Consider the following 57671-nt stretch of genomic DNA (forward strand, 5'->3'; position numbering starts at 1 on the left):
GGAACGGACGCTTCCTTTGTACTCACCCTCTCGGGCTTTCCTCCGGGCGCTTCCCTTCGGTCTTGCGTTTCCGACTCTATCAGATCTTTTCTCGATCCGATTTCCTCGGTGCTTTCCAGGTTTCCGCTCTCGCGTTTCCCTTTCCGGCGGATCCGACTCTATCAGATCCTTTCGGGCCTGATTCCCAGTCAGCGGGGTTTGTCCTCGCGGCCGTTGGGCCGTTCCGACGTCTCAAACCTTAGCGGATCCTCCCGGCAGTTCCTAATCGGGCTGCCGTGTCCGAATCGAATTGAATTCGGGCACGCCGAATTCAACCCGGCTGGGTGATCGTGCTGATGGTTTGGGCTGCCGCTGCTGCGGCGGGAGGTGCTGTCGCAGAACCGTTACGGCCCCGTGGCAACCCGAAGAACTCTACGGATCGGGCAGGGGGCTGTCAAGCACCCTCTGTCAAGATCTTTTCTGCCGGGCGTCAGTCCAGGTCGGAGAGGCGCCCGCCGGCGTCCGGCTGGGCGTGCTCCACCCTGCGGAGCAGCCGGGTGAGGGCTTCCCCAAGCACCGTGCGCTCCTCCGCGGAGAGGTCCTGGAGGAGGTCCTCCTCGAAGACGGAGGCGAGGCGCATGGCCTCCAGCCACTTCTCGCGGCCCTCAGGAGTCAGCTCCACGATCACCCGAACGCGGTTGGACTCGTCCCGCTCACGGGTGACGAGGCCCTCCGCCACCATCCGGTCGATGCGGTGGGTCATCGCGGCCGGCGTGAGGCCGAGGCGCTTGGCCAGGTCGCTGGGGCCCATGTGGTAGGGGGCGCCGGAGAGGACGAGAGCCTTGAGGACCTCCCACTCGGCGTTGCTGATGCCGAGGGCGGAGGTCTGGCGGCCGTAGGCGACGTTCATGCGGCGGTTCAGGCGGGACAGCGCCGAGACGATCTTCTCGACCTGGGGGTCGAGGTCCTGGAACTCGCGCTGATAGGCGGCGATCTGCTCTTCGAGGGTCGGCTCGCCGCCGATGCCGATGGTGCCGGAGGTGTCGCCCATGGGGGCAAGTATCGCATGGGGCCGCTTGGCGTTGAAGTCCTTGGATGTGTACTCTTTAGGTTCGAACTTTACCTTCGAAGTCTTCGGTACTAAGTACTGAGATACACCAACTACCTGAGAGAGGTGAACGTGACCAGGGCGATGGGCGCAGCGATGCGCCGGATCCACGTGGGCAACGCACTCAGCGCGTTCGGGCTCGGCTTCACCGTCCCCTACCTGTACGTCTATGTGGCGCAGGTGCGGGGTCTTGGAGCCATGACGGCGGGGCTGGTCCTCGCCGTCTTCGCCGTGGCCGCGCTCATCGTGCTGCCGTTCGCCGGCCGGGCGATCGTGCGGCGCGGCCCGCTGCCGGTCCTGCTCGCCGCCCTGGTCATGGCCGCACTGGGCGCCCTGAGCCTGGGGCTCGCGGGCAATGCGCCTGCCGTGCTCCTCTCCGCGGCGGCGCTCGGGGCCGGGCAGGCCGTGATGCAGCCGGCGCTGGCGACGATGATCGTGGACTGCTCGTCGGCGGAGACTCGGTCGCGGGCGTTCGCGACGCAGTTCTTCCTGCAGAACCTCGGGCTCGGGGTCGGCGGGCTCATCGGCGGTCATCTGGTCGACACCACGCACGTCTCCTCCTTCACGCTCCTGTTCGCGATCGAGGCGGCGATGTTCCTGCTCCTCGTCGTGATCATGTCGACGGTGCGGATGCCGCACTCGCCGCGGATCGAGGACGCGCCCGCGCGGTCGGCGAAGGGCAGCTGGAAGCAGCTGCTCGGCAACCGGGCCATGGTGCAGCTGTCCGTGCTGGGCTTCGTGCTGTTCTTCGCCTGCTACGGACAGTTCGAGTCCGGGCTGGCCGCGTTCGGTGTCGAAGCCGCGGGGATCTCCACCTCCGCGCTCGGTACGGCGCTGGCCGCGAACACCCTGATGATCGTGGTCGCGCAGTTCGCCGTGCTGAAGTTCGTCGAGCGCCGTCGCCGCTCCCGGGTGATCGCCGCCGTGGGCCTGATCTGGGCCGTGGCGTGGGTCGTGGCAGGGTACGCGGGTCTCGGGCACGGCAGTCAGGAGATGGCCACGGCCGCGTTCGTGTCGACGTACGCGCTGTTCGGGCTGGGTGAGGCGATGCTGTCGCCGACCGTCGCCCCGCTGGTGGCCGATCTGGCGCCGGAGGGGATGGCGGGGCAGTACAACTCCGCCTTCGCCCTGGTGAAGCAGCTCGCGCTGGCCGTCGGGCCCGCGGTGGGCGGGCCGATGGCGGCCTCGCTGCACACGCCGTACATCGTGACGTTCCTGCTGTTTTCGCTGGGCATCACGGCCCTCGCGCTCCGGCTGGGGCGGCAGCTCACCGCCGCGCAGGACCGGCCCTGGCAGGCGAGGAGCCGGGTCGTGGCGCGGGGCGCGGCGCCCGCGGAGCCGGTGGTCGCCGAGGCATGAGCACGGCGAAGGCGGCCGTCACCTTCGGGTGGCGGCCGCCTTCTGCTTCACCGGATCGCGCCTTGTCGGTGCCGGATCGCGCTGAGCCTCTAGCGGATCGCGGTCGCCAGGATCGCGGTGAAGGGGAGGGTCGGCCTGCCGTCGGGGCCCGTGCGGTCGGCGAGGCGGGCGGCGACCGAGTGGCCCGCGGCGACGAGCGTCTCCTCGCCGTGGGCGTCGGCGAGCCGCTGGCCCCAGGGCAGGACGGAGAGATGGCCCGGGGCGAAGTCCGCGAGCGGGGGCAGGGCGATGCCGAAGGTGATCTCGCGCGTCGTGACGTCGTGGCAGCCCGCCTTGCCGAGGGCGTCGGTCAGCCGGTCGGCCGTACAGGCGAAGGCGGTGCCCAAGGCGGCCGCGGCTTCGTCGCCGCCGTACTCCTTGATGGCTTCGTACTGGGCGGTGAGGTACGGCGAGAGGCTCATGTCGGCCCAGACGGTGGCCGCGAAGCGGCCGGAGGGGCGCATGACACGGGCCGTCTCCGTGAGGGCCTCGGTGAGGTCGGGGAAGAACTGGGCGCCCTGTTGGCAGACGACCGCGTCGAAGGTTGCGTCGGGGTACGGGAGCCGGTCGGCGGAGGCCTCGGTGAACTCGATGTCGGGGTACAGGCGTGGATGGTGGGCGACGGCCACCTTGAGCATGCCCGTGTTGACGTCGACGCCACGGACGCGGCCGGCGGGGCCGACCTGGGCCGCGGCCGCGCGGGCGGCGAAGCCGGTGCCGCAGGCGAGGTCGAGGACGACATCGCCTGGGCACAGGTCCACGGCGTCGAGCAACGCCGTCGTGAAGGGCGCCATCAGCGGCGCCACATACTCCTCATAGCGCTCGGGAGCGCTTCCCTTGAGCTGAAATCCCGGTTCGTCTGCCATGGGGAGCTAGTAGCACCGCGGAGCGGGTTCGCCTAGATGGCGCGCGGCAGCACGAACTCGCACCACACCGCCTTCCCACCACCCGGGGTCCGCCGGGATCCCCAGTTCGAGGCGATCGTCGCCACGATGGCGATGCCCCGGCCCGACTCGTCCCCCGGTTCCGCGCGGCGGCGGCGCGGGAGGTGGTCGTCGCCGTCGGTGACCTCGACGATGAGGCGGCGGTCGGTGCGGCGGAGTCTCAGGCGCATGGGCGGGGTGCCGTGCTGCAGGGAGTTGGCGACCAGTTCGCTGGCGGCGAGGACGCCCAGGTCGTGCAGGTCGGCGGGGAAACGCCAGCTGGTCAGCACGCCGGAGGCGAACGCACGCGCGCGTGGGGCCGCTTCCACTCCGCCGAGGAGTTCCAGGGCCGCGTTGCGGAAGAGGTCGCCGTCGGGGCCCGTGCGGGCCGGGTGCTGGAGGACCAGAACCGCCACGTCGTCGTCGTGGTCGGCGGTGACGCCCGCCGTGCGGACCAGGCGGTCGCAGACCACCTGGGGTGTTCCCGTCGCCCCCGCCAGTGCCCGCTCCAGTGACGCGATGCCCTCGTCCAGGTCCTCGTCCCGGCGCTCGACCAGGCCGTCCGTGTAGAGGACCGCGGTCGAGCCGGGGCCCAGCGGGATCGAGCCCGACGCGTGCATCCAGCCGCCCGTGCCGAGCGGGGGACCGGTCGGCTCGTCGGCGCGCAGCACCGTGCCGCTCTCATCGCGGACCAGGATGGGCAGGTGCCCGGCGGAGGCGTACACCAGCCGCCCCTCGTTCGGGTCGTGGATGGCGTACACGCAGGTGGCGATCTGGTTGGCGTCGATCTCCGTGGCGAGGCCGTCCAGGAGCTGGAGGACTTCGTGCGGGGGCAGGTCCAGGCGGGCGTACGCGCGGACCGCCGTGCGGAGCTGGCCCATCACCGCGGCCGCCCGTACCCCCCTGCCCATCACGTCGCCGATCACCAGGGCCGTGCGGCCGCCGCCCAGGGTGATCACGTCGTACCAGTCGCCGCCGACCGCGGACTCGGTGCCGCCGGGCTGGTAGGTCGCCGCGATCCTCAGGTCGTCCGGCTCCTCCAGCTCCTGGGGGAGCAGGCTCCGCTGCAGGGTCACCGCGGTCTCGCGCTGGCGGCGTTCGCTGGCGCGGAGGCGTTCGGCGGCCTCGGCGTGGTCGGTGACATCGGTGGCGAAGACCAGCACCGCGCCGTCGCCGCCGTCCCGGACCCCGTTCTCGGCCGCCGGGGTGCAGGTGAAGGTGTAGGAGCGGCCGTCGGGGGCCCTGCGGGACTTGAGGGTGCGGGGCTTGCCGCTGCGCAGGACCTGGTCGAGGAGGGGCAGCAGGCCCAGTTCGGCGAGCTCCGGGAGGGCCTCGCGGGCGGGTTCGCCGAGCGGTCGCTGGCCGAACGCCGCGGCGTAGGCGTCGTTGACGTAGGCGATGCGGTGGTCGGGGCCGTGGACCAGGGCGACGAGGGCCGGGACGCGGTCGAGGACCTCGCGCGCGGGGAGCTCGTCGACGGCGGGCACGGACGGTGCGTCGTCGGTCAGTTGTTCGGCGCGGGCCGCGGGCACGGAGCCTTCCCCCCGCCGGTCCGGAGTGACCGCGTGCTCGGTCCGCGCTGCGGCGCGGCGCTGCGTTCCGGGGAGCCGGGCGCTCCAGCGCGTGAAGTTCACGAATCCTTGCCTCGTGTCGTCGTGGTCGGCCGGCACCGGATCCGGCCGAGGGTCCGGGGGTTGTCCCGGGAATTGCGGTGCTCGGGAAAAGCCTCATGGGTGCTGAGGGCGGGCGGATGCCCGTCCAAGGTCGTGGGGCAGTCTGGCAGGCTGGCCGACCGCGGCGACATCCGTCAGACGCCGGAGCGGCTCGGGGAGTTCCTCGGTCCGGTCAGGACGACCCCTTCGGGTCGTCCGAGGGGTCGTGATGAGGCTTTCCACCGGCCGCGAGTTCGAACTCCGCGCGGGGATGTTCGAGCGAGCCCAGGGAGACGATCTCCCGCTTGAAGAGTCCGGAGAGGGTCCATTCGGCGAGTACGCGGGCCTTGCGGTTGAAGGTGGGCACCCTGCTGAGGTGGTAGACGCGGTGCATGAACCAGGCAGGGTAGCCCTTCAGCTTGCGGCCGTAGACCTGTGCTACGCCCTTGTGCAGTCCGAGTGAGGCGACGGCACCGGCGTAGGAGTGCGCATAGGTGTCGAGGGGCTCGCCGCGCAGGACGTGCGCGATGTTGTCGCCGAGGACCCTGGCCTGGCGTACCGCGTGCTGGGCGTTGGGCGCGGTCTCCCTGCCCGGCTCCTGAGCCGTGACGTCGGGGACGGCTGCGGCGTCGCCCGCGCTCCACGCGTGTTCCACGCCGTCGACGGTCAGCTGGGTGGTGCACTTGAGGCGGCCGCGGCCGTCGAGCGGAAGGTCGGTGGCGGCCAGGACCGGGTGCGGTTTGACGCCGGCGGTCCACACGACCGTACGGGTCGGGAAGCGCTGGCCGTCACTCAGTACGGCGATTCGGTCGACGCAGGATTCGAGGCGGGTCTCCAGGAGGACCTGGATGTTGCGGCGGCGCAGTTCGGTCAGGGTGTAGCGGCCCATCTCCGCGCCGACCTCCGGGAGGATCCGGTCGGCGGCCTCGACGAGGATCCACTTCATGTCCTCGGGCCGGACGTTGTGGTAGTAGCGCGTGGCATAGCGGGCCATGTCCTCGAGTTCGGCCAGTGCCTCGACTCCGGCGTAGCCGCCGCCCACGAAGACGAAGGTGAGGGCCGCGTCGCGGATCGCGGGGTCGCGGGTGGAGGAGGCGATGTCCATCTGCTCAAGGACGTGGTTGCGCAGCCCGATGGCCTCCTCGACGGTCTTGAAACCGACGGCGTGCTCGGCGAGGCCGGGGATGGGGAGCGTGCGCGCGATCGAGCCGGGGGCGAGGACGAGTTCGTCGTAGGCGAGGTGCTCGGCGCCCCTGCCCTCCTCCTCGGTGGCAAGCGTGGTGAGGGTGGCCGTCCGCGTGGTGTGGTCCACGGCCACCACCTCGCCGACGACGACATGGCACTGGTCCAGGACGCGGCGCAGCGGTACGACGACATGACGAGGAGAAATCGAACCGGCGGCTGCTTCGGGCAGGAACGGCTGATACGTCATGTACGGATCCGGAGTGACGACAGTGATGTCGACGTCGCCCCGCCTGAGCTCCTGTTTCAGCCTCCGCTGAAGTCGCAGGGCGGTGTACATCCCGACGTAGCCGCCACCGACAACGAGAATGCGCGCACGTTCCTTCACCATCCCATGACGCACCCGGCGCTCTAGTTTGTCCACAGCCTCGACAATTTGTGTGACCGGCGACCTGGTGATCGCGGCGGCGCCGGGGCTGTCGAAGCCGGGAGAAAGCGGGCAGGTCAGCGGGGGCGGACACGAGGGCGCCAGAGTGCGCAAACGGGACGTATGCGCTCCGTACTCCGATCGGGGGGCGCTCCGTGCGGAACCTGCCCCTTCTGAATTGACTCCCTCTCAACTATGTTCGTGTGTCGACGGGGTGTAGGGGATGTGGTCGAACGGGTCCGCGACGGGCGGTCCCGCTCAGGGAACGGTGCCAGTTCCGCGCACTCCGGATTCAGTGGCGGGGAGTCTCCGGGGGGAGACGTCATTAACCGGGGGAACGCTTATGCATATTCAGGACACGCATTGGTCTTCGGCGAACGCCATCGCACCCGCTGGCGGTGCGATGGGCGCGGCGGCGGGCAACGGACGCGCGGACGGGTCGCGCACGACGCCGCTGCGGGTGGACGCACAGCGCAATCTGGAGCACGTGCTGCGAGCGGCGCGCGAGGTCTTCGGCGAGCTGGGTTACGGCGCGCCGATGGAGGACGTGGCGCGGCGCGCGCGGGTCGGTGTGGGCACGGTGTACCGGCGCTTCCCGAGCAAGGACGTCCTGGTCCGGCGGATAGCCGAGGAGGAGACCTCCCGGCTGACCGACCAGGCGCGGGCGGCGCTCGGGCAGGAGGACGAGCCGTGGTCGGCGCTGTCGCGCTTCCTGCGCACGTCGGTGGCCTCGGGGGCCGGGCGGCTGCTGCCGCCGCAGGTGCTGAGGGTCGGCGTCCAGGAGGACGGCACCGAGGACGCGGGCTCCGCGGCCGAGGAGGCGCGGGTGCCGCAGCAGCGGAGCCAGCCGGGCGCCGGTGAGCTGCGGCTGGTGTCCGAGGAGCCGGCCGCTGCCGCGGACGACGACGCGGGTGCGGCGGCGCTGCTCGAAGTGGTCGGCCGGCTCGTGGAGCGGGCCCGTGCGGCGGGCGAGCTGCGGCCGGACGTGTCGGTGTCCGACGTACTGCTGGTGATCGCCACGGCGGCCCCGTCGCTGCCGGACGCGGCCCAGCAGGCGGCGGCCTCGGCACGGCTGCTGGACATCCTGCTGGAGGGGCTGCGTTCGCGTCCCGCGTGAGCGGTGCGGCTTTTGCGCACGCCGATCAAGTACCCGGCGGGGTCGGCTCGTTGAGCCCTCCCCGTCCGGGTGATGGCCGGTACCGCCGGACGGCAGTCCGCTCGGACGAGTGGATGGCTCGTACTCGGGGGTCCTGAACAAAGGCCGGTGTGGCACTCTGACCCGGTGATCGGGTCGGGCTTGCAGGCGTCGGGGGCTTTCCGCGATGGGCGTTGACGGGTGGGACGAGTCCCTCGGTGACGGTGACGCGGACGCCGGCGGGCTGACCGCGCCCCAGGTGCCCAGCCAGGGCGGCCGGGCGGACGTACCGCGCTCCGGCGACCCGGCGAAGGGCAGCGTCCCGGCCCAGCGCGAGAGCAGCCCCCTGCCGTCGCGTGAGGCGGCGCCGGGTGACGGCGAGCTGATCGAGCGGATGCGCGCGGGCGACGACACGGCGTACGAGGAGCTGTACCGGCGCCATGCGAACGCCGTGCGCCGTTACGCCCGCTCCTGCTGCCGCGACGCCCACACCGCGGACGATCTGACGGCCGAGGTCTTCGCCCGCATGCTCCAGGCGGTGCGCGGCGGCTCGGGACCCGAGCACGCCGTACGCGCCTATCTGCTCACCTCCGTCAGGCGGGTGGCCGCGCACTGGACGAAGTCGTCCCGGCGCGAGCAGCTCGTCGACGACTTCGCGGTCTTCGCCGCTCATGCCACGCGCGCGTCCGAGGTGCCGGGCGACGGCACACTCGCCCTGGGCGCCGATGTGCGGGCCCTGCACGAGGCCGAGCAGTCCCTCGCCATGCGCGCCTTCCGCTCGCTGCCCGAGCGCTGGCAGGCGGTGCTGTGGCACACCGAGGTGGAGGACGAGTCGCCGAGCGAGGTGGCCGTCCTGTTCGGGCTGGACGCCAACGGCACGCGCGTGCTCGCCAGCCGCGCCCGCGAGGGCCTCAAGCAGGCCTACCTCCAGGCCCATGTCAGCGCCACGCTCGCCGGCGACGCGGAGTGCGCGCGCTACGCCGACCAGCTCGGCACGTACGCCCGCCGCAAGCTGCGCATCCGAGCCGAGCGGGGCCTGCGCAAGCACCTGGCGGAGTGCGCCGGCTGCCGGCTGGCGGCCGCCCAGATCGAGGAGGTCGCGAGCGGGATCCCCGCGGTCGTCCCGGTCGCGGTCATCGGCTGGTTCGGCGCCGCCGGGTACGCCAAGGCGCTCGGGATCATCGCCACCGGCGCCGGAGTGGGCGCCGCGGGTGCGGCCGCCACGGCCGGTGCCGGCTCGTCCGGCGGGGCGGGCGGTGGCGCGGCGGCCGCCGAGGGGCTGGCCGGATCGGTGAAGGCCGGTATCGCTGCCGGTGTGGTGGCGGTCGGGGTCGCCACGGTGGCGCTCGCCCTCCTGAACGACGGCCACCCGGCCAAGGACGTCGCCAAGCCGTCGTCCCCACCGTCGGTCGCCCAGCCGCAGGCGCCGGCCCCCACGCCCTCGGAGACGCCGCCCACGCCGAAGGCACCGGGCATCGTCCCGGTGGCCGCCCCGACGCCGGCCCCCACCCCGTCGAGCGCACCCGGACAGAGCCCGAACCCGACATCGAGCCCGAGCACGAGCCGGACCCCGGCCCCCTCGCCGAAGCCCACACCGACACCGACAGCGACGCCCACCCGCACCCCCGCTCCGCCCACGACGCCCGCACCCCCGCCGGCGCCGGCACCGGTCGTCTACCAGTGGAGCGATCTGCGGTACGACATCACCGGCGACGGCAGCAAGCCCGAGATGCGGCCGGCCGAGAGCACCTGGGTGTGGCGGCGCTACGGCCTGTCCGTCGCCGACAAGCACTACGCGCGCGGTGTGACCGTCCACGGCGTCTCCTCCGTCACCGTCGACCTCAACCGGGAGTGCTCCGCGTACGACGCGATGGCCGGCGTCGACGACCTGACCCTGGGACTCGGCAAGGTCTACTTCTCCGTCTACGCCGACGGCGTCCGGCTGTGGCGGTCCGGGATGGTCAGGGGCGGCGCCCCGGCCGTCCCCGTCCATGTGAACCTGGCCGGGCACCGCACCGTACGGCTGGTGGTCGAGCCGCACAGCAACGCCTTCGACGCCGCGGCGCTCGCCGACTGGGCCGACGCGAGGTTCACCTGCCGCTAGAGGCGTCAAGTCCGCCGCTGGCGGTGGGCGTGCGCTCCAGCTCCCGCAGTACGTCGTCCGCGGTGCAGGACGCTCCCCGGGCGCGCTCGGCCGCGTAGCGGGCGGGGGTCAACTGCGCGCGGGCGGTGGTGTCGACGGCCGCCGCGCGGGTGCGCTCCGGCTCGGGGCGTGGATGGCCGGCGCGCCAGTGGTCGGCGGCCGTGAACAGCCGTACCGCACCCGCCAGATCGCCGAGCCGGGCCAGCAGGTCGGCCGCGATGTCCACGAGCCCTGCCGTGATCGACTCGGCGCACCGCCGTTGCACGGCCTCGCGCAGCACCTCGGCCACGACCGGCAGCCCGTGCGCGGGACCGGACTCGCCGGCCGTGATCAGGGCCTCGACCGCGCCCAGGCCCGCCGTGAACTGGGGCGGGGCGTTTCCGCCCGCCATCGTCGCGAGCGTGGCCTCGAACAGTTCGCGCGCGCGGACCATGTCTCCGGCGTCCTGGGCGATGTGCGCCCGCAGCAGCAGGATGAAGGCCCGGGACTCCGCCACCCCGTACTGGTCGGCCGCCGCGGCCGCCTCGTCCAGGGCGGAAAGCGCCGCCGCCCGGTCGCCGGAGCGGTAGGCGATCTCGGCGAGCCGCGCGATCAGGAACGGCGACTCGGCGTATCCGCCCACCTCGTAGGCGAGTCGCAGTGCCTCCTCGTACTCGCGCCCGGCCTCCTCGAACCGGCCGCGCGCCATGGCCGCCTCGCCGGCCGCGCTGCACACCTGGGCCCGCATCCAGCGGTCCCCCACCCGCCGGCTGAGCACCCGCAGCTCCGCCAGGTCCTCGTCGACGCCGCGCAGATTGCCGGGCGAGTCGACGACGACGTGGGTGCGGTACATCAGGCTGACGCCGACCGCCCAGTCGTCGCCGTGGAGACGGCAGTTGGCGACCGCCGCATCCATGTCGGGGCCGACCTCCGCGGGGCCGCCCAGGTAGTAGGCGGTGAGCGGCCAGACGATGCCCGGCAGCCGCGCGGACCGCGGCCCGCCGTGCTCGAAGACGGCTCGCACGCGCGCGATGTACTCCGGGGCCCGCTCGTCCGTCAGCAGATCCGGGGCGCCGGTCTCGGACGTCAGGAACATATGGAGCATCCGCAGGTCCATGCGCAGGTCGCGCAGGGGGTGGCCCGCCTCCGCGTCGGGGGCCGCGAGAAAGGCGCCCACCGGGTCGGCGGAGGCGGCGAGCCGGTCCCGGGCCGTGGCGTCCTCGGGCAGGGCGTCCACGGCGACGCCCAGGCGCAGCACCGCCCCCACCCAGTCCACGGCCTCCTGGCGGTAGTTGCGCAGCCACCAGAACCAGCCGACCGCGAGGACGAGCGCGCCCGCCGTCTCCTCGTCGCCGTCGCGCAGGGTGCGGTCGAGGGCGGCGCGGATGTTGTCCAGTTCGGTCTCCAGGCGGGAGATCCACGGCAGTTGGGCCCCGGACCTCAGCAGTGGTTCCGCCCGCTCGGTCAGGGCGCGCACCCACGCGCGGTGCCGCAGTTCTGCCGCCGCGCGCAGCTCGGGGACCTCGGCGGCGCGCTCGCCGGCGTACTCCTGGATGGTCTCCAGCATGCGGTACCGCATGCCGTCCAGGGCGCCCTGGCCGTCCGGTGCGGCGACGACGAGGGACTTGTCGACGAGCGCCCCGATCAGCTCCGCCGCCGGGCCGGTGCACACGGCCTCCGCCGCCGCGAGGTCCCAGCCGCCGGCGAACACCGACACCTCGCGCAGCACCGTCCGCTCCCGCTCGTCGAGGAGTTCCCAGGACCAGTCGACCACGGCACGCAGGGTCTGCTGGCGGGGCAGGACCGTACGGCTGCCGGAGGTGAGGAGGCGGAAGCGGTCGTCGAGGCGGTCGGCGATCTGCCGGGGGGTGAGCAGCCGCAGCCGGGCGGCGGCGAGCTCGATGGCGAGGGGAAGGCCGTCGAGGCGCCGGCAGATCTCGTCGACCGCCTCCTTGTCGTGGAGCACGGTGTCGGCGTCGGGACGGACGGCCGCCGCGCGCTCCTCGAAGAGGCGGTGCGCCTGCTCGGGGACGAGGGGTTCGACCGGGCGCACCGACTCACCGGGGACGCCCAGGGGTTCACGGCTGGTGGCGAGGATCGTGAGGCCCGGGCAGCGGGTGAGCAGTGTCTCGGCGAGGTCGGCGGCCGCACCGATGACGTGTTCGCAGTTGTCAAGGATCAGGAGTTGGCTGCGCGGGGCGCAGTACTCGACGAGCAGGGCGACCGGGTCGTCCTGGTGGGTGGCCAGTTCGCTGGTCATGAGCACGGTCTCGCGCAGACCGAGCGCGCTGACCACCGCGCCCGGCACCGCCTCGGGCCGGTCGAGCGGGGCGAGTTCGACCAGCCATGCCTGCGGGAGCCCGGCGGCGGCCTCCTCGGCGAGACGGGTCTTGCCCGAGCCGCCCGGTCCGGTGAGGGTGACGAGGCGGGCCCTGCGCAATTCGGAACGAACGGCCGCGAGCTCGGGTTCCCGGCCGACGAAGGACGTCAGGCGGGGGCGCAGATTGCCGGTGCGCTCGCGGAACCGGCCGAGGGGGGAGACAACGGGAGCCTCCTGCGTGAGCAACTCCGCGTGGAGGGCTTTGAGTTCCTGGCCGGGGTCGGCGCCGAGGCCGTCGGCGAGGGTGCGGCGGGCGGTGTCGTACGCGGCGAGGGCGTCGGCGGTGCGGCCGGTGTCGCGCAGGGCGCGGATGAGGAGGGCGTGCAGCGGTTCGTCGTACGGGTGGGCCGTGGTGAGCTCCGTCAGCTCCGGTACGACCTCGGGGGCGCGGCCGAGTCGGAGGGCGGCGGCCGCCCGGGCCCGGGTCGCCTCCAGGCGCAGGGCCTGCGGGCGGGTCGCGGCGGTGCGGTCGGGGAGGTCGGCGAGGGCGGGGCCGTACCAGAGGGCGAGCGCCTCGGTGAGGGCGCGGAAGGCGGTGGCCGGCTCGCCCCGGTCGAGGGCGGCGGTGCCGTCGCGCACGAGCCGCTCGAAGACGTGCAGGTCGACGTCGTCCCCGGTGGCCTCCAGGCGGTAGCCGCCGGGGCCGGAGGAGACGGTGTGCTTTCCGACGGTACGGCGCAGGCGGCCGACCAGCGCCTGGAGCGCGGCCGGGGCGTCCTGGGGCGGGTCGTCCGCCCATACCTCGTCGATCAGGGTGTCGGGGGGTGTGGTGCGGCCGGGGCGCAGGGCGAGGGCGGTGAGGAGCGCGCGCAGCCGGGCGCCGCCGAGGGGGATGGAGGTGCCCTGGTCGTCCGTCGCTCGGGCAACGCCCAGGATTCTGTACCGCACCGGGTCATTGTCGCCGGGGTGGCGAGCGGGGGCACGGAGTTTCGGGGCGGGGTCGTCCCGCTGCGGCGGCCGTCGGCTTGGCGTGGCGCTTGATCTTGACCGGCTTGCTGTCCACGAGTGCGTTAGTAGTCCTGGTCGTTGGCCGCCGCCGCGGGTTGAAGTGCAGGGGCCTACCCCCGTCGCGCGGCGGCCCCCGCCCCCAGCGCCCCCCGCTGGGGCGTGATCCCCGCCGGCACCGCACGCGCGCGTGCCGGGGTGCCCGTCCAGCAGGTGCCCCTGCGTGCCAGCAGCCGGCGCAGCCACAGCTCCAGGGAGACCAGGTCCGCCAGGCCGTCCAACGGCAGCGGCTCGCCCGCGGCCGCCCCGCGCAGTGCCTTGCGGACCACGCGGGCCTCGATCAGGCCCGCCTCCGCGAGGAGGGGGGTGGTGAAGAGGGAGACGAGGGAGTCGGCGGCCACGCGCAGGCCCGTGCGGGCGGCGGCGGCCGAGGAGGCGTGGGAGGGGGCGCCCCAGCCGGGCGGGAGGTCGGTGACGCCGGCGCCCTCCAGGACCGTACGGAGGATGGCGGCACGGGCGCCGGGCTGGACCCTGAGGGCCTCGGGGAGTTCGCGGCAGGCGCGGACCACCTGGTTGTCGAGGAACGGGGCGTGCAGCCGCTGGGAGCGGATCTCGGCAGCCTGTTCCAGCACCCGGATGTCCGCCGCGTGCCGGGCCAGCGCCGCACGCGCGCGGTAGTCGCCGGGCAGCTGGCCCGGGCCCACTCCGGAGCGGTTCGCCGAGCCCTGGAGCAGAACCGATACTTCAGCCAGTGCCTCACCCGTCAGCCAGCGCGCCGCGGGCCCCGGTCTGGCCCAGGTGAGCGCCGCGAGGGACGCTCCGACCGCGCCTCCGGGTTCGTCGAACCGCCGGCGCAGCAGGCGTTCGGCGAGCACTTCCACGCCCGCCCGGTACGGCGTCCGCGCCAGCCGCCGTGCCGCGCTGTACACGCGCGCGGGGACCATCACCGAACCGTCCGCCTTGGCCAGTGCCGCGACCGGACGCACCAGGTGGCGCCGCTTGCGGTCCATCAGCAGGTCCGCCAGGCGGGCCGGGTGGGCGTCCAGGACCTGGCGGGCGCCGTAGCCGGTGAAGTGGTCCGCGCTGCCCGACGCGAGGCGCGCCCGATGCCGGGCCGCCAGGACGAGCGAGGGTGCCGGCTCGTCCGTGAGCGGGCCGTCCAGGTCGGCGTACGGCAGTACCTCCTCTCCGCCGGCCACCACGACATGGTGCAGGCGCGGGTTGGACGCGAGGCTCCCCGCACGCTCCAGTTCGGCCTCGCGGCCCCCGACGGCCAGGTCGTTGAAGGTGACGGCCAGCAGCCGCTCACCGGCGCCGGTGCCATGGCCCAGGATCGTGCCCGGCATCCCCGGGAGGCCGGCGGCCAGCAGGGCCAGCGTCCCCGAGGCGGGGCCGCCGCTCAGGTCCGCGCCGATCCCGGGTACGGGCATCCCGCGCGCGGCACGCCGCTCGGCCGGGCCCATGCCGGGCACCGGGCCGGGGTCGATGTCGGGGACGTGCCGGGGTGCCGACAGACGGGCGCGCACCGCCTCCACGAGCGCGTCCCGCACGGCGTCCACCGCCCTGTCCGGGTCGGCCGAGGGCGCCGCCACGGCAAGGGAGGCGACCGGCTCGTACCCGGCGATCTCGCGCGCGCCCGCACGCAGGATCAGGGCATGTCCCGGCGGAACGCGCCGCACGCCGTCGTACGGCGTCGAATCGTGCAGCGCGGCCGGTACGTCGGGAGCGGCGAGCAGCGCCGCGAGGTGGCCGAAGTCGAGGTTGGCCTCGATGAGGTCGGCGAGCGGCAGCGCGGCCGTCGCGTACGCGGTGCCGCCGGCCCAGGGGGTGTGGAACACCGGGCGGGCGCCGGCGAGATCGCCGCAGACGGTGACGCGGCGGCCGACCTGGACGACGGCCGTGTAACTGCCGGACCAGGCCGTCAGATGCCGAAGTGCCCCTCCGCGCGCGGTGAACAGGCCGAGCCGCAGCTCCTCGTCGGAGGCGCCGCAGGTGCCCAGGACGGCGATGCGGTTCTGGGCGTCGGCCTTGATCACCCGTACCTCGTCCGGGCGCCAGTCGCCGACCGCCCACAGCGGATCGGGGTCGCCCCACAGGAGTTGGGAGCCGATCGGGTGCACGGTCTCGCCGTCGTGTCCCGTCGCGCCCGCGGAGCCGATCGCGGCGGCACCGGCGGCGGCGCTGCTCCATCCCACCAACCACCGCATCGACGCCTCCACAGGCTGTGGACAACCAGTGCACGGTACGAACCGGTTCACCATGCTGCCATGAAGAACGCGCCCCCGAGGTGCGGCGGCGCCTCCTTCCGCCGATGGAATGCGCCCACGCGCGCGTGCCCGTGGGGAAGCGAACCCCTGTGCGGGACAAGGGAACTGCGACTCGAATGCGCCCCCGAAATGCTCCCCGAAAACGCCCTTCGCGCCCTCAAGTCCCGTGGTAGGAGCGGTAATCACCCGCGAGAGGAGGGGTCGATTTTCAGCCAAATCACAGACGCGGAGACAGGTTTGAGCACGCTCCGTACAGGCCCGGTGCAGCACGCCGACAGCGCACAGTCCGGGAGGCGGGCACCGCCTCCCGGACCGGTCCGCCACCCGCGGGGATGAAGGTGGCGGTGTCCCCCAGCCCACTGGATCCAGTACAGCGGGCCGACCCACGCACGATCCATGGAACCGCTCCCCACGTGGCCGGAGAAGAGCGCACGGACGGGCGCACGGCCACACGACGGGGGCACGTCGCGACATGCCGTGCACGGTGCGTACAGGGCCCGCACTTCCCTACGGACCACAATCCCGCCAACCGGAACAATGCCCCTTAACGCTTGGGATGCGGCGAACTACGCTGGGTTTACGAATGCCGCGTGGTTATGCCAGCGCGGCAGCCGTCTGTGTCGAGGGGTGGCGCATGTCCAGGGAGCAACGCGGGCCGAACGAAAAGCTCGGCGCCGTTCTCGCCCTCGCGGGAATCAGCAACGCAGGACTCGCGCGACGCGTCAATGATCTTGGCGCTCAACGCGGGTTGACTCTTCGCTACGACAAGACCTCGGTCGCGCGCTGGGTGTCGAAGGGCATGGTGCCGCAGGGTGCCGCGCCCCACCTCATCGCGGCCGCGATCGGCCAGAAGCTCGGCCGCCCGGTGCCGCTCCACGAGATCGGCCTGGCGGACGCGGACCCCGCACCCGAAGTGGGCCTCGCCTTCCCCAGAGACGTAGGGCAGGCGGTGCGGTCGGCGACGGAGCTGTACCGTCTCGACCTCGCCGGCCGCCGGGCCGGCTCCGGAGGCATCTGGCAGTCCCTGGCCGGATCATTCGCGGTGAGCGCATACGCAACGCCCGCCTCACGGTGGCTGATAACCCCCGCCGACAGCTCGGTCGCACGGGACGCAAACCCTTCCGAGGGCTCCGGCGCACCGATCAAAGTCGGCCACAGCGATGTGCAGAAACTGCGGGAAGCCGCCGAGGACGCCAGGCGCTGGGACTCCAAATACGGAGGCGGCGACTGGCGTTCGTCCATGGTGCCCGAGTGTTTACGGGTGGAGGCGGCACCGCTGCTGCTCGGCTCGTACTCCGACGAGGTCGGCCGCGCCCTGTTCGGGGCCTCCGCCGAACTCACCCGTCTCGCGGGCTGGATGGCCTTCGACACGGGCCAGCAGGAGGCCGCACAGCGGTACTACATCCAGGCGCTGCGCCTCGCCCGCGCGGCCGCCGACGTCCCCCTCGGGGGCTACGTCCTGGCCTCCATGTCCCTGCAGGCGACCTACCGGGGCTTCGGCGACGAGGGCGTCGACCTCGCGCAGGCCGCCGTGGAGCGCAACCGGGGTCTGGCCACCGCCCGCACCATGAGCTTCTTCCGCCTGGTCGAGGCACGCGCGCACGCACGCGCCAGTGACGCACAGGCGGCCGGCGCGGCCCTGAAGGCCGCCGAGGGCTGGCTGGAGCGGGCCCGGGAGGGCGACAACGACCCGACCTGGCTCGGCTTCTACTCCTACGACCGGTTCGCCGCCGACGCCGCGGAGTGCTACCGCGATCTGAAGGCACCGCGGCAGGTCCGGCGCTTCACGGAGCAGGCGCTGTCGAAGCCGACGGAGGAGTTCGTGCGGTCGCACGGGCTGCGGCTGGTCGTCTCGGCGGTCGCCGAACTGGAGTCGGGCAATCTGGACGCGGCGTGCGAGCAGGGGGTGCGGGCCGTGGAGGTCGCGGGGCGGATATCGTCCGCGCGCACCACGGAGTACGTGAAGGATCTGCTTCACCGGCTGGAGCCGTACGGCGACGAACCGCGTGTGGTCGAGCTGCGGGAGCGGGCACGACCACTCCTGGCTCCCGCGTAGGCGCTCCGCCGCGCCGGCGCCTCCCTCTGCGTTTGAAGACACTGTCAGTGGCGCAGTGCACTATCGATGCCAGGAGGTGGTGCAGGTGCGGGAGGTCGCGTACGACTGCGACGTGCTGGTGGTCGGCGGTGGGATCGTCGGGCTGTCCACGGCGTATGCGATCACGCGTGCCGCGCCGGGCACGCGGGTGACCGTGCTGGAGAAGGAGCCGGGACCGGCCCGGCACCAGACGGGGCGCAACAGCGGCGTGATCCACAGCGGGATCTACTACCGGCCCGGCTCGCTCAAGGCGCGGTACGCGGTGCGGGGCGCCGCCGAGATGGTGAAGTTCTGTGCCGAGTACGGCATCGCGCACGCCGTCACCGGCAAGCTGATCGTCGCCACCGAGCGGTCCGAGCTGCCCCGGCTGCACGCCCTGGTGCAGCGCGGCCGGGAGAACGGGATACCGGTGCGGGAGCTGGGCGCCGCGCAGATCGCCGAGTACGAGCCGGAGGTGCAGGGCCTCGCGGCCATACACGTCGGGACGACGGGCGTGGCCGACTTCGTCGGGGTCGCACGGCAGCTCGCCGAGGCGTCCGGCGCGGAGATCCGGTACGGGGCGCAGGTGGTCCAGGTGGACCGCCGCCCGGATCTGGGGGTCGCCGTGCGGACGGCGGGCGGGGACATCGTGCGCGGGCGGGTGCTGGTGAACTGCGCCGGGCTGTACTGCGACGAGGTGGCCCGGCTGGCCGGCGACGAGCCCGAGGTGCGGATCGTGCCCTTCCGGGGCGAGTACTACGAGCTGGCGCGGCCCGGACTGGTGCGGGGCCTGGTGTATCCGGTGCCGGACCCGGCGTTCCCGTTCCTCGGCGTGCATCTCACGCGCGGGATCGACGGGGGCGTGCACGTCGGCCCCAACGCGGTGCCCGCCCTGGCCCGGGAGGGGTACGGCTGGGGGGTCGTACGGCCGCGTGAGGTGGCGGGCACGCTGGCCTGGCCCGGGGCGTGGGCGATGGCCCGGCAGCACTGGCGGTACGGGGCGGGGGAGTTTTGGCGCTCGGTGTCGAAGCCGGCGTTCACGGAGGCCGTGCGCAGACTGTTGCCCGCCGTGCGGCCGGACGACCTGGTGCGGGCGGCCCCGGGAGTGCGCGCACAGGCCGTCCTGCGGGACGGGACGCTCGTCGACGACTTCCTGATCCGGGAGGGAGCACGGACCGTGCACGTGCTGAACGCACCGTCTCCGGCGGCCACGGCCTCGCTGCCGATCGGCAGGTCGGTGGCGCGCAGGGCGCTGGCCGTGCTGGGCTCGTCCTGACCGGTTCCCCGTGTCCCGGCTCGCGTAAAATCGTCACCACTGTGTCTGAGTTCCTGAACACCCCCGAATCCCCCCGGCACGTCCCCGGCATCTCCGTCCGGCACACCCGCGCCAAGGGTGAGCCGCGCTTCCCGGACGGCCCCAAGGCCGATCCCGCCGGATCGCACTTCGAGCGGCGGATCCGGAGCTTCCAGCCGCGGCGCAGCCGGGTGACCGCGGGGCAGGCCGACGCGCTGCAGCGGCTGTGGCCCAAGTGGGGACTCGACATCGACGGGCAGCGGGTCATCGACCTGGGCGAGCTGTTCGGGAACGACAAGCCCGTGGTGCTGGAGATCGGGTTCGGCATGGGCGAGGCCACCGCGCAGATGGCCGCCGGGAACCCCGACCTCAACATCCTCGCCGTCGATGTGCACACCCCGGGGCAGGGCAACCTGCTCAACCTCTGCGACCAGAACGGGCTGTCCAACGTCCGGGTCGGCAACGGGGACGCGATCATCCTGCTGCGCGAGATGCTCACGCCCGACTCGCTCGACGGGCTGCGCGTCTACTTCCCCGACCCCTGGCCGAAGAAGCGGCATCACAAGCGGCGGCTGATCCAGCCGGAGTTCCTCGGTCTGGCCGCCACCCGCCTCAGACCGGGGGCGATCGTGCACTGCGCGACGGACTGGGAGCCGTACGCCGAGCAGATGCTCGAAGTGCTGACCGCGCACCCGGACTTCGAGAACACCCGCCCCGACGGCGGTTTCTCGCCGCGCCCCGACTTCCGGCCGCTGACCCGTTTCGAGGGTCAGGGACTGGACAAGGGTCATGTGGTGAACGATCTGCTCTTCCGCCGCGTACAGCACCGGGAGCAGCAGCGACGTTAGGGTCAATGCCGTGACCACCTTTCCCCCGTATCCGACGCACCCCGCCGGCCCCGACGGCGGTGCGCTCCGGCACCCGCACTGGTGGCAGCGCAGGTGGGTGCGGTACGGGGCGCTCATCACCCTGCTCGCGCTCTCCGGGCTCGTCATCCTCGCCCTGGTCCGCGAACAGACCGGCACGGAAGGGTTCCTGGTCGGGATCTGTCTCGCCGTGCTGCCCGTGCCCCTGCTCATAGCCGCCTTCCGCTGGCTCGACCGGGTCGAGCCGGGGCCCTGGCGGAACCTGCTCTTCGCGTTCGCCTGGGGCGCCTGCGCGGCGGCGCTGATCGCCATCGTGGCCAACAGCTTCGCGACGCGCTGGATAGCCACGGCCACCGCCGATCCGTCCAGCGCCGACACCCTCGGCGCCACCGTCATAGCGCCCATCGTGGAGGAGTCCTCCAAAGCGGCGGCCGTGCTCCTCGTCTTCCTGTTCCGCAGACGGGACTTCACCGGGATCGTGGACGGCGTGGTGATAGCGGGGGTCACCGCCACCGGCTTCGCCTTCACCGAGAACATCCTCTATCTCGGTACCGCCTTCGGCACCGACCAGATCACCGGCGACCGCGGCATCGCCTCCGTCACGGCCGCGACGTTCTTCGTGCGCGTCGTCATGTCCCCGTTCGCGCACCCCCTCTTCACCGTCCTCACCGGCATCGGCTTCGGCATCGCCGCGCTCTCCGCCGAGCGGCAGCATGTGCGGCGGGTACTGGTACCGCTCGGCGGGCTGCTGCTCGCGATGAGCATGCATGCGTTCTGGAACGGCTCCTCGACCTTCGGCCCGTACGGCTTCTTCGCCGTGTACGGGGCGTTCATGGTGCCCGCGTTCGGGCTGCTGACCTGGCTGGCGATCTGGACGCGGCAGCGCGAGCTGCGGACCGTGCGGGAGGAGCTGCCGGTGTATGTCTTCGCCGGGTGGCTGGGCCCCGCCGAGCCGTTCGTGCTGGGCTCGATGCGGGCGCGGCAGATGGCCCGTGACTACGCCGGCCACCACCTGGGCAAGCAGGCGGCGCGCGCCGTGGGGCAGTACGAGGCGGACGCGACGGCGCTGGCGTTCCTGCGCCACCGCGGGCGCCGGGGCCGCGCGGGGGCCGACTACGTCGTACGGGAGCGGGAGTTGCTGGCCGAGCTGTGGAAGCGGCGCCAGGTGGCCCGTCCGGCGATGGAGTACGCGGCCCGGATGTCCGCGCCGCCCCGTCCGGTGTACGGGCCGCAGATGCCGTACGGAATGCCGGCGCCGTACGGAATGCCCGTGCCGTACGGGTACCCGGCGGCGCCGTATCCCGCGTACAACCCCTATCGGCCTTAGGCCGCCGCGGACAGGCGTGGCACGCCGTTACGCCGACGCCTCCGTCAGCCGCGCCAGTTCCTTCTCCGACAGCCGCAGTTCGGCCACCGCCAGCAGCGCCGGGAGCTGTTCCACCGTGCGTGCCGAGGCGATCGGTGCCGTCACCGTCGGCCGGGCCGCCAGCCAGGCGAGGGCCACCGTGGGGACGGGGGCCTCGTGGGCGGCGGCGATCTCGTCCAGGGCGGTCAGCACCCGTCGGCCGCGCTCGGTGTCGAGGTGCTTGGCCGCGCCCTTGGCACGCGCGCTGTCCACCGTCGTACCGGGCCGGTACTTGCCCGTGAGGAAACCGGCGGCCAGGGAGAAGTAGGGGACGGCCGCGAGGCCGTTGCGGATGACGACGTCCTGCAAAGCACCCTCGTAGGTGTCGCGGGACACGAGGTTGTAGTGGGGCTGGAGCGCCACGTACCGGGCCAGGCCCTCGCGGTCGGAGAAGTCGAGGGACGCCTGGAGGCGTTCCGCGGTGATGTTGGAGGCGGCGATGTGCCGCACCTTGCCCGCCTTCACCAGCTCGTCCAGCGCGCCGACGATCTCCTCGACCGGCACTTCCGGCTTGTCGAAGTGGGGGTAGTAGAGATCGATGTAATCGGTGTCCAGGCGCCGCAGGGAGGCATCGGCGGCGGCCTTGATGTTGGCGGCGGTCAGGCCCGGGAAGTCGGGGTGCTGGCTGACCTTGGTCGCGATCACCACGTCGGACCGGTTGCCGCGGGCCTTGACCCACTTGCCGATGATCGTCTCGGACTCGCCGCCCTGGTGGCCCTCGATCCACGCGGAGTAGGAGTCGGCGGTGTCGACGAAATTGCCGCCGGCGGCCGTGTAGGCGTCCAGGACGGCGAAGGAGGAGGTCTCGTCGGCGGTCCAGCCGAAGACGTTGCCGCCGAGGGTGAGCGGGAAGACCTCCAGGTCGGAGGAGCCGAGCTTACGAAGAGAAGTCATGATCTATGACAACGGTCACACCGGATCGAAAGATTCCGGATACGCCCGCAAAGATCCCGCAAACACCTGACCGGCGGTCCTGACGTCGGGGGGTGCCGTCAGGACCGCCGGCGGTCGACAGGGTGGGTCAGGGGTTGAGGCCCTTGCCCCGCAGCCAGGTCATCGGGTCGATCCCGGTGGCCTGGCCGCCCGGGTGGACCTCCAGGTGCAGATGCGGGCCCGTGACGTTGCCGGTGGCGCCGACGCGGCCGATGACGTCGCCGGTGCTGACCTTCTGCCCGGCGGAGACGCTGATCGAGGACTGGTGGCAGAACCACAGCTCGGTGCCGTCGTCGAGGGTGAGGATCGTGCGGTAGCCGTAGGAGCCGGCCCAGCCCGCCTCGGTGATCGTGCCGCTGTGGATGGCCTTGATGAGCGTGCCCGTGGGCGCGGCGAAGTCGAGGCCGGTGTGGTAGCCGGAGGACCACATGGCGCCGGCCTGACCGAAGGTCGAGGTGATCGTGTACGAGGAGGTCGGCAGCGTGTACTGCTTGGCCAGCGCGGCCAGGCGTGCGGCCTCGGCCTTCCTCTTGGCCGCGGCCTCCGCACTCGCCTTGGCGGCGGCGGCCTTGGCGGCGGCCTCCTTCTCGGCCTTGGCGGCCGCGGCGGCGACCTGCTTGTCCGCAGCGGCCACGGCAGCGGCGGCGGCCTTGGTGTCGACCTGGCCCTGCTGCTTCTCGGCCTGGGCCATGATGCGGTTGCGCAGCGCCTCACCGGCGTCGGAGGCACCCTGGGCGCTGTCGGCGGAGGTCATGCCGACGCTGCTGAGCGCGGTCGCGGAGCCCTTGGGGGCGTCGTCCGGGGTGCTGTCGCCCAGCAGGGAGCCGACGGAGGGCAGGTCGGGCATGGAGATGGACACCGGCGGCTTTCCGGTGTTGGCGCTGGCCATGCCGCCCGCGCCGACGGCGGCTATGACGCCGACGCCCAGGACCGTGGAGCTGCGGGCGAGTCCGCCGCCGCGCTGCTTGGCGACGCGATGCCGGCCGCGTACCGGGCTGAGGGACTCCTCGGTGGGGTTCCACTCCTCCCACGGGCCCTCGTCGGTGCGGTAGCTGCCGTAGCCGAAGGTCTCGGTGTGCTCGCTCGGCACGAATGGGGCTGTGGGGGCAGGCCGGTTGGACGCCACGCGGGCGTACTCCTTTCCTTCCGTCGCCTACCGGGTTAGCTGACGGGTTCGGAGCAGGAAGGTCTCCTACGCGCGTATACCGGCCGTGCCTCCACGGCGGCATCCGCGTGATTCACCCCAAGGTGGTGGTTCCCCGGTTCCCTTGCGAGATTCGGCGCGTGCGCACGGAGCCGACTCTTGTGACGGCTGGGACGACCGCGCTGCGTTATCGAACGTTAATAGACCCGACTGTCAGATTCCAAGCCGTTCTGCTTGATCATTAACGTTTTTACGGCGGGACTTACACGCCACGACCGGTGGAAATCGGGCGAGTTGACCGCAGTACATGAGTCACAACGTTTTTGATGGTGACTCAGATGTTATGCGGAGGGCTTTCGTCCGATCACTCTTCGTGATATTCGCCTGGTCTTCGCCAAAACACTCAGGGCCGGAATCCATGAACTGGATTCCGGCCCTGAGCCTTGAGTAGCGGGGACAGGATTTGAACCTGCGACCTCTGGGTTATGAGCCCAGCGAGCTACCGAGCTGCTCCACCCCGCGTCGGTGTGCCTTAAGCATACGCCATGCTCAGGGGTGCAAGCGCACGGGTTTATCCGCGGGCCGACAGATGGCGGTTCGGCGCCTTGGCCAGGTCCTCGTACTCGGGCAGCAGGACGACGTCCACGCCCTCGCCCCTCAGCAGCCCGGTCCCGTCGGCGCCCGGCACGAACGTGTCCGGCTCCCGCCAGGCCGCGACCACCCGTCGTACCCCGGCGTCCAGGATCAGCCGCGCACAGGGAGCGGGCCGCGACGCCCGGCGGGCGCAGGGCTCCAGGCTGCTGTAGACCGTGGCGGCGGCCAGCCTCGGGTCGGCCGGGTCGACCTTGGCCAGCGCCGCTTCCTCGGCGTGCACGACGGGGTCGTCGCCCTCCCGCGAGTGCCCCCGGGCCAGCTCGGTGCCGTCGGCGGCCACCACGACCGCGCCCACGCTGAAGGCGGTCTCCGAGGGCGGGCACAGCGCCGCGAGGTCGCAGGCGATCCGCATCCAGTGCCGGTCCGCCGCGGCGACCGACCGCCCGGTGCCGGGTGCCGTCGGCTCGTACCGCATCAGTACGACGTCCTCGATGCGACGCGTCTCCACGAGCCGGAGCCGCCCGCCCTGGTAGCCCCCGGGGCCGAACAGCCGGGGCGCCGCCGGATCGCCCACCAGGAGCGGGGCGAGGACCAGCTGGAGTTCGTCGGCGAGGCCCTGGCGGAGCAACTGGGTGTGGATGGTGCCGCCGCCCTCGACCATCAGCCGGCGCACCCCGCGCTCCTCGTACAGGTGCGTGAGCAGCGCCGGCCAGTCGAGGTCGGGGCCGAGCGGGACGACATCGGCCGCGAGGCCCAGTCCGCGGACGCGCTCGGCGCCCTTCTCCGTCGTATAGAGGACCTTCTCGCCGCCCGTGTGCCAGAACTTCGCGTCCGGGTCCAGCTCGCCGGAGCCGCTGACGGTGACCTTGAGGGGGTACTCGGGCCGGCCCGCGGCCACGCGCGCGGCGCGCCGCTCGGGCGAGTTGACCAGGAGCCGCGGGTTGTCGGCGCGGATCGTGCCGGCGCCGACCAGGATCGCGTCGACCGACGCCCGCACCTCGTCGACCCGGTCGAAGTCGGCCGGGCTGGACAGGAGCAGCCGCTCGGGGCCGGTGTCGTCCAGACAGCCGTCGAGGGAGACGGCTGCGGACAACAGGACGTACGGGTACGGCATCGGCGCGCTCTCCCTGACGAGGTCTGATGTACTGCGACTGACGTGCGGGCTTGGTTCAAGTTTGAAACAAACTTACACTGGCGGTATGACGACCCGCTGGCTCACCCCCGAGGAGCAGCGCGCCTGGCGCGCGTACATCGCCGGCAGTCTGCTCCTGGAGGACGCGATCGACCGGCAGCTCCAGCAGGACACCGGCATGCCGCACCTGTACTACTCCATCCTGGCCAACCTCTCCGAGGCGCCGGAGCACAGTCTGCGCATGACCGACCTCGCCGAGAAGTCGAAGATCACCCGGAGCCGGCTGACCTACGCCGTGACCCGGCTGGAGAAGGACGGCCTGGTACGGCGTGAGGGCTGCCCCTCCGACAAGCGGGGCAGCATCGCCGTCCTGACCGACGAGGGCAGGGCCGTGCTGGAGCGTGCGGCGCCGGGTCATGTGGCGACCGTACGCGCTTCCCTCTTCGATCACCTCGGCCCGGAGCAGGTACGGCAGCTGGAGGAGATCTTCGGCGGGATCGCCGAGGCGCTCCAGGGCGAGGACGCGCGGTGCGCACCGGACGACGTGCCATGGCGCCGCCGGTCGCCGAAGTCCTGCTCGTGACGCCCGCGACAGACTCCGCAAATCCGTTGCTTCAAATTTAAAGCATGGGGTAGGGTTCCCGGGCAACTGCTTCAAAACTGAAACTCCTGAACCCCGGAGAACCCGCATGCCCGACACCCCAGCCGCCACACCGCGCGCCCGCGTCCGGGTACCGCTGCGCTTCCACGACGGTTACAGCGTCGACGCCGAACTCGTGACCTTCCACGGCCTGGCCGACGGCCAGGAACACATCGCCGTCGTCCTCGGCGACCCCGGACCCGTCCCCCTGGTCCGGCTGCACTCCGAGTGCCTGACCGGCGACGTCTTCGGCTCGGCCCGCTGCGACTGCGGCCCGCAGCTGCGCGAGGCGGTCGAGCGCATCGCCGACCGCGGCGGCGTGCTGCTCTACCTCCGCCAGGAGGGCCGCGGCATCGGCCTCTACAACAAGCTCGACGCGTACGCCCTCCAGGACCAGGGCCTGGACACCTACGAGGCGAACGCCGCGCTGGGCCTCCCGGAGGACGCCCGCGACTACACGGCCGCCGCCCAGATGCTGCGCGCCCTCGGCATCGGGGAACTCGACCTGCTCTCCAACAACCCCGACAAGGCCGAACAGCTGCGCACCCTCGGCATCACCGTCCACGACCGCGTCCCGACGGGCGTCTTCACCACCGCCCACAACGTCCGCTACCTGCGGGCCAAGGTCCTGCAGACCCAGCACACGCTGCCGCTGGGCAAGTTGACGGAACTCAGCGCGGGCTGACCCCGCGCACACCACAGCGGAAAAGACGTGAGCCCCGCTCCGGACGAGATCCGGACCGGGGCTCTCCCGTAGGCCCTGTGGGACTCGAACCCACAACCAATGGATCAAAAGTCCTGGTCGGGGTGTGCCGGGTGGTTCCGGACGCTGCTCGGGTGTCCGGAACCGCCTGGTCAGAGCATGTGCGGTGCGATGCGCGGGGCACCTCGTGCCGGCTCGTGCCGCGCCGTCCGCTCACGCATCGCTCACGCAGACCGTGGGTTTGACCAGTACAGATACCCGCCCAAAGCAGGACCCGACCACACACGAATGCGAACGCGGAGGACGTGACAGCAGGAGATGTCGGTTGTCATGGCGGCGAGCCAACTGGGGGTGACGCTGTCCGTCGCTTCATGGAATGAACTGCACCTCCGGGAAGGCCGGGCACGGGCCGTCGAGCAGGTGCCCTCGCTGCCTCAGGTGCAGGTCGAAGAAGGCGAGCGGGTACGCCTGCTGGATCCGCACCGCCCGGGCCGGATCGAGGGTGCCGATCCAGCCCCGCAGATCCGCAGCGCTCATCCCGACGGCCGGTGCCAGTTGCGGGATCAAGAACTGGACGTCGCAGTACGACGAGTGAACCGCGCCCTCCGCCTGTACGTTGAGCCGCCATCCCCGCAGGTGCGACCAGAACTCGGCGACGCTCGGCTGCGTGGCCCGGGGGAACTCGGCGGTCATCAGCATGAACGGCCGGTCCAGGTCCGTGCTGACCATCGGCTGCATCGGCCCGTCGAAGCTCAGCCCGGCCCGGACGCGCCGGTCCTCGCTCATCACGAAGGCCGTCGCCGTCGCGCCTTTCGACCAGCCGAACATGCCGATGCGCTGCGGATCGAGGGCGCCGAGCAGGCCGGCCGGCAGCGGCCGGTGCTCGGCGTCGGGATTGCGCCCTGAAGGCCAGCACAGCGCAGACCGCGGTCAACGCCACGAGCGCGCCCCCCGGCCAGGGCGCCCCGTTCACCGGAACCGGAAACGGCCACATATTCGCCCCTCGTCTCGTCTTCCTGGCCACGCGCTGTGGCCTGGAGATCATGCTGCTGCGAGGGGTCCGGCAGGGGCTATGGGCCGAAACCTACTTCTGGGGTAGGCAAACACCTACCCCGGCCGGGAAGCCTCTGACGGACGTTTCGGCAGGGAAAGAGACAGGCGGGACGTGCGGGGAGTGCTCTGCGCACCAAGGTGAGCTCCGCCTGCCTGCGCCACTCTTGCCGCCTGCCGCAGGTGGTCGCAGCGAGCGGCGACTTGAGGCAGGCACTCCAGGTCGGTCTGCCCTCAGCGGGACTTCCGGATCGAGACGGCGAGCTGCCGTCTGCAACGGATTCCAACGAGGGTCGGCCCGCTACAGGGAAGGCGCCGAAGGCACCCGACTACACCGACCTCGAAGAGAACGAGCTGCCGCTTCGCCGGCGCACTGACGAGACGCGCGGCGTGCGCGAGAACACAGAGAAACCCATGCCGACACCGCTGCGAGGATCGAGAGGCGCTGAACTCGCCTCCCGCTCCTTCGAACCTGAAGCTCTCACAACGGCCCGACAGCTTCGAGGACTCCGCAAGAACGAGCTCGCCAGGAAGGTTGGGCTTACACCAGCAGCGGTCAGCCAGTACGAGCTCGGCCAGAGTCGGCCTTCAGCCTCGGTCGTTGCGCAGCTGGCCATTGCTTTGGGGGTGCCGGCCACATTCTTCGCTACGGGGCACCCGCATCCAACGGTGCCCAGCGCCGCCCACTTCCGAAGCCTCAGGGCGACAACACAGCCGCGTTCGGCAAGATCGTCTGGCGGCTCGTTACGACGGTCGAGCACTACGTGGAGCTTCCTCCTGCAACACTGCCGCGCCTAGCCCTGCCGACCGAGCCGAGCAGGGCTGACATCGCGGCCGTGGCCCGCGATGCACGCGATGCCATGGGCGTTCCTAGTGGCCCGATCTCCCATGTGACCCGACTACTCGAAGCCCACGGCGCCGTGGTCCTGGAGCTACCAGCATGTCCAAACGAGTGGACGCCTTCTCGCATTGGTACGGGAGCAGGCCGCTGGTCTTCCGGAACCCTGCCAAGAACGACAAGGCTCGGTCGCGATTCGACGCAGCGCACGAGGCCGGACACTTGGTCATGCACCTTGATGCTGAGCCTGGAAGCCGCATCGTCGAGAACCAGGCGCATGACTTCGCCGCCGAGTTCTTGATGCCAGGCGCCGAGGTCCCTGAGGAACTGCCGCAGAGACTCGACTGGGAGGCGCTCTACGCGCTGAAGCAACGCTGGGGTACTTCCCTTAAAGCCCTCGTCTACCGTGCCCATGCCCTCGGTGCCTTCCGGGAGACGACGTACAAGCGCGCCATGTTGATGCTCTCTCAGCACGGCGATCCGGAGCCGTGTGACCTTGGCCCCCGCGAAGCAACCCTCTTGCTTGAGAAGGCGGTCCGCCTCTGCGAGGAGACAGGCGTTCCGTTCGATGAACTTGTCGCCCGCTCGGCCTTGTCCTTCGAGCTGGCGAACGAGGTCTACGCCACCGCGACCATGACGAGGCCACGTCTTGCACTGGATGCATCCGACGAGAGCGAAAAGCCGACCGACCCCGAGGTGCTGACGCTATTCCCAAGCTGACCGTCGTAGTCACAGCAGTTGCGCGTCCCCCCACATCAGCTCACTCCCGGCCTGCCTGTTCCGGGTCGCACTGACCACGGTGACGCCGTGCTGGTCCCTACTTCCACCCGTCCAGCGATACCTGGGGGCCGCCGGTGAGATATCGGCGGAGGGCACTGGCAGTGGTATCCACGAAGTCTTCCGGGATGGCGTCGGCGTCCGCCCAGCAAACCTGTGCGTGCTTGCGTGGCTCGCGGTTCTCCGGTTCACCGGTCCACTCATGGGCGGCGAAGACAACGGTGAGAAATCCGTTGGGGGCTTCGACGCCCCAAGCGCCATGGATGATGTGGGCGACCTTCAGGGACTCCGGCTTCACGGCCAGGCCGGTCTCCTCGTACAGCTCGCGCACCGCGGTCTCGGTAATCGGCTCACCGGGTTCGCTCTTGCCGACCGGCAAGTCCCACATGCCCTGGGCGAACTTGGCGTTCCGGCTGCGCTGGAGGAGGACGACCCGGTTGGCGGCCTTGTCGTGGACGATGACGGCGGCGACCAGCAGTGTCATGGATTCGAGGGCAGGCGGGAGCGCTTTGGACTGGTCGTCGGTGTTCGGCTGAGCCACGGTTGGTGTCCCTTCGTCGGCCGGTTGGTGGGCAGCTTAGGCCAGTGCTTCGCGTGCGCGGCGGGCCAGTTCGGCCGCCCCGGGCACCCTGCGGCGCTGGTAGACGGCGAGGGTGGAGCGAATCGAGCTGATCGCCTTGCGGGTGCGGTCGGAGGTCATGCCCTCCATGAGGGGCAGGGCCTGGGACCAGGCGGCGACGGCCTCGTCGGCTCGGGCCTGGGCGGCAAGGCTGTCGCCCAGGTCGGCGTAGGTGAGGGCGTGGACGCGCTTGTACTTCTCCGGGTCCCAGCGGACCAGGGCGTCTCGGTGCTGCTGCTCAGTGCCGACGTGATCGGCCAGGTCGGTCAGTGTGCGGGCGGTGTGGCTGGCCACGGTGCCGGCGGCCGGGCCGCTGACGCGGGAGTAGCTCGGCTGTGGACCGTCGTCGCGTAGGAGGGCATCTTCGGCGGCAAGCAGGGCGCGGGCCGCTGCAGGCTTCTCGCCCACAGCGGCGTACGCGCGGGCATGGGTGATGTGGAGCAGCGCCTCGGTCTGGGCGTCGACGCGGCCCAGGCCGCGGGTCAGTGCCGCCTCGACGAGGTCGACGCAGTGATGGGGTTGCTTGAGACTGAGGGCCTGGTGGGCGAGGGCGCGCATCATCCAGGCGGCGTGGCCGTGCGCGTCGGCTTCGCAGGCGAGTTGGTAGCCGACCTGGTAATAGCGCTGGGCGGCACCTTCCTGGCCTAGGTCGTGGTGCTTCCATCCTGCGAGGTAGGCGAGTTCTGCGACCGCTCCGAAGGCTGCCTGGCGTAAGGCTTCGTTCGGGAACCGCGCGCGCAGCATGGGGGCGGCAGTGTCGGCGAGATACGCGGTGACGGTGGTAAGCCCATGGCCGCCACCGAGACGCTCGTCGGCGGCACTGAAAGCTGCGGTGATCTGGCGTACGACCTCCACGTCCTCCGCACCAACCAGGGAGCCACCAGTGCGGGCTCGGAGCATGCGGGCCGTCGCTTCGTGGTCATATCCAAGGGGCATGGCAACGCCGGCTGCGGTGAAGGCAGCCACGGCCAGGAAGCGCCGGCGTTCGACGTCGGCACGGCCCAGGTCGGTTGCGGCGAGGACGGGATCAGCCTGCTCGGTCGGTGTCTCGCCTCCGCGGAGACCAATCTCCCTCTCAGTGATCGTGCGGCCTGCTCGCCGGGACAGTGCCTCGGCGAGGTAGCGGGCGGTCCGGCCGCTCGGCTGGCGGTTGCCGTTCACCCAGTGGGAGACAGCCGACTTGTTGGTCTGGAGGGTCTCGCCGTTCTCGGCAGCGATGCGCCGGATGTCCTTCGCCAGAGCCTCGTAGGTGCAGCCCGTTGCCTCGATGGTCTCGCGCAGGCGGAAGTTGGGTTCTCTCTGCGCTACCACGACCGCCTCCGCTCCGGAGCTGTAAACCGCGTATACCGCTTCAACTGCCTCTCACCGTACCCACTGTGCGTGACGGCGTGTTCACTGAATATCAGCCGCCCGGCACGGTCCGACACCGTGACCAGGTTCCCCCTTCAGTCGGGCGGCTCCCCGAAGTTCCGCACGCCTGTGCCGGGTTCAGGCATGCCTGTGCCCGACCCCGGCCGATCAGAGACGGAGACACGGTGACCACCATCGACACCACGGCCATCACGGTCGAGCTGCCCCAGGCGGTCGACGAGCGCTGGAGCCGACTGCCGGGCATCCAGGTCAACGGCCGGCGCATCACGATCGACCCGGCCGAGTACTTCTTCCGCTTGGAGTCCAACACCTGGCTCGTCGCCGACTGGGAGCTGGTCAAGTCCCAGCTCCTGGAGGTGGCGGAGACCACCGAGAGCGCGGTCGAGCAGCTCGCGTTGGACTTCATCAAGGCCCACGGCGAGTCCACCTCGAACGCCGCCCGCGTGCTGTCCACCGCCTACGAGGTGTACGCGTACCTCTTCCGCGACGAGCACCTCGCCGGCCTCGGCCTGTCGCAGATCACCGCCGAGCACCTGCGGATGCTGCGCGAGGCGGCCACGCTGATGGCACTCAACAAGGTGGAGCTGGACGGGCACATCTCCAACGTCGGCCCGTGCTGGTTCTTCCCGGCCGCCACCTCGGTCGTCTTCGACCTGGACGACGAGATGGGCGGGATGCTGGACGAGGTCTACCACGGCGGCTGGTTCAACGAGCACCGCCGCATCGAGTCCATCAAGGCCCACGCCGCCCTCGGCGGCCGGCTCGTGCACGGCTGCCAGTCCGTGCCGGACCAGTCCGGCGGCGTCGTCGCGCCCTACGGTGCGTCGATGACCGCCTTCCGCGACGACCTCGCTGCCTTCAAGGCCGGCTGGATCGAGCAGGTCTACGCCCACCGCGTCAGCCCTGCCGCGTAGCACCCGCACCGCACGCCAGGCTCCGGGGCGGGCCGCACTCATCGCCCGCCCTGGACGCCACCACCGCACTGGAGCCCTTCATGAACGCGACCCTCAACGCCGAACTCCTGGACAACCTGCTGACCCTCGCCAACCAAACCTGCGCATCGCGTGAGGAGGTGCGCGTCTGGTCCATGTCCGGCGTCGAACGCCTCACCTTCACCGACGGCAGCACCGCCATCTTCAAGTACGCCAGGAGGCCCTTCGACAGGGAGGACCAGGCACTCCGGTTGGCAAAAACACACGGCGTGCCCGTACCTTCCATTCACGCCTCGGCAGTCCTGGACGGCTGGCTCGGGATGTTGCTGGAAGACCTCGGCGCTCCCATCCGCGAAGCCGACGACCTCGACGGCTCCGCCGCAGCCGTGGTCCTGCACCTCACCCGCACGGCCGCGGCCCTGCCGGTCCTCGATCAGGAGGGTCTGCGCGGCCTCCCGGCGCGAGCCTTGGAACACCTCGGCCACCTGCGTAAGGCCGACCGGTGGGAGGACACCCACGACATCGAGGACGCACTCGACCGCATCACCCAAGCCGCCGTAGCTCGTTCGGCCGGTGCCACGGTCGGCCCGTTCGGCTGGGTGCACTCCGAGTTCCACCCCACCAGCCTCCACATCGGCCGGCGCGGCTGGCTCCTGCTGGACTTCGCCCGCGCCTTCACCGGCCCCGGCCTACTCGACCTCGCCAGCTGGCACGGCACCATCGACGACCCCGACCCCGTACGTCTACGCGTCTTCCTGGAGACGTACGTCACCGAGGGCGGCACCCCCGACGCCCTCGCCGAGCGTGGCGGGCTTCCGGCCGAGAAGTGGGCGCTGGGCTGGCACCGAGTCTGGGCCGTCGAGTGGTTCATGGAGCAGTCCATGCGTTGGATCAACGACCCGGCCACCGACCCCGCCTACATCAAGGCCGTACGCCGCCACCTCACCGACGTTCTCCACCTCCTGGAGGTCTGACGTGCTCGCCCAGGCGTCCCCCTGGTACGTCCACGCCCTCCAGCGCACTACAGCCAGCCCCGCCGAGTCCTTGTCCGTCCCCGCGCGGATGGAATGGACCACGCGGCCTGGCAGCGGACCCGGCGCCGAAATCGTCGCACCGGATCTGCGCCGCAAGCGACTTCTGGAACTCGGCTGCGGCCCCGGCCACAACGCCGCCCACCTCGCCACCCTTCCCCAAGTTCTCGGCTCCGCTCGAACAGGGGAGACCCCAATCGGCGCCCACGTCACCGGCGTCGACCTCGTCGGCCTTCAAGTCCGCCGAGCCCGCTCGCACTACGGCCGGCTCAACAACCTGACCTTCGTCGCCGGCCACGCCCTGCACTACCTGCAAGCCTCCGACGAGCGATTCGACGCGATCTACTCCGTCTTCGGAGCGATCGGCCTCGTCGCCCCTGAGCTGCTGTTGCCAGCCATCGCCCAGCGCCTGAAACCCGGGTGCACCCTCGCCTTCGCCGTCCCCCATCCCCAGCGTGGCGGCAGGCGCCCGTCCACCGACGACCGGCCCAGCCGCGACTACGTCACTCTCCCAGACCGCACACGCCTGCCCATCGCACGCTGGGAGTTCGACGCCGAACGCTGGGAGAAGCACCTCGGACGAGCGGGTCTCTGGCTCGCCTCGGCCCAGGAATTCCATGACGCCCGCCACGGCCTCTGGCCCACCACCCTGCTGATCACCGCGCGCAAGCTCTGACCCCAGCCCCCAGCCCCCTGGGAGAACCCGATGCGCCCGCCCTACCTTCTCCTCGACGTCGACGGCGTCCTTATCCCCTTCCCGGACGCGGAAGGAGCCGGCCCCGAGACCCACACGCGCCACGACGTCGTTCCCACCGGCCGGACCGCCGACAACCCGGTCACCATCTGGCTCAACCCAGCCCACGGCCCCCTGCTCATGCACGTGATCCGAACCGGCCTGGTCACCCCCGTCTGGTGCACCAGCTGGCGCCAAGACGCCACCACGCTCATCGGTCCGCTCCTCGGCCTCCCACCCCTGCCGCACGTCGACCTGCCGCGTCCGCAGATCACGACCAGCCACCCCAACGGCTACCTGTGGAAACGCGACCACGTCGACGCCTGGCTCGGCGACGCGCCCGCCATCTGGATCGACGACGACTTCACCAGCCTCGACCACGAGTGGGCCAGGGAGCGCACCGCCCGTTGCCATGTCACCGCCCTGGTCCAGCCGGATCCGCACGTCGGGCTCCTGGCCGAGCACTTGGTCGAGGTCCTGGCTTGTGCCGCCCTGTTGCCCGTCGCGCGGGCTGATGCCTCAGGCGTCTCATGTGAAGCGAAGGCCGCCTAGCGCGGAAAAACCGCAGGAATCGCTGATGCCCTCGTCACCAGGAAGGAGCGAGGGCATCAGACTGAACAGCTATGTCGGCGGGGCGCAGGCAGTGTTGGCCCCCACCGACGCTGCCGGTGCTGCTGTTCGGTGGGCGTCCACGGGCTTCGGCGTCGGCGAGGACGGTGGCGAGCGCGGGCCAAGCCAGGTCGGCGAGGATCCGCTCGGCGTGGTCGGGGACTGCTGCTCGTACGTCGGTCGCGAGAACGCGACGGGCTTGGTCCCTGGGCGGCCGGGCTGTGAGTTCGGTGAGCGTCGGGATAGGGCACGGTCCACGGCTGTCTGGAGGTGCTGGACCGCTTGGCGAGCGGCGCCGGCTTGGTGGGCGTGGTTCTTCGCCTCGTGCCGGCGCCTAGCGACGATGGTTGCCCAGACGAGGGCTGCGAGCAGGGCGGCGAGTGCGCTGCCGTCGGGGCCGGTGGCGGTGTGGACGATGTCGCGTGCCGCGCTGCGCAGCGCGTGGGCGGCCGGCGCCTCCACCTTCACCGCCCTCGCCTCGCTCGCCGACCTGACGTGCCCCCGAACGTCCGCTCACGCATCGCTCACGCACGGGCCCGAAAATGAAACAGCGCCCGAGCCGACCGAAGCCGACCCGGACGCTGCATAGCAGGTCAGAGGGGTTAACCCTCGCCTGCAACCCGTAGGCCCTGTGGGACTCGAACCCACAACCAATGGATTAAAAGTCCACTGCTCTGCCAATTGAGCTAAGGGCCCGGGCGAGGTTGCCTCCATGAGCATAGCCGGACGGAGCCGAGTCTCCGATCGGGTATCGGGGACCCGGCCGCGTCGGACGGGGGAACAGGCCGGAAAGGGGAGGGACCGGACGGCGGTCCAGGTGCCGCGGTGGACGACGAAGGGCCCGTACGACCGGAGTCGTACGGGCCCTTGCAGGTCACTCGGCGTCAGCCGTTGCGCTTCCAGCGCGGCTTGTCGTCGCGGCGGCCGAAGGAGCCGGTGCCGCGGTGGTCGTCACGACGGCCGTACGGGCGGTCGTGGCCGGCGGAGCGGAAGCCGGGGCGGTCGTCACGGCGGTCCCGGTTGAACGGGCGGTCGCTGCTACGGTGCCCACCGCGCTCGTCACGGCGGAAGCCACCGCGGTCGTCGCGGCGCTCGAAGGAACGACCACCACGGTCGTCACGACGCTCGAAACCACCGCGCTCGCCACCACGGTCGTCACGGCGCTCGAAACCGCCACGCTCGCCACCACGGTCGTCACGGCGCTCGAAACCACCGCGCTCGCCACCACGGTCCGGACGACGCTCGTCACGGCGGAAGCCGCCACGGTCGTCGCGACGCTCGAAGGAACGACCACCACGGTCGTCACGACGCTCGAAACCGCCACGCTCGCCACCACGGTCCGGACGACGCTCGTCACGGCGGAAGCCACCGCGGTCGTCACGACGCTCGAAACCACGGTCACGGTCGCGGTCGAAGGGGCGGCGCTCGTCGCGGCGGAAGCCGCCACGGTCGTCGCGGCGCTCGAAGGAACGGCCACCGCGGTCACCGCGGTCGCCGCGGTCGAAGCCACGCTCGCCCCGGTCGTCACGCCGCTCCCGGCGCTCGTACGGCGCGGAGGCCGCCGGGCGCTCGGTGCGGTCGACGTCCTGCGCGACCGGCTGCTCCGGGACGGACGCCTCGATCACGGCCACCGCCTCGGCCGCCGACGCCTGGGCCTCGGCCACCGCGGCCTCGGGGTCCTCGCCCCGCTCGCGGGCGACCCGGGCGACCAGCCGGTCGGCCTCGTCGCGCAGCTCGACGGCGCGCCGCGTGGCCCGCTCCAGCTGCTTGGTGAGCTGGGTGACCTCGCGCTCGGCCTGCTGGGCGGCGTTGCCCGCGGACTCGGCCTGGACCTCGGTCATGGAGCGGGCGCCGGTGATCTCGGCGACCTCCGGGTCGAAGGCGGCACCGCCCTGGATGATGTGGCGCGCGGCGTCGACTCCGGCGTCCTCCATGAGGCGGAAGATCTGGCGGCGCTGGTGCGGCAGGGACAGGGAGACGACCGTGCCGGTGCGGCCGGCACGGGCCGTGCGGCCGGCGCGGTGCAGGTAGTCCTTGTGGTCGCCGGCCGGGTCCACGTTCAGGACCAGGTCGATGCCGTCGACATGGATACCGCGGGCCGCGACGTCGGTGGCGACCAGGACGTTGACGTAACCGTCCTTGAAGTCCGCCAGCGTGCGGGTGCGCGCGCCCTGGGTCATGCCGCCGTGCAGCGCGTCCGCCTTCACGCCCGCGTCACGCAGCTGCTCGGCGACGCGGTCGGCGCCCAGCTGGGTGCGGACGAAGATGATGGTGCGGCCCTTGCGGGAGGCGATCGCGGCAGTGACCGGCGCCTTGTCCTTGGGCTTCACGATCAGGATGTGGTGCGACATCGTCGTGACCGCACCCTGAGCCGCGTCGACCTCGTGCGAGACGGGGGACTGCAGGTAGCGGTCGACGAGGGTCTGGATCTCGTTCTCCATCGTCGCGGAGAACAGCATCCGCTGGCCGCCCGCCGGAACCTGGTCGAGCAGCTCGGTGACCTCGGGCAGGAAGCCCAGGTCCGACATCTGGTCGGCCTCGTCGAGAACGGCGATCTGCACGTCCTCCAGGGAGCAGGCACCGCGGTTGATGATGTCGCGGAGGCGACCCGGGGTGGCGACGAGGATGTCGACGCCCCGCTCCAGGGCGTAGATCTGGTTGCCCATCGACGTGCCGCCGCAGACGACCTTCATCTTCAGGCCGAGGACGTCGCCGTACGGCTGGAGGGCGTCCGCCACCTGCATGGCCAGCTCACGCGTCGGCGTGAGGATGACGGCGCGGGGGCGCTTCTTCTCCGTGCGGCCACCGGCCAGCGTGGCCAGCGTCGGCAGACCGAAGGAGAGGGTCTTGCCGGAGCCGGTGCGGCCACGGCCGAGGATGTCCTTGCCGACCAGGGCGTCCGGGATGGTCGCGGCCTGGATCGGGAACGGGACGGTCACGCCGTTCTGCGCGAGCTTGCGCACCACGCCCTCGGGGAGACCGAGGTCGACGAAAGTGATCTGAGGGGTGTCAGCGGTCTCGGTGACCTCGGTCGACTCGTCGTTCTCGAACTCGTTCTCGGACACGACGATGTGATCTGTGCTGGACACGGACATGCGAATGCGAAACCTTCCGGAGTCTCTTCGGCACGCGCCCGTCAACTCCGTGATTCGCAATACGACCGCCTCAATGCGGTCCGCCACGGCAAAGGAGAGTACGCGCCACACGGCGCGCTCTGCGTTGGCGCCGGGCAAATGGGATCAAACGATCTACCACCATACGCACCCACCGCCCCCCAAGGCAAACTCAACCCACGAGACGCTGGTCACGTACCCACACCAGCCCGTACCGACTACGCCGGAGACCCCGCCTCGGGCGCCGGCTCCCGATCCCCCAGCTGCGGCCCCGCCTCCTCGTGCGCCGACGACGACGGCTCGGCCGTCGGCGGGGTCGACACGGGCGGCGGCGGGGTCGACGCCGGAGGCTCCGGCTCGGGAGGCGTCGGCGTGGGGGTCGGCGGCGCCTGGGTCGGCGCCGGAACCCCCGGCTTCTGACTGCCGCCCGGCCCGGCCGGCGACACGGAGGAACTGCCCGCCCGCGACGGCGCCGCCGACGCCGACTCATGCTTCCCGTGCTTCGCCTTCCGCCCGCGCTTGTGCTCGGCGTCGCCCTCGGCCCCGCCGTACCCCGCACCGCCCCCCGACACCATCGACCCCCCGTCGGCCGCATCGCCGCCCCGACGCCCCGACGAGTGCGAGGGGGCCGCCCGGCCACCGTCCTCGCCCACGCTCACACAGCCGGCGGCAGCCGTCACGGCCAGCACCGCGGCGGCCAGACGGACGGGTACGTACTTGGGGCGCACGGCGGCCACCTCCGGGGGAGGATGAAGGAGTCGCCGTGCCCAACTCCCGCCGGACTCAAGAAGACACGCGCCCGGCCCTCACCCGTACCCGAGCGCATGCAGCCGCTCGTCGTCGATCCCGAAATGGTGGGCGATTTCGTGCACCACGGTGACCTCGGTCTCCGCGACGACGTCCTCACGCGTGTCGCACATCCGCAGCGTCGGCCCCCGGTAGACCGTGATCCGGTCGGGCAGCACACCCGCGTACCACTCGCCGCGATCGGTCAGCGGCGTCCCCTCGTAGAGCCCGAGCAGCCCGGGATCGTCCGCCGGGGGCTCGTCCTCCACGAACACCGCGACGTTGTCCATCAGCCGCGTCAGCTCCGGCGGAATCCGGTCGAGCGCCTCGGCGACCAGTTCCTCGAACTCCTCGCGCGTCATCTCCAGCACACGGACATTGTCCGGTACGGGACGGCCACAGGAGCGTCGCGAACCGAAGGACACGTCGGCCGCCAACCCCCGCATATCCACTGCCGGGCTTGGGCATACGCGACCAATGGCCCGCGTCCCCGTCGCAGCCCGCAACCGGATCATCCGCACGCTCACCCGGCGTCGCCCGAACCGCCACGCCCCGGAACTCGCCGCCCAGCCACACCCCTGGAAGCGCGCCCTCGGCATGACGGTCGTCGTCCTCGTCGGCGCCTGGCTCGGCCTGCTGATCGTCGGCAACGTCAGAACCCAGGTCGGCCCGATGAACACGACGATGGCCCTGCGCCCGTCCCTCAGCGGCGGCACGAAGATCAACGTCTCACCGCTGGGCGCACTGACACTCGACAGCCACGTCGCACCCGTCCGCCTAGACGTGAACGTCGACCAACTCGACCCCGTCCGCTCACAGGCCCTCGTCGACCACCCCGAGCGCCTCGCCGGCCTCCAGGACGAGGTCGCCCGGGACGTCGAGCACGGCACGCTCGACCTGGCCCTGCGGTCCTGCGTCGCCGTCGTCTCCGGCGCGACCGCACTCGGCCTGGCGGTCTACCGCCGTCCCCGCCGCGCCCTCGCGGCCGGCGGACTCGCCCTCACCCTGCTCGCCGCCTCGGGAGCGACGGCGTACGCCACCTGGAACCCCAAGTCGGTCCTGGAGCCGAAGTTCTCCGGCCTGCTCTCCTCCGCGCCCTCCCTGGTCGGCAACGCGCGCAGCATCGTCACCGAATTCGACGTCTACCAGAAGGAGTTGGCGCGCCTGGTGACGAACGTGACGAAGCTCTACGACGTCACCTCCACGCTCCCGGCCTACCGGCCCGACCCGAGCACGATCCGGGTCCTGCACGTCTCCGACATCCATCTGAACCCGGCGAGCTGGAAGATCATCGCGTCGCTCGTGACCGAGTACAAGGTGAACGTGATCGTCGACTCCGGCGACACGATGGACCACGGCACGGCGGCGGAGAACGGCTTCCTCGACCCCATCGCGGATCTGGGCGCGCCGTATGTATGGGTCCGGGGCAACCACGACTCACTTCTCACCCAGAGCTACCTGGAGCGGATCAAGAACGTGCGCGTCCTGGACGACGGACGGGCACAGACGATCGCGGGACTGCGGTTCGCCGGCATCGGCGACCCCCAGTTCACCCCCGACCGCTCGGGCCGGCCGGGCGGCAACGCGGCGGAGGAACTGGCCGGGAACCGGCTGGCCACGGCCCTGCGCGACCAGCGGGCGGCGGGCACGCCGGTGGACGTGGCCGTGGCCCACGAGCCCTCGGCCGCCCGGCGCACGGACGGCGAGGTGCCACTGGTACTGGCGGGCCACCTCCACCACGAGCAGACGGAGGTCATGAAGCGGGGGACCCGGCTGCGGATGGAGGGCTCGACGGGCGGCAGCGGGCTGCGTGCGGTGGAGGGCAAGTACCCCGATCCGGTCGAGGCGTCGATCCTCTACTTCGACCGGGACACCCGACGGCTCCAGGCCTGGGACGAGATCAGACTGGGCGGCCTGGGTCTGACGACGGCCGAGGTCAGCCGTCATCTCCCGGAGGAGAACCAGCCTGGCGCGAACCCCACGCCGAGCGCCCCCACCACCCCATCGGGGACGGCGCCGCCCACGAGGCCGTAAACCGTTTTGGCGATACTCCCCGCCATCCCATATGCTTCTCACGTCCCCGACGCGCTGAGAAGCGCCCAGGCGGGCCGATAGCCCTCATCGTCTAGCGGCCTAGGACGCCGCCCTTTCAAGGCGGTAGCACGGGTTCGAATCCCGTTGGGGGCACGCAAGATCGTGTGCGACACTGTTGCACGCAAGCTTGGTCCTGTGGAGCAGTTTGGAGTGCTCGCCACCCTGTCAAGGTGGAGGCCGCGGGTTCAAATCCCGTCAGGACCGCCAAGGCTTTGCAAAAGGCCTTGACGGCTGGGTAGCTCAGTTGGTACGAGCGGCCGCCTGAAAAGCGGCAGGTCGCCGGTTCGATCCCGGCCCCAGCCACAGCCAAGGCTCCGATCCGAGGATCGGGGCCTTGTTGTATGTCTCACGAATCATTCTCGTCATACGAGCGTCCGCGTCCGCTACCGGAGACGCCGCCCGTACGAGCGATCGCGTCCGCTACCCGAGAGCAAACTCCCCGGCTTGCAGCTCACCCCCGACGATGGCTTCGGCGTAAGTGGCGCATCCAGCCCTACGCAATCAGCGTGAGGGCAGGGACCTGTGACTCGGCCCCGCAGACCCACATCCACCAGCCGCGTCGGCCGATGACGTGGGACGCATTGAGGTCCGCGTGCTCAACGAAGCCGCAGAGCCTGCACCTGAACTCGGCCTGGCTGGGCCGGTTGCGTTTGTCGATGTGGTGGCAGTGGGAGCACTCCTGGCTGGTGTACGCGGGGTTCACGTGGACCACGGGGACCACGGGGACCCCGGCCCGGCGCGCCTTGTAGGCGATGAATCGCGGCGCTACCTTCTGCCTGGTCGGCCGTGAAATCTGGGGGGGACGATGAGCCGGGACGAGTCGAGAGCCATTCGGGATACCGAGCTGGAGAAGGACCGGGCGCGGTACGGGCTGCTTGCCGTGGTCATCAGCAATCTCGCCATCGCGGGGGTCGCGATCTTCGGGGTGTGGCAGCTCGACGGTGACAAAGCGGTGATCGTCGGTGTGCTGACGGCCGGGTTCACCGCGGTCAGCAGCATGACCACGGCCTACCTGGGGATCAAGGCCGTCTCCAACACCGCCAGGTCCATCGCCCTGGGCGACAGCTCCCGCGGGCGCGAGCCGCAGTCGGCTCCTCCGGTGCAGCGCACCCCCTGAAAACACCGTGGTGCAAAAGCGTTCGCCACGGATTTCCCCGGGGTGAGATCCTGGGCGGCGTATGTCTACGCATCCCGCCCCCGCCCTCGGCGCCCTCGCCCCCCGCCTGACCGAGCTGTCGCTGCGCGACGCGCACCGGCTCGGGCGCAGGCTCGAGGGTGCACGCAAGATCCGTAAGCCCGAGGCCCGTGCCGCTGTTCTCGCCGAGATCGAGACCGAGGTCACGAAGGCCGAGGCAAGGATGGGCGAGCGGCGTGCCCGGGTGCCCGCGGTCGGCTACCCCGAGCAGCTGCCCGTCAGCCAGAAGAAGGACGTGATCGCGGCCGCCATCCGTGATCACCAGGTCGTGATCGTCGCCGGTGAGACCGGGTCCGGCAAGACGACCCAGATCCCCAAGATCTGTCTTGAGCTCGGGCGCGGGGTCAGGGGCATGATCGGGCACACACAGCCCCGTCGTATCGCGGCCCGTACGGTCGCCGAGCGCGTGGCCGAGGAGCTGGACACCCCGCTCGGCGAGTCCGTCGGCTGGAAGGTGCGGTTCACCGACCAGGTGAACCCGGACGCCACGTTCATCAAGCTGATGACGGACGGCATCCTGCTCGCCGAGATCCAGACGGACCGCGAGCTGCGCGCCTACGACACGATCATCATCGACGAGGCCCACGAGCGGTCCCTCAACATCGACTTCCTGCTCGGCTATCTGGCCCAGCTGCTGCCGAAGCGGCCGGACCTCAAGGTCGTCATCACCTCCGCGACGATCGACCCCGAGCGTTTCTCCCGGCACTTCGGCGACGCGCCGATCGTCGAGGTCAGTGGCCGGACGTATCCGGTGGAGGTGCGGTACCGGCCGCTGCTGGAGGAGGACTCCGAGGACGCGGACCGGGATCAGATCACCGCGATCACCGACGCCGTCGAGGAGTTGATGGGGGAGGGCCGGGGCGACATCCTCGTGTTCCTCTCCGGCGAGCGGGAGATCCGGGACACCGCGGACGCGTTGGAGAAGAAGAAGTACCGCTTCACCGAGGTGCTTCCTCTCTATGCCCGGCTCTCGCACGCCGAGCAGCACCGTGTGTTCCAGCCCCACGGCGGCCGCAGGATCGTTCTGGCGACGAACGTCGCCGAGACGTCCCTCACCGTCCCGGGCATCAAGTACGTCATCGACCCCGGATTCGCCCGGATCTCGCGCTACAGCCACCGCACCAAGGTGCAGCGCCTCCCCATCGAGGCGGTCTCCCAGGCCAGCGCCAACCAGCGCAAGGGCCGCTGCGGCCGTACGTCCGACGGTGTGTGCATCCGGCTGTACAGCGAGGACGACTTCAACGGGCGGCCGGAGTTCACCGACGCCGAGATCCTCCGTACGAACCTCGCCTCCGTCATTCTGCAGATGACCGCCGCCGGCCTCGGCGACATCGAGAAGTTCCCCTTCATCGACCCGCCGGACCACCGCAACATCCGTGACGGTGTGCAGTTGCTGCAGGAGCTGGGCGCGCTCGATCCGACGCAGAAGGATGTGCGCAAGCGGCTCACGGACACCGGCCGCAAGCTCGCCCAGCTGCCCGTCGACCCGCGGCTGGCCCGTATGGTCCTGGAGGCCGACAAGAACGACTGTGTCCGCGAGGTCATGGTGATCGCCGCCGCGCTGTCCATCCAGGACCCGCGTGAGCGTCCGGCCGACAAGCAGACCCAGGCCGATCAGCAGCACGCCCGCTTCAGGGACGAGACGAGCGACTTCCTCGCCTATCTCAACCTCTGGCGCTACCTCCGCGAGCAGCAGAAGGAGCGGGGCTCGTCCGCGTTCCGGCGCATGTGCAAGCAGGAGTACCTCAACTTCCTGCGCATTCGCGAATGGCAGGACATCTACACCCAGCTGCGTACGGTCGCCAAGCAGATGGGCATCCACCTCAGCGAGCAGGACGCCCCCGACGACCGCGTACACGTCTCCCTCCTTGCCGGGTTGCTCTCGCACATCGGCATGAAGGATGTGAAGGACGGCGCGAAGAACGAGTACTTGGGCGCCCGGAACGCCAAGTTCGCGATCTTCCCGGGCTCGGCCCTGTTCAAGAAGACCCCGCGCTTCGTGATGTCGGCGGAGCTGGTGGAGACGAGCCGGCTGTGGGCCCGGGTCAACGCGAAGATCGAGCCGGAGTGGGTCGAGCCGCTCGCCGGGCACCTCCTCAAGCGGACGTACAGCGAGCCGCACTGGGAGAAGGACCAGGCGGCGGTGATGGCGTTCGAGAAGGTCACGCTCTATGGCGTACCGATCGTCGCCCAGCGGAAGGTCAACTACGGCCGTATCGACCCGGAGGCCTCGCGCGAGCTTTTCATCCGCAACGCCCTGGTCGAGGGCGACTGGCGCACGCACCACAAGTTCTTCGCCGACAACCGAAAACTCCTCAGCGAGGTCGAGGAGCTGGAGCACCGCGCCCGTCGCCGGGACATCGTCGTCGACGACGAGACGCTCTTCGACTTCTACGACCAGCGGGTCCCCGACCATGTCGTCTCCGGCGCGCACTTCGACTCCTGGTGGAAGCACAAGCGGCACGAGCAGCCCGACTTCCTGGACTTCGAGCGGGAGATGCTCATCCGGGAGTCGGCGGAGGCGGTCACCAAGGCCGACTATCCCGACTCGTGGCGGCAGGGGCAGCTGAAGTTCCGGGTGACCTACCAGTTCGAGCCGGGCGCGGACGCCGACGGCGTCACCGTCCACATCCCGCTCCAGGTCCTCAACCAGGTCACGGACGAGGGCTTCGACTGGCAGATCCCGGGGCTGCGCGCGGAGGTGGTGACGGAGCTGATCCGCTCCCTGCCGAAGCCGATCCGCCGCCACTATGTGCCCGCTCCGAACTATGCGAAGGCGTTCCTGGAGAGGGCGGTGCCCTTGCAGGAGCCGCTGACGGTCACCATGGCCCGCGAGCTGAAGCGCATGGTCGGTGTGCCCTTCGAGGCCGAGGACTTCGACTGGGCGCGGGTTCCGGACCATCTGCGGATCACCTTCCGGATCGTCGACGAGCGGCGCCGCAAGCTGGCCGAGGACAAGGACCTGGAGGCGTTGAAGCTGCGGCTGAAGCCGAAGGCGCGCCAGGCCCTGTCCCAGGCCGCGGCGGCCACGGCCGAGCGCCAGGGCGGGGAGTCCCTGGAGCGCAAGGGCCTCACGGACTGGACGATCGGCTCGCTCACCCGCGTCTTCGAGACCCGCCGGGCCGGCCAGCCGGTGAAGGCGTACCCGGCGCTGGTCGACGACGGGGACACGGTGTCGGTCCGGCTCTTCGACACGGAGGCGGAGCAGGCCGAGGCGATGTGGAAGGGCACCCGGCGCCTGATCCTGCGCAACATCCCGGTCAACCCGGCGAAATTCGCGAGCGACCGCCTGACGAACGCGCAGAAGCTGGCGCTGTCCGCGAATCCGCACGGGTCGATACAGGCCCTGTTCGACGACTGCGCGATGGCGGCGGCGGACAGGCTGATCGCCGACTTCGGCGGGCCGGTGTGGGACGAGGAGTCGTACCGGAAGCTGTACGACAAGGTGCGCGCGGAGATCGTCGACACGACGGTGCGTGCGGTCACGCAGGTGCAGCAGGTCCTCGCCGCGTGGCAGGCCTGTGAACGCCGTCTGAAGACCGTACGCAGCCCCGTCCTCCTGCCCAATCTCACGGACGTACGCGCCCAGCTGGACGCCCTTGTGAAGCCCGGCTTCGTGACGTGGGCGGGCCTACGGCGGCTGCCGGACCTGATGCGCTATCTGGTGGCCGTGGACCGTCGTCTCCAGCAGATGCCGACGGGCGTCCAGCGGGACACCACTCGCATGGAGAAGGTCCACGAGATGCAGGACGAGTACGCCTGGCTCCTGGAGCAGCTTCCGCAGGGCCGTCCCGTCCCGTCGTCCGTCCTGGACATCCGCTGGATGATCGAGGAGCTCCGGGTCAGCTATTTCGCGCATGCGCTCGGTACGGCGTACCCGGTCTCCGACAAGCGGATCGTGAAGGCGATCGACGCCGCGGTCTCGTAATCGCCCGTGCACGCAGGGTGAGTTCGACCGGCGGGCTCACCCTCCTGTACAGTCTCTTCTCGCAGCGCAACGCACGAAAGCGCCGCGAAACCTGGTCCTGTGGAGCAGTTTGGAGTGCTCGCCACCCTGTCAAGGTGGAGGCCGCGGGTTCAAATCCCGTCAGGACCGCAAGATCGAAGGCCCGCACCGTTTCCGGATGCGGGCCTTCGGCATGTCCAGCCCGTCCGGCGTTCGAGGACGAGGCCGTTCAGCCGAAGCGGGGGTCTGGGGGCGGCAGCCCCCAGTGAGCGGCCACACCGACACCGGCGCCAAGAACAAGCACCGGCACCCGGAACAGCGGCCCAACCGGCGGAGCTCCCCGCTCTTGACGGCGTCACATTCCGTCGGTACCCAGAAAGCAGGCCCCGTTCTCGTGCGGGCCCCGGAGGTGGCGTATGGCGGCATCTGTCAGGCACGAGACGCGAGCCCTGCTCCGCGCGCACCTGTCGGCCGCCTCCTCCTATCGGCACCTCACCCGCCACTGTCCGATCTGCCACCGCCTGCTGCGGCTGGCGATGGACTCCGCCCCGCCGGGCGCTCAGGCCCCGGGGGGCGCCGTAGGGGACGAGGCCGCCCCGACGGCGTAGCGCTCGCGCACTCCCAACAACCGTGCCACAGTGGGACGCTGGAGCCCGTGCCTCCTTTAGCGCACATGGACCACCGGCAACAAGCCACCCGGCATGTGACGGGTGTCACCGCATGACTTTCTGAAACCCCGGTACTTACACCCGGCCTACAACGGGTCAATTTAATATGTGCAATTGCACTGCTCCCAGGGAACATCCACAGCGGATCCGACACCCCTCCCCAGACTCCGACAAGCCCGCTCACAGACCCGCGGCACCAGGGCTTTCAGCGCACAAAAAAGATCGCGCTGGACCCGGCGGAGTCCAGCGCGATCTACGACGCACCCTGTGTCACTTGCCTGAGAAGTTCCCATTGGCCTGGGCGAGGGTCCTGTTGGGGCAGGTCCCGCGTCGCTTGGAGCTAGGGTCCGGGCGCCTCGGCGAGTTGGGGGACCAGCCGTTTTGCCCGGTTATGCAGTTGTTCAGGCCTCGCTGCGCTGCTGCGGGATGCCCGCGAGAAGAGCGCGGACCTCGGCCTCGCGGTAGCGGCGGTGTCCGCCGAGCGTACGGATGGAAGTGAGCTTGCCGGCCTTCGCCCACCGCGTGACCGTCTTGGGGTCGACGCGGAACATCGTGGCGACCTCAGCCGGGGTCAGCAGCGGCTCGGCATCAGGGGTGCGAGCGGTCATGAGCGGCCTCCTCGGGAGAACCGAACCTTCTCGGTTCTTTCCTCTAAATTCTGCACCTTGACCCGCGTTGCCCGAAATGGTGGACGCGAGTCGAGTCGGTTATAGGACGAACGGCTTGTCCTCGGCACTACAACTACACCATCTGTCCAGCCGCGTCGGCCAAACCGATGGAATTGCCCTCCCAGGTAGTCATCAGCCGCGGAAGCCGATGGACCATGCCATAGCGGACAGTCACGCCACTGTGACGATCAGTCACAGGGCGATCAGGAGGCACTAGACCCCCCAAAGCATTGCAATGCTGAGATTCCGCCCAGAACGGAGCTTAGTTGGGCGGACGGAGCCTTCCCCGGACTCCTTGTCCTATTTTGGCATGAGGAGCGGCAAGAGGCGCAAGGGCCGCGTAAGTGTGGTCCATCACCCTTGACACAAAAGCCCGGATCGGAACCAACGCCCCGTCAGGTGACCTAAGTGGCGTAGACCGTACGTCGTCCAGGCCGGTTCGGGCCGTGACGTACGTCACTCAGTTCGCGGAACGCCGGTCCCGTACCGCCCGCCACCGCTCCACGAGCCGCCCGTACGCCTCCCCCGCCGCGGCCCCGTCGCCCCTGCGCAGCGCGTCGATGCCCTCGGCCACGTCCGCCGCGGAGTGGTCCCCCTCCAGTTCGCCGGCCGGCACCACATGTGCCAGGCCGCCGTAGTCCAGTTCCACCAGTGAGCGCGGGTGGAACTCCTCCAGCCATCGCCCCACGTCCACCAGGCCGTCGATCAGCGGCCCTTCCTCGATGGCGTCCTTGAGCGTCCGCAGTCCCCGGGCCACGCGCCGCCTGGCCTGCACCATGGGCGTGCGGTAACGCAGCAGGGGAGCTTCCTCGGCACTCCCCTTGGCGTACTCCCGCTCCTCGTCGGAGACCAGCACGAACCAGTTCAGCGGCACCTGCCAGGTGGCGGTGCGGATCCAGGGGCGGGCATCGGGGTTGCGGGTGAGCCAGCGCTCGTAGTCCTGGGCGGCCTGCCGGCGCACGACCGGCGGCAGCGCCGCGTCCAGGACGGACGGCGGGAACTCCTCGGGCAGCGCGCCCAGGGCCTGCCAGCCGCGCAGCCGGGTGCGCCAGGGGCAGACACAGACCACCCCGTCGACGTCCAGCACGAAGGCGTCGCCGCTCTCGTGCACCGGCACCGGGACCGGCGGGGTGGGCAGCAGATCGGCCAGGGAGCGGCGCAGCTCGTCCTGGTAGGAGGGGCGCTCGGGGCGGCGGGCGTAGCGCGCCCAGTGAGCGCGCTCCGGCTCCGGGAAGGCGGCCAACGGCTCGTACACGCGTAGATACGCCGCGTAGGGGACGATCACCGAGGACACCTTGGGCACGCCTGCTCCCTCCCCACCGGATAGGGCTCGAAACCAGTACGGGACCTGTACGGGATCCGTACGAGGTGTCCCGAAACGGGCGGGAAACCACTGCAAATCGTGCCACGCGCACGCGAGCGCGCACGGCGCGAGAGAGTGATCCTGAACACTGCGCGGATGGTGGGTGGGCACAGGCTCTACGCTCATGCCACAGCACCCGCCACCCGCACGGGAGCTGGTCTTTCGACCGCCGCAACTTACCCGGGAGTCACCACCGTGACCGACGTAACCGGCGCACCTGCTGATGTACTGCACACCCTGTTCCACTCGGACCAGGGCGGTCATGAGCAAGTAGTGCTCTGTCAGGACCGCGCGACCGGACTCAAGGCCGTGATCGCCATCCACTCCACCGCTCTCGGCCCCGCGCTGGGCGGTACGCGCTTCTATCCGTACGCGAACGAGGCGGAGGCCATCGCCGACGCCCTCAACCTCGCGCGCGGGATGTCGTACAAGAACGCCATGGCCGGGCTCGACCACGGCGGCGGCAAGGCCGTGATCATCGGCGATCCGGAGCGCATCAAGACCGAAGAGCTGCTGCTCGCCTACGGGCGGTTCGTGGCCTCGCTCGGCGGTCGCTACGTCACCGCGTGCGACGTCGGCACGTATGTCGCCGACATGGACGTCGTGGCCCGCGAGTGCCGCTGGACCACCGGGCGCTCGCCGGAGAACGGCGGCGCGGGCGACTCCTCGGTCCTCACCGCGTTCGGTGTCTACCAGGGCATGCGCGCCTCCGCCCAGCACCTGTGGGGCGACCCCTCGCTGCGCGGCCGCCGGGTCGGCATCGCCGGTGTCGGCAAGGTCGGCCACCACCTGGTCCGGCATCTGCTGGACGAGGGCGCCGAGGTCGTGATCACGGACGTGCGCGAGGACGCCGTACGGCGGATTCTCGACCAGCACCCGGGCGTCACTGCGGTCGCCGACACCGATGCGCTGATCCGCGTGGAGGGCCTCGACATCTACGCCCCCTGTGCGCTCGGCGGCGCCCTGAACGACGACTCCGTGGCGGTGCTCACGGCCAAGGTGGTGTGCGGCGCGGCCAACAACCAGCTCGCCCACCCGGGTGTGGAGAAGGACCTCGCGGACCGCGGGATCCTCTACGCGCCGGACTACGTGGTGAACGCCGGCGGTGTGATCCAGGTCGCCGACGAGCTGCACGGGTTCGACTTCGACCGGTGCAAGGCGAAGGCGGCGAAGATCTTCGACACCACGCTGGCCATCTTCGCACGTGCGAAGGAAGACGGGATTCCGCCGGCCGCCGCGGCCGACCGGATCGCCGAGCAGCGGATGCACGAGGCCGCCGCGGCACGCTGACGCCGCGGTTCCGCGAGGTTTGCCGGTACCCGTCGACGGACAGTTAGAGAGAACTCTCACGTTCGTCGGCGGGTCGGCCGCCGATAAGTGGTTAAAATCGCGGTTGACCAGCGAGGACGGGGCGCCTCGCGGGTTCTGGGCCGAGGCACGTGCTGCGGGCGACGTACCGTATGGGCGCGGGCTCAGGTACCGTGGAAGCCCTACGGACCGGTCTCTCCACGGAGAGCCCGTTCCAGATCATGAACGCGTGTCAAGACTCTGGGGCCGTCGAGCCCCGTCACCGAGGGGGTCGAGCCATGGGGCGCGGCCGGGCCAAGGCCAAGCAGACGAAGGTCGCCCGCCAGCTGAAGTACAACAGCGGCGGGACTGACCTGTCGCGTCTGGCCAGCGAGCTGGGCGCTTCGACTTCGAGCCAGCCGCCGAACGGCGAGCCGTTCGAGGACGACGAGGAAGAAGACGACCCGTACGCCCAGTACGCGGATCTCTACAACGACGACGACGAGGACGAGGACGACGAGTCCGGTCCCGCGTCGCATCGTCGCGGCGCTTGACGTAGCGCGCTTCGCGGTCTCAGCGTCTCAGCAGCGACTGCACTTCACCCGGTCCGGGGCCTCAGCGCCGGACCGGGTTTCGTGCTGCCTCCCGGGACGCCGGGCCCGGAACTGCCGGGCCCTGGGCTCGCGGGGCCGTGCGGCCCCGCGACCGTCAGGTGCAGGCACCGGGACCGTCAGGCGTAGTCACCGATCAGGGCCGCGCCCGAGTCGTGCTCGCCCCGGTCCGTGATCTCACCGGCGACCCAGGCGTCGACCCCGCGGTCGGCCAGTGTCGCCAGGGCCACGTCCACCGAGGCCTCGGGCACGATCGCGATCATGCCGACGCCCATGTTGAGGGTCTTCTCCAGCTCCAGGCGCTCGACGTCGCCGGCCCTGCCGACGAGGTCGAAGATCGCGCCCGGGGTCCAGGTGGAGCGGTCGACGACGGCGTGCAGCTGGTCCGGGATCACCCGGGCCAGGTTGGCCGCGAGGCCGCCGCCGGTGACATGACTGAAGGCGTGGACCTCGGTGGTGCGGATGAGGGCCAGGCAGTCCAGTGAGTAGATCTTGGTGGGCTCCAGGAGCTCCTCGCCGAGCGTGCGGCCGAGTTCCTCGATGTGCGCGTCGAGCGCCAGGCCCGCCTGGTTCAGCAGGACGTGACGGACCAGGGAGTACCCGTTCGAGTGAAGCCCGGAGGACGCCATGGCGATCACCGCGTCACCCTTACGGATACGATCCGCGCCGAGCAGCCGGTCGGCCTCCACGACGCCCGTACCGGCGCCGGCGACGTCGAAGTCGTCCGCACCCAGCAGACCCGGGTGTTCGGCCGTCTCACCGCCCACCAGGGCGCAGCCGGCCAGCACACAGCCCTCCGCGATGCCCTTCACGATGGCGGCGACGCGCTCGGGGTGGACCTTGCCGACGCAGATGTAGTCCGTCATGAACAGCGGCTCGGCACCGCACACCACGATGTCGTCCATGACCATGGCGACCAGGTCGTGCCCGATGGTGTCGTAGACGCCCATCTGGCGCGCGATGTCGACCTTGGTGCCGACGCCGTCCGTGGCGGAGGCGAGGAGCGGACGCTCGTAGCGCTTGAGGGCGGAGGCGTCGAAGAGGCCGGCGAAGCCGCCGAGGCCGCCGAGGACCTCGGGGCGCCGGGTCTTCTTCACCCACTCCTTCATCAGCTCGACGGCGCGGTCGCCCGCCTCGATGTCGACTCCGGCAGCCGCGTAGGAAGCACCGGCGGAAGGGCCCGTCGCCGACGGCGACTGATCAGACACAGCAGACATTGCCTGGGATCTTTCGGGTTGGTTTCTACGGGGCTTACGGGCGACGGATCGCGTCGGCCGCGGCCGTGGCGGCGGGCCCTGCGGCCAGCTCGGTCTCCAGGAGCTGCTTGCCGAGCAGTTCGGGGTCCGGGAGCTCCATCGGGTACTCGCCGTCGAAGCAGGCGCGGCACAGGTTCGGCTTGGCGATCGTGGTCGCCTCGATCATGCCGTCGATGGAGATGTAGGCCAGGGAGTCGGCGCCGAGCGAGGTGCCGATCTCCTCGATCGTCATGCCGTTGGCGATGAGCTCGGCGCGGGTGGCGAAGTCGATGCCGAAGAAGCAGGGCCACTTCACGGGCGGCGAGGAGATCCGGATGTGGACCTCGGCGGCGCCGGCCTCGCGGAGCATGCGCACCAGGGCGCGCTGTGTGTTGCCGCGCACGATCGAGTCGTCGACGACGACCAGACGCTTGCCCCTGATGACTTCCTTCAGCGGGTTCAGCTTCAGCCGGATGCCGAGCTGGCGGATGGTCTGCGAGGGCTGGATGAAGGTCCGGCCGACGTAGGCGTTCTTCACCAGACCGGCGCCGAACGGGATGCCGGAGGCCTCCGCGTAGCCGATGGCTGCCGGGGTGCCGGACTCCGGGGTCGCTATCACCAGGTCGGCCTCGACGGGGGCCTCCTTGGCGAGGCGGCGGCCCATCTCGACGCGCGAGAGATAGACGTTCCGCCCGGCGATGTCGGTGTCGGGACGGGCGAGATACACGTACTCGAAGACACAGCCCTTGGGCTTCGCTTCCGCGAATCGGGAGGTGCGCAGGCCGTTCTCGTCGATCGCGACGAACTCGCCCGGCTCTATCTCGCGGACGAAGCTGGCGCCGCAGATGTCGAGGGCGGCGCTCTCGGAGGCGACGACCCAGCCACGCTCCAGGCGGCCGAGGACCAGCGGGCGGATGCCCTGCGGGTCGCGGGCGGCGTAGAGGGTGTGCTCGTCCATGAAGACGAGCGAGAAGGCGCCCTTGACCTGCGGGAGGACGGCGTGCGCGGCCTCCTCGATGGTCAGCGGCTTGCCGTCCTCGTCGACCTGGGCCGCGAGGAGCGCGGTCAGCAGGTCGGTGTCGTTGGTGGCCGCGACCCGGGTGGACCGGCCGTTGTTGTCCTTGGGGAGGTTGGCGACCATCTCGGCGAGCTGCGCCGTGTTGACCAGGTTGCCGTTGTGGCCGAGCGCGATGGAGCCGTGCGCGGTGGCGCGGAACGTCGGCTGGGCGTTCTCCCACACGGACGCGCCGGTGGTCGAGTAGCGGGCGTGACCGACCGCGATATGACCCTGGAGCGAACCGAGAGAGGTCTCGTCGAAGACCTGGGAGACCAGGCCCATGTCCTTGAAGACGAGGATCTGGGAGCCGTTGCTGACCGCGATTCCCGCGGATTCCTGACCCCGGTGCTGGAGGGCGTAGAGCCCGAAGTACGTGAGCTTTGCGACCTCTTCACCCGGAGCCCAGACACCGAAGACGCCACACGCGTCCTGGGGGCCTTTCTCGCCGGGGAGCAGATCGTGATTGAGTCGACCGTCACCACGTGGCACGGCACCGAGTGTAGGCGAGATCGACCACTGGTCCGAATTGGCCAATGCACCGAAGTTATGCGTTCTTAACCGGTCACTCGTCGGCCACGGCGGTCACGGTCTCTCCGTTTTCGCTGGTCAGCGTGAGGTTTCGATGATCCAGTCGGTAGCTGACGGTGCCGTCGAAGAGCCGCAGCAGACTCTTTTCCGTATGCATGAGTGAGGCGTCGCACATCATTCGGGTGGTCGCGGGAGAGCCCAGGGTGATACGGGCGTCGCTGACCGTGGCGCGCGCGGTGACGTGATTGCAGCCCAGGCGGCCGCTGACCTTTCCGCTCTTGCTATCGAAGGTGAGATGGGCGTCGGCACCCTTCGGCAGGGAGCTGACGGTGTCGCCGGCACCGAGTGCCGTGATCGTCCACTTGGTGCCGTAGAGCGGGGCGTCCTCCTCCTTGGTCAGCCGGACGGTGTCGCCCCCGGTGGTGGTGAGGGTCAGCCGGTCGCCGTTCACCCGGGTGGTGAGGGGGCCGGCGGCGAGGGTGCGGGCAAGGGTCCGTTCGAAGGCCATGGGCCGTGCCTCGCACGCCATCTCGGTCGCCGTGGCGTCGCTGAGCCGGACGCGGTCGCCCTCGAAGGCGGCCCGCGCGGTGAAGTGGTTGCAGCCGTAGTTGCCCTCGGTCCTGCCACTGTCGTCGATCGCCATGTGGGCGCCCGCCGGGGCACTGCGTGTCGTGCCGTCCACGGTGACGTTGTCGACGATCCAGTGGACACCGGTCACCGGCTCCTGGGCTCCGGCGGATCCGCTGCCCGGGTGCCCGCTGCCGCAGGCCGCCGCGAGCGGGACGACGAGCACAACGGCAGCCGCGAATGTCAGTCGCGCTGTGTGCCTGTACATGTCGATTCGACGGACGGACCGGGGCGGTCGGTTCCCTCCGCACGCGCCTCCTAGGACATCAGCGGCAGCAGGGCCGCGAGATCCGCCCGCTCCCCGCTCGCGCTCACCTCCGCCGCCTCGATGGCGTCCTTCCACAGCAGCCGCCCGGTGGCGAGCCGGATCCAGGTGAGCGGGTCGGTCTCGACGACGTTGGGCGGGGTGCCACGCGTGTGCCGGGGCCCCTCGACGCACTGCACGACGGCGTACGGCGGGACGCGGACCTCGGTGGAGCCACCGGGGGCCTTCACGGCGAGCGCGTCGGCGAGCAGGCGGGTGGTCGCGGCGAGGGCCTGGCGGTCGTAGGGCACGTCGAGGCCCGGTACGGCCGCGTTCAGGTCGTCGGTGTGGACGACGAGTTCCACGGTGCGGGTGACGAGGTAGTCGTCCAGGGACAGGGCCCCCGCGCTGGTGGCCAGCAGCCGGCTGCCGGAATGTGCATCGAGAAGCTCGCGCAGGCTCCGGTCGACCTCGGCGAGATAGGCGTCGAGGTCGGGGTGCTGCTCGACCAGGCGCCGGGTGAAATCGGCGATGGCGGAGGAATTGGCGGCGGTGGCGAAGGGCCACTCGACGACGGCGACGTCCTGCCGGGGCGGCGCGGGCTCGTCGAGGGCCCGGTGAACGGCGGTGACCGCCATCCCGATGTGCGCGACGAGCTCCCGCACGGTCCACTCACCCAGCCGGGTGGGCAGCGCAAACTGCCCGGGTCCGAGGCCACGAACGGCTTCCCGTACGTTCCCGAGCTGGGCCTGTACAGCGTCGCGGATCCTGGCGGGGTCATACGTCCGTGCGCGCTTCTTGGGCGTGGGCATGGCGGTGAGCCTAGGGCCTGGTCATGTGGGTGGTCACGCGGTGGTCACGGGCCCGCACCGACGGCCTCTCGTCCCCCCATAGCACGGTGCACGGTTATGTTACGATCCGTTCTAGTAGAAACTAGAATTATCGTTTCTATCATTACCCGTGTTTTCACTTTCGCGCCCGGTGGCAGCGGCCGCGCCGGAAAGGACCCCCTTGGAGAAGCGTCGTCGGGATCTTCCCCTCGTCTACTCCTGCTCCGGCTGCTCGAGCGCGGCGCAGATGACGAACTGGCTCGCCATTAAGCTCGACCGCCGCGAAGTCGCGGAGATGTCCTGCATCGCCGGGGTCGGCGGCGACGTGCCGAGCCTCGTGCGCAAGGCGACCAGCGGTCGGCCGGTCATCGTGATCGACGGCTGCGTGCTGCAGTGCGCTCGCAGCTGCCTGGCCCGCCACGACGTGACGCCGACGGTGCACCACCTGCTCAGCGATGACGGCGTGCGCAAGCGGCTGGGCGAGGACTTCGACGAGACCGAGGCGCAGCAGATCCTCGACGGCATACTCATCCGCCTCGACTCGGCCCTCAAGAACGAGGCAGCCCATGTCCCCGCAGATACCATCTGAGTCAGCCAGGACAGCTGAGTCGGCCGGCAAGGCCAGGGCAGCCGGGCCCCGTTCCGCCCCGGTCCGGCGCCGACGGCGCGGCCAGTGGGTTCCTCCGCAGCACGGCGCCTGGGCCATGCTGCTGGTGCCCTACCTGGCCGGCCTGATCGAGGTCGGCTTCTCCTGGGTGCAGATCCCGCTGCTCCTGGGCTGGGTGGGCGGCTATGTGCTGTCCTACTTCGGACTGCTGGCCGTCAAAACCCGTCGCCCCTCCCGGGTCCGCACACAACTCCTCGTCTACGGAAGCATCACGCTGACCGCCGGCGTCACGGTTCTGCTCGCCCGGCCACAGATCCTGCTCTTCGCCCCGGTCTTCGCGGCGGTACTCGCGGTCAACGGCTTCTTCGCCAAGGCCCGCCGTGACCGCGCCTTGGCCAACGGCCTGGTCTCGGTCGTGGCGGCGACGCTGATCCTGCCGGTCGTGGCGGTGGCCGGCGAAGCATCCCCCTGGCAGGTCACCGGCACATCCCTGGTGACGCTCCTCTACTTCACCGGCTCCCTGCTCTTCGTCAGAACGACGATCCGGGCCCGGGGCGACCGCGGGATGATGACCGCGTCGCTGGCCTTCCACGCCGCGGCGCTCCTGGCGGCGGCCTGGCTGGCCCTCCCCTACGCGCTGCCCTTCACCGGCTACCTCCTCCGCGCGGCTGCCCTGCCCCGACGCGGTCTCACGCCCCAGCAGATCGGCATCGTGGAGATCTTCAGCTCGCTCGCCCTCCTGGCGACGGTGATCTGGGTGGCGGTCTGACCCGCGGTGACGGCGCAGCATGAAGGCCCCGCTCATCGACGAGCGGGGCCTTCATGCTGCCGCGGGACGATCTCGAAAGGGGATCACGCCCCAGGGACGGGAATCACGCCAGCAGGGACGGGATCGTCGCCTCGTGGGTCTCGCGCAGTTCCGTCAGGGAGAGTGCGAACTCGCCCTGGACCTCCACCGCGTCGCCGTCGACGACACCGATGCGGGTGGCCGGGAGGCCGCGCGCGCCGCACATGTCGTTGAAGCGGACCTCTTCCGAGCGCGGCACGGCGACAATCGCGCGGCCCGCGGACTCGGACAGCAGGAAGGTGAACGCGTCGAGCCCGTCCGGTACGACCAGACGCGCGCCCTTGCCGCTGAGCAGCGCCGACTCGACGACCGCCTGGATCAGACCGCCGTCGGACAGGTCGTGCGCGGAGTCGATCATGCCGTCGCGGGAGGCGGAGATCAGGATCTCGCCGAGCAGACGCTCCCGCTCCAGGTCGACCTTCGGGGGCAGGCCGCCGAGGTGGTCGTGGACGACCTGGGACCAGGCCGAGCCGCCGAACTCCTCACGCGTGTCGCCGAGGAGGTAGAGCAGCTGGCCCTCCTCCTGGAAGGCGACCGGCGTGCGGCGCGCCACGTCGTCGATGACGCCGAGGACCGCGACGACCGGGGTCGGGTGGATGGCCGCCTCGCCCGTCTGGTTGTAGAGGGAGACGTTGCCGCCGGTCACCGGGGTGCCGAGCTGCAGGCAGGCGTCCGCCAGACCGCGCACGGCCTCCGCGAACTGCCACATGACCGCCGGGTCCTCGGGCGAGCCGAAGTTCAGGCAGTCGGAGACGGCGAGCGGCTTGGCGCCTGTCGTCGCCACGTTGCGGTAGGCCTCGGCGAGGGCCAGCTGCGCGCCCGCGTACGGGTCGAGCTTGGCGTACCGGCCGTTGCCGTCCGTGGCGATCGCGACGCCGAGGCCGGTCTCCTCGTCGACGCGGATCATGCCGGAGTCCTCGGGCTGGGCGAGGACGGTGTTGCCCTGCACGAAGTGGTCGTACTGCGAGGTGATCCACTTCTTGGAGGCCTGGTTGGGCGAGCCCACCAGCTTCAGGACCTGGTCCTTCAGCTCCTCGGAGGTCGCCGGGCGCGGCAGCTTGTTCGCGTCGTCCGCCTGGAGCTCGTCCTGCCAGGACGGGCGGGCGTACGGGCGCTCGTACACCGGGCCCTCGTGGGCCACGGTCCGCGGGTCGACGTCGACGATCTTGCCGCCGTGCCAGTAGATCTCCAGGCGATCGCCGTCGGTCACCTCACCGATGACGGTGGCGATGACGTCCCACTTGTCGCAGATCTCCAGGAACCGGTCGACCTTCTCCGGCTCCACGACCGCGCACATGCGTTCCTGCGACTCGCTCATGAGGATCTCCTCGGGCGAGAGCGTGGAGTCGCGCAGCGGCACGTCGTCCAGCGTGACGCGCATACCGCCGGAGCCGTTGGAGGCCAGCTCGGACGTGGCGCAGGACAGGCCCGCCGCGCCGAGGTCCTGGATGCCGACGACCAGCTTCTCCTGGAAGGCCTCCAGGGTGCACTCGATGAGGAGCTTCTCCTGGAAGGGGTCGCCGACCTGGACGGCCGGCCGCTTGGAGGGCTTGGCGTCGTCGAAGGTCTCCGAGGCCAGGATCGAGGCGCCGCCGATGCCGTCGCCGCCGGTGCGGGCGCCGTACAGGACGACCTTGTTGCCCGCGCCGGACGCCTTCGCGAGGTGGATGTCCTCGTGCCGCATGACGCCGATGGCACCGGC

General features: G+C 70.8%; 45 protein-coding genes, 6 tRNA genes, 2 pseudogenes and 1 riboswitch (1 of these 54 running past the window's edge). Of the genes and pseudogenes, 27 read left to right on the plus strand and 26 right to left on the minus strand.

The annotated features are described in order from the left end of the window. Positions 1-469: 469 nt before the first annotated feature. On the minus strand, positions 470-1030 hold the full coding sequence (locus ACZ4EG_RS16985; RefSeq protein WP_453562343.1) for a MarR family winged helix-turn-helix transcriptional regulator: 561 nt from the start codon (positions 1028-1030) through the stop codon (positions 470-472). A 129-nt stretch (positions 1031-1159) separates the two neighbouring features. Between ACZ4EG_RS16985 and ACZ4EG_RS16990 the strand changes: the two genes are divergently transcribed. Next, on the plus strand, positions 1160-2446 hold the full coding sequence (locus tag ACZ4EG_RS16990; RefSeq protein ID WP_453562345.1) for an MFS transporter: 1287 nt from the start codon (positions 1160-1162) through the stop codon (positions 2444-2446). Positions 2447-2535: 89 nt separating this feature from the next. Here ACZ4EG_RS16990 and ACZ4EG_RS16995 read toward each other — a convergent pair whose 3' ends face one another. The 3 genes from ACZ4EG_RS16995 to ACZ4EG_RS17005 all read right to left on the minus strand — a co-directional run bounded on the left by ACZ4EG_RS16995 (position 2536) and on the right by ACZ4EG_RS17005 (position 6633). Next, positions 2536-3351, minus strand: coding sequence for a class I SAM-dependent methyltransferase (locus ACZ4EG_RS16995; protein WP_467791129.1), 816 nt, complete (start codon positions 3349-3351; stop codon positions 2536-2538). Between the two features lie 32 nt (positions 3352-3383). Beyond that, entirely contained in the window at positions 3384-5042 is a 1659-nt protein-coding gene (locus tag ACZ4EG_RS17000; protein WP_467791130.1) for an ATP-binding SpoIIE family protein phosphatase, read from the minus strand. Positions 5043-5253: 211 nt separating this feature from the next. Beyond that, positions 5254-6633 (minus strand): NAD(P)/FAD-dependent oxidoreductase, encoded by a 1380-nt coding sequence (locus tag ACZ4EG_RS17005; protein ID WP_453556734.1) that lies wholly within the window; start codon positions 6631-6633, stop codon positions 5254-5256. A gap of 379 nt (positions 6634-7012) precedes the next feature. Here ACZ4EG_RS17005 and ACZ4EG_RS17010 point away from each other — a divergent pair, with 379 nt between their 5' ends. Together ACZ4EG_RS17010 and ACZ4EG_RS17015 are read left to right on the plus strand one after the other, a co-directional pair. Beyond that, positions 7013-7786: a TetR/AcrR family transcriptional regulator gene (locus tag ACZ4EG_RS17010; protein ID WP_467791131.1), complete on the plus strand. Its 774-nt coding sequence runs from the start codon at positions 7013-7015 to the stop codon at positions 7784-7786. 205 nt (positions 7787-7991) lie between these two features. Further along, complete coding sequence (locus ACZ4EG_RS17015; RefSeq protein WP_467791132.1) at positions 7992-9908, plus strand: sigma-70 family RNA polymerase sigma factor; 1917 nt, start codon at positions 7992-7994, stop codon at positions 9906-9908. Here ACZ4EG_RS17015 and ACZ4EG_RS17020 read toward each other — a convergent pair. Then, positions 9895-13194 (minus strand): BTAD domain-containing putative transcriptional regulator, encoded by a 3300-nt coding sequence (locus ACZ4EG_RS17020; RefSeq protein WP_467791133.1) that lies wholly within the window; start codon positions 13192-13194, stop codon positions 9895-9897. The two genes, ACZ4EG_RS17015 and ACZ4EG_RS17020, sit on opposite strands and share 14 nt — an antisense overlap. 170 nt (positions 13195-13364) lie before the next feature. After that, positions 13365-15458, minus strand: a complete 2094-nt coding sequence (locus tag ACZ4EG_RS17025; protein ID WP_453556726.1) for an asparagine synthase-related protein — start codon at positions 15456-15458, stop codon at positions 13365-13367. 694 nt (positions 15459-16152) lie between these two features. Between ACZ4EG_RS17025 and ACZ4EG_RS17030 the strand changes: the two genes are divergently transcribed. The 4 genes from ACZ4EG_RS17030 (at position 16153) to ACZ4EG_RS17045 (ending at position 21079) form a co-directional block, all read left to right on the plus strand. Then, a complete protein-coding gene (locus ACZ4EG_RS17030; RefSeq protein WP_263210344.1) occupies positions 16153-17574 on the plus strand; it encodes an MFS transporter in 1422 nt (473 codons plus the stop codon). 76 nt (positions 17575-17650) lie between these two features. Then, positions 17651-18868 (plus strand): L-2-hydroxyglutarate oxidase, encoded by a 1218-nt coding sequence (gene lhgO, locus ACZ4EG_RS17035; protein ID WP_467791134.1) that lies wholly within the window; start codon positions 17651-17653, stop codon positions 18866-18868. A gap of 41 nt (positions 18869-18909) precedes the next feature. Next, the gene (gene trmB, locus ACZ4EG_RS17040) at positions 18910-19734 is read left to right on the plus strand and encodes a tRNA (guanosine(46)-N7)-methyltransferase TrmB (RefSeq protein ID WP_467791135.1); all 825 of its coding nucleotides are present in this window, start codon (positions 18910-18912) and stop codon (positions 19732-19734) included. Positions 19735-19744: 10 nt separating this feature from the next. Beyond that, on the plus strand, positions 19745-21079 hold the full coding sequence (locus tag ACZ4EG_RS17045; RefSeq protein WP_467791136.1) for a PrsW family intramembrane metalloprotease: 1335 nt from the start codon (positions 19745-19747) through the stop codon (positions 21077-21079). 27 nt (positions 21080-21106) lie between these two features. Here ACZ4EG_RS17045 and ACZ4EG_RS17050 read toward each other — a convergent pair whose 3' ends face one another. The 4 genes from ACZ4EG_RS17050 to ACZ4EG_RS17065 form a co-directional block, all read right to left on the minus strand. Further along, on the minus strand, positions 21107-22051 hold the full coding sequence (locus ACZ4EG_RS17050; RefSeq protein ID WP_467791137.1) for an aldo/keto reductase: 945 nt from the start codon (positions 22049-22051) through the stop codon (positions 21107-21109). Positions 22052-22178: 127 nt separating this feature from the next. Continuing rightward, entirely contained in the window at positions 22179-23216 is a 1038-nt protein-coding gene (locus ACZ4EG_RS17055; RefSeq protein ID WP_467791138.1) for a M23 family metallopeptidase, read from the minus strand. A gap of 9 nt (positions 23217-23225) precedes the next feature. Next, positions 23226-23383: riboswitch (cyclic di-AMP (ydaO/yuaA leader) on the minus strand. Between the two features lie 299 nt (positions 23384-23682). Continuing rightward, positions 23683-23756, minus strand: a tRNA-Met gene (locus ACZ4EG_RS17060). 49 nt (positions 23757-23805) lie between these two features. Next, the gene (locus tag ACZ4EG_RS17065) at positions 23806-24942 is read right to left on the minus strand and encodes a dihydrofolate reductase family protein (protein WP_467791139.1); all 1137 of its coding nucleotides are present in this window, start codon (positions 24940-24942) and stop codon (positions 23806-23808) included. An 85-nt stretch (positions 24943-25027) separates the two neighbouring features. Between ACZ4EG_RS17065 and ACZ4EG_RS17070 the strand changes: the two genes are divergently transcribed. Next, entirely contained in the window at positions 25028-25543 is a 516-nt protein-coding gene (locus ACZ4EG_RS17070; RefSeq protein ID WP_453556712.1) for a MarR family winged helix-turn-helix transcriptional regulator, read from the plus strand. A 106-nt stretch (positions 25544-25649) separates the two neighbouring features. Beyond that, positions 25650-26285 (plus strand): GTP cyclohydrolase II, encoded by a 636-nt coding sequence (locus ACZ4EG_RS17075; protein WP_453556710.1) that lies wholly within the window; start codon positions 25650-25652, stop codon positions 26283-26285. 387 nt (positions 26286-26672) lie between these two features. Here the strand turns inward: ACZ4EG_RS17075 and ACZ4EG_RS17080 are convergent, their stop codons facing one another. Further along, positions 26673-27221, minus strand: a complete 549-nt coding sequence (locus ACZ4EG_RS17080; protein ID WP_467791367.1) for an alpha/beta hydrolase — start codon at positions 27219-27221, stop codon at positions 26673-26675. A 546-nt stretch (positions 27222-27767) separates the two neighbouring features. On the opposite strand from ACZ4EG_RS17080, the gene ACZ4EG_RS17085 reads away from it, so the two are divergent. Both ACZ4EG_RS17085 and ACZ4EG_RS17090 read left to right on the plus strand, forming a co-directional pair. Then, positions 27768-28151 (plus strand): helix-turn-helix domain-containing protein, encoded by a 384-nt coding sequence (locus tag ACZ4EG_RS17085; RefSeq protein ID WP_467791368.1) that lies wholly within the window; start codon positions 27768-27770, stop codon positions 28149-28151. Positions 28152-28293: 142 nt separating this feature from the next. Further along, positions 28294-28911, plus strand: coding sequence for an ImmA/IrrE family metallo-endopeptidase (locus ACZ4EG_RS17090; RefSeq protein ID WP_467791140.1), 618 nt, complete (start codon positions 28294-28296; stop codon positions 28909-28911). Positions 28912-29008: 97 nt separating this feature from the next. Here ACZ4EG_RS17090 and ACZ4EG_RS17095 read toward each other — a convergent pair whose 3' ends face one another. Both ACZ4EG_RS17095 and ACZ4EG_RS17100 read right to left on the minus strand, forming a co-directional pair. Then, complete coding sequence (locus ACZ4EG_RS17095; RefSeq protein ID WP_467791141.1) at positions 29009-29509, minus strand: NUDIX domain-containing protein; 501 nt, start codon at positions 29507-29509, stop codon at positions 29009-29011. Between the two features lie 36 nt (positions 29510-29545). Continuing rightward, complete coding sequence (locus ACZ4EG_RS17100) at positions 29546-30898, minus strand: helix-turn-helix domain-containing protein (protein ID WP_467791142.1); 1353 nt, start codon at positions 30896-30898, stop codon at positions 29546-29548. Between the two features lie 224 nt (positions 30899-31122). Between ACZ4EG_RS17100 and ACZ4EG_RS17105 the strand changes: the two genes are divergently transcribed. The 4 genes from ACZ4EG_RS17105 to ACZ4EG_RS17120 all read left to right on the plus strand — a co-directional run bounded on the left by ACZ4EG_RS17105 (position 31123) and on the right by ACZ4EG_RS17120 (position 34206). Continuing rightward, a complete protein-coding gene (locus ACZ4EG_RS17105) occupies positions 31123-31872 on the plus strand; it encodes a hypothetical protein (RefSeq protein WP_467791143.1) in 750 nt (249 codons plus the stop codon). Between the two features lie 80 nt (positions 31873-31952). Beyond that, positions 31953-32864: an aminoglycoside phosphotransferase family protein gene (locus tag ACZ4EG_RS17110; RefSeq protein WP_467791144.1), complete on the plus strand. Its 912-nt coding sequence runs from the start codon at positions 31953-31955 to the stop codon at positions 32862-32864. A 1-nt stretch (position 32865) separates the two neighbouring features. Next, positions 32866-33597 carry a class I SAM-dependent methyltransferase gene (locus ACZ4EG_RS17115; protein WP_453556706.1) on the plus strand — a complete coding sequence of 244 codons (732 nt, stop codon included), beginning with the start codon at positions 32866-32868 and terminating at the stop codon, positions 33595-33597. Between the two features lie 30 nt (positions 33598-33627). Beyond that, positions 33628-34206, plus strand: a complete 579-nt coding sequence (locus tag ACZ4EG_RS17120) for an HAD domain-containing protein (protein WP_453556704.1) — start codon at positions 33628-33630, stop codon at positions 34204-34206. Between the two features lie 124 nt (positions 34207-34330). Here the strand turns inward: ACZ4EG_RS17120 and ACZ4EG_RS17125 are convergent. The 5 genes and pseudogenes from ACZ4EG_RS17125 to ACZ4EG_RS17145 form a co-directional block, all read right to left on the minus strand. Further along, positions 34331-34770: pseudogene (locus ACZ4EG_RS17125) on the minus strand (mobilization protein); the annotation flags it as partial. Positions 34771-34886: 116 nt separating this feature from the next. Continuing rightward, positions 34887-34959, minus strand: a tRNA-Lys gene (locus ACZ4EG_RS17130). Positions 34960-35147: 188 nt separating this feature from the next. Then, a complete protein-coding gene (locus tag ACZ4EG_RS17135; RefSeq protein ID WP_453556702.1) occupies positions 35148-37358 on the minus strand; it encodes a DEAD/DEAH box helicase in 2211 nt (736 codons plus the stop codon). A gap of 236 nt (positions 37359-37594) precedes the next feature. Beyond that, positions 37595-38104 (minus strand): hypothetical protein, encoded by a 510-nt coding sequence (locus ACZ4EG_RS17140; protein WP_467791145.1) that lies wholly within the window; start codon positions 38102-38104, stop codon positions 37595-37597. Between the two features lie 78 nt (positions 38105-38182). Then, complete coding sequence (locus ACZ4EG_RS17145) at positions 38183-38533, minus strand: metallopeptidase family protein (RefSeq protein WP_006604686.1); 351 nt, start codon at positions 38531-38533, stop codon at positions 38183-38185. Between the two features lie 106 nt (positions 38534-38639). On the opposite strand from ACZ4EG_RS17145, the gene ACZ4EG_RS17150 reads away from it, so the two are divergent. From ACZ4EG_RS17150 to ACZ4EG_RS17165, 4 genes are all read left to right on the plus strand, one after another. Next, positions 38640-40196, plus strand: coding sequence for a metallophosphoesterase family protein (locus ACZ4EG_RS17150; RefSeq protein WP_467791146.1), 1557 nt, complete (start codon positions 38640-38642; stop codon positions 40194-40196). An 80-nt stretch (positions 40197-40276) separates the two neighbouring features. After that, a tRNA-Glu gene (locus tag ACZ4EG_RS17155) sits at positions 40277-40349 on the plus strand. Positions 40350-40385: 36 nt separating this feature from the next. Then, positions 40386-40463, plus strand: a tRNA-Asp gene (locus ACZ4EG_RS17160). Between the two features lie 22 nt (positions 40464-40485). Beyond that, a tRNA-Phe gene (locus ACZ4EG_RS17165) sits at positions 40486-40559 on the plus strand. A 190-nt stretch (positions 40560-40749) separates the two neighbouring features. Here the strand turns inward: ACZ4EG_RS17165 and ACZ4EG_RS17170 are convergent. After that, positions 40750-41013 (minus strand): annotated as a pseudogene (locus ACZ4EG_RS17170) (zinc ribbon domain-containing protein); the annotation flags it as partial. 48 nt (positions 41014-41061) lie between these two features. Between ACZ4EG_RS17170 and ACZ4EG_RS17175 the strand changes: the two are divergent. The 4 genes from ACZ4EG_RS17175 to ACZ4EG_RS17190 all read left to right on the plus strand — a co-directional run bounded on the left by ACZ4EG_RS17175 (position 41062) and on the right by ACZ4EG_RS17190 (position 46005). Then, positions 41062-41373, plus strand: a complete 312-nt coding sequence (locus tag ACZ4EG_RS17175; RefSeq protein ID WP_467791147.1) for a hypothetical protein — start codon at positions 41062-41064, stop codon at positions 41371-41373. Between the two features lie 61 nt (positions 41374-41434). After that, positions 41435-45379, plus strand: a complete 3945-nt coding sequence (hrpA, locus tag ACZ4EG_RS17180) for an ATP-dependent RNA helicase HrpA (RefSeq protein ID WP_453556695.1) — start codon at positions 41435-41437, stop codon at positions 45377-45379. A gap of 93 nt (positions 45380-45472) precedes the next feature. After that, positions 45473-45547: transfer RNA gene (locus tag ACZ4EG_RS17185), tRNA-Asp, on the plus strand. Positions 45548-45813: 266 nt separating this feature from the next. Then, positions 45814-46005 (plus strand): DUF6274 family protein, encoded by a 192-nt coding sequence (locus ACZ4EG_RS17190; protein ID WP_363299609.1) that lies wholly within the window; start codon positions 45814-45816, stop codon positions 46003-46005. A gap of 461 nt (positions 46006-46466) precedes the next feature. On the opposite strand, the gene bldC is transcribed toward ACZ4EG_RS17190, so the two are convergent. Both bldC and ACZ4EG_RS17200 read right to left on the minus strand, forming a co-directional pair. Then, complete coding sequence (gene bldC, locus ACZ4EG_RS17195) at positions 46467-46673, minus strand: developmental transcriptional regulator BldC (protein ID WP_003949541.1); 207 nt, start codon at positions 46671-46673, stop codon at positions 46467-46469. A gap of 520 nt (positions 46674-47193) precedes the next feature. Then, positions 47194-48036, minus strand: a complete 843-nt coding sequence (locus tag ACZ4EG_RS17200) for a DUF8083 family protein (RefSeq protein ID WP_467791148.1) — start codon at positions 48034-48036, stop codon at positions 47194-47196. A gap of 255 nt (positions 48037-48291) precedes the next feature. Between ACZ4EG_RS17200 and ACZ4EG_RS17205 the strand changes: the two genes are divergently transcribed. Beyond that, on the plus strand, positions 48292-49386 hold the full coding sequence (locus tag ACZ4EG_RS17205) for a Leu/Phe/Val dehydrogenase (protein ID WP_467791149.1): 1095 nt from the start codon (positions 48292-48294) through the stop codon (positions 49384-49386). Positions 49387-49682: 296 nt separating this feature from the next. Then, on the plus strand, positions 49683-49937 hold the full coding sequence (locus ACZ4EG_RS17210; protein ID WP_390712300.1) for a DUF3073 domain-containing protein: 255 nt from the start codon (positions 49683-49685) through the stop codon (positions 49935-49937). A gap of 176 nt (positions 49938-50113) precedes the next feature. Here the strand turns inward: ACZ4EG_RS17210 and purM are convergent, their stop codons facing one another. The 4 genes from purM to ACZ4EG_RS17230 all read right to left on the minus strand — a co-directional run bounded on the left by purM (position 50114) and on the right by ACZ4EG_RS17230 (position 54497). Then, positions 50114-51211 (minus strand): phosphoribosylformylglycinamidine cyclo-ligase, encoded by a 1098-nt coding sequence (gene purM / locus ACZ4EG_RS17215; protein WP_467791150.1) that lies wholly within the window; start codon positions 51209-51211, stop codon positions 50114-50116. Positions 51212-51245: 34 nt separating this feature from the next. Further along, a complete protein-coding gene (gene purF / locus ACZ4EG_RS17220; RefSeq protein ID WP_263210384.1) occupies positions 51246-52775 on the minus strand; it encodes an amidophosphoribosyltransferase in 1530 nt (509 codons plus the stop codon). Between the two features lie 73 nt (positions 52776-52848). Next, positions 52849-53649: an META domain-containing protein gene (locus ACZ4EG_RS17225; protein ID WP_467791151.1), complete on the minus strand. Its 801-nt coding sequence runs from the start codon at positions 53647-53649 to the stop codon at positions 52849-52851. A 50-nt stretch (positions 53650-53699) separates the two neighbouring features. Beyond that, positions 53700-54497 carry a maleylpyruvate isomerase family mycothiol-dependent enzyme gene (locus ACZ4EG_RS17230; protein ID WP_453556682.1) on the minus strand — a complete coding sequence of 266 codons (798 nt, stop codon included), beginning with the start codon at positions 54495-54497 and terminating at the stop codon, positions 53700-53702. Positions 54498-54696: 199 nt separating this feature from the next. Here ACZ4EG_RS17230 and ACZ4EG_RS17235 point away from each other — a divergent pair, with 199 nt between their 5' ends. Together ACZ4EG_RS17235 and ACZ4EG_RS17240 are read left to right on the plus strand one after the other, a co-directional pair. Further along, a complete protein-coding gene (locus ACZ4EG_RS17235; protein WP_467791152.1) occupies positions 54697-55104 on the plus strand; it encodes a putative zinc-binding protein in 408 nt (135 codons plus the stop codon). Continuing rightward, complete coding sequence (locus tag ACZ4EG_RS17240) at positions 55082-55891, plus strand: YwiC-like family protein (RefSeq protein ID WP_467791153.1); 810 nt, start codon at positions 55082-55084, stop codon at positions 55889-55891. Before ACZ4EG_RS17235 ends, ACZ4EG_RS17240 begins: the two co-directional genes overlap by 23 nt. Positions 55892-55994: 103 nt before the next feature. Here the strand turns inward: ACZ4EG_RS17240 and purL are convergent, their stop codons facing one another. Then, positions 55995-57671: the 3' portion of a phosphoribosylformylglycinamidine synthase subunit PurL gene (purL, locus tag ACZ4EG_RS17245; RefSeq protein WP_453556676.1), read on the minus strand. Its footprint extends 582 nt past the window's final position; 1677 of the gene's 2259 nt are visible here — the last part of the coding sequence; the start codon falls outside the window, past its right edge — the gene reads right to left on this strand; its stop codon occupies positions 55995-55997.

Source organism: Streptomyces sp. NPDC025638, from assembly GCF_055558775.1.

Bases quoted from the DNA above. Each gene is read 5' to 3' on its own strand.
- ACZ4EG_RS17175 (WP_467791147.1), top strand. From the start codon at position 41,062: ATGAGCCGGGACGAGTCGAGAGCCATTCGGGATACCGAGCTGGAGAAG.
- ACZ4EG_RS16985 (WP_453562343.1), bottom strand. From the start codon at position 1,030: ATGGGCGACACCTCCGGCACCATCGGCATCGGCGGCGAGCCGACCCTC.
- ACZ4EG_RS16995 (WP_467791129.1), bottom strand. From the start codon at position 3,351: ATGGCAGACGAACCGGGATTTCAGCTCAAGGGAAGCGCTCCCGAGCGC.
- ACZ4EG_RS17030 (WP_263210344.1), top strand. From the start codon at position 16,153: ATGTCCAGGGAGCAACGCGGGCCGAACGAAAAGCTCGGCGCCGTTCTC.
- ACZ4EG_RS17150 (WP_467791146.1), top strand. From the start codon at position 38,640: ATGGCCCGCGTCCCCGTCGCAGCCCGCAACCGGATCATCCGCACGCTC.
- ACZ4EG_RS17025 (WP_453556726.1), bottom strand. From the start codon at position 15,458: ATGCGGTGGTTGGTGGGATGGAGCAGCGCCGCCGCCGGTGCCGCCGCG.
- ACZ4EG_RS17015 (WP_467791132.1), top strand. From the start codon at position 7,992: ATGGGCGTTGACGGGTGGGACGAGTCCCTCGGTGACGGTGACGCGGAC.
- ACZ4EG_RS17240 (WP_467791153.1), top strand. From the start codon at position 55,082: ATGTCCCCGCAGATACCATCTGAGTCAGCCAGGACAGCTGAGTCGGCC.
- hrpA (WP_453556695.1), top strand. From the start codon at position 41,435: ATGTCTACGCATCCCGCCCCCGCCCTCGGCGCCCTCGCCCCCCGCCTG.
- ACZ4EG_RS17085 (WP_467791368.1), top strand. From the start codon at position 27,768: ATGCCGACACCGCTGCGAGGATCGAGAGGCGCTGAACTCGCCTCCCGC.
- ACZ4EG_RS17005 (WP_453556734.1), bottom strand. From the start codon at position 6,633: ATGGTGAAGGAACGTGCGCGCATTCTCGTTGTCGGTGGCGGCTACGTC.
- ACZ4EG_RS17075 (WP_453556710.1), top strand. From the start codon at position 25,650: ATGCCCGACACCCCAGCCGCCACACCGCGCGCCCGCGTCCGGGTACCG.
- ACZ4EG_RS17210 (WP_390712300.1), top strand. From the start codon at position 49,683: ATGGGGCGCGGCCGGGCCAAGGCCAAGCAGACGAAGGTCGCCCGCCAG.
- ACZ4EG_RS17090 (WP_467791140.1), top strand. From the start codon at position 28,294: ATGTCCAAACGAGTGGACGCCTTCTCGCATTGGTACGGGAGCAGGCCG.
- ACZ4EG_RS17135 (WP_453556702.1), bottom strand. From the start codon at position 37,358: ATGTCCGTGTCCAGCACAGATCACATCGTCGTGTCCGAGAACGAGTTC.
- ACZ4EG_RS17225 (WP_467791151.1), bottom strand. From the start codon at position 53,649: ATGTACAGGCACACAGCGCGACTGACATTCGCGGCTGCCGTTGTGCTC.
- ACZ4EG_RS17120 (WP_453556704.1), top strand. From the start codon at position 33,628: ATGCGCCCGCCCTACCTTCTCCTCGACGTCGACGGCGTCCTTATCCCC.
- ACZ4EG_RS17050 (WP_467791137.1), bottom strand. From the start codon at position 22,051: ATGACTTCTCTTCGTAAGCTCGGCTCCTCCGACCTGGAGGTCTTCCCG.
- ACZ4EG_RS17010 (WP_467791131.1), top strand. From the start codon at position 7,013: ATGCATATTCAGGACACGCATTGGTCTTCGGCGAACGCCATCGCACCC.
- ACZ4EG_RS17065 (WP_467791139.1), bottom strand. From the start codon at position 24,942: ATGCCGTACCCGTACGTCCTGTTGTCCGCAGCCGTCTCCCTCGACGGC.
- bldC (WP_003949541.1), bottom strand. From the start codon at position 46,673: ATGACCGCTCGCACCCCTGATGCCGAGCCGCTGCTGACCCCGGCTGAG.
- ACZ4EG_RS17230 (WP_453556682.1), bottom strand. From the start codon at position 54,497: ATGCCCACGCCCAAGAAGCGCGCACGGACGTATGACCCCGCCAGGATC.
- ACZ4EG_RS17110 (WP_467791144.1), top strand. From the start codon at position 31,953: ATGAACGCGACCCTCAACGCCGAACTCCTGGACAACCTGCTGACCCTC.
- purM (WP_467791150.1), bottom strand. From the start codon at position 51,211: ATGTCTGCTGTGTCTGATCAGTCGCCGTCGGCGACGGGCCCTTCCGCC.
- ACZ4EG_RS17070 (WP_453556712.1), top strand. From the start codon at position 25,028: ATGACGACCCGCTGGCTCACCCCCGAGGAGCAGCGCGCCTGGCGCGCG.
- ACZ4EG_RS17190 (WP_363299609.1), top strand. From the start codon at position 45,814: ATGGCGGCATCTGTCAGGCACGAGACGCGAGCCCTGCTCCGCGCGCAC.